Genomic DNA, 55,056 nt, shown 5'->3' on the forward strand with positions numbered 1-55,056 from the left:
GGGAAACACCCGGTCCCATTCCGAACCCGGTAGTTAAGCCCTTCTGCGCCGATGGTACTGCACTGGTTACGGTGTGGGAGAGTAGGTCGCCGCCGAACTTAATTTAGCCCTGCGGGTTGAGCACTTCGTGTGCTCCCCGCAGGGTTTTTTCGTGCTTGAGCCGCCGACCGGGTGATGAGGCCGAGGCGAGCGGGTGATGTGAGCTGGGCTCGGCTTGTTCGTCCCTACCGTGATCGTCATGAACGATCAGCGGGCAGGGGAGGCACCATTGCGGTGGCGAGCGCGCAGGAGGCGGGGCAGGCACGCCCGCGAGCCCGCGCCGTCCTCGCAGTCAATCCTGCCCGCGGTGCTCGGCGTCGTGCTGCTGATGTGCCTGATCCTCCTCCTGCTCACGTACCTCTAGCGGGACTGCAGCGCGTCGAGCGCGACGGCTTGGGCGACCACGAGCCGGCGGTCGACGCCAGGATCCTGGATGCGGACCAGGTAGTGGTCGCGGATCCAGGTCTTCTTGTCGACGCTGAACACGGGAGCGCCGTTCTTCGTGAAGTCGAAGTGATAACGCATGGGGAACGGCGCTTCACCGACGATCGGGATCCACTGCCACAGCCGGCGGATGCCGGCCAACCACTTGTTGCGCTCGGCACCCGTCGACTCACCCCAGCCCGGCTGCTCGAGATGCCACGTCGAGCGCAGCAGCGACTTCGCGAAGTTCTTGCGGAACAATCCGATCGACCGCCCGTTCGCGTCGGTTACGTCGTAGCCGCTGCCCAGGTCGAGCGCCTTGCGGGCGTTGAACTCGAACAGCACCTGGCTCTTCGACGAGTCGGTGTAGATCGTGATCCGTTCCTTGATCTTGAACTTCTTCTGCTCGGCGAAGCCGACCAGTTCGCCGGGTTCGCCGTTGTCGTCGACGAAGACCTCGTAGCGGTTGATCATGAACGTGACCTTCTGGTGCACGTGCAGGACCTGCACGTTCTGGAGACTCACAGCTCACCCTTCTCGACTGGCACCGGGCGCAGGTCCCCCGTGGGGAACCGTCGCTCGTTGCGCTCGATCTTGGCGAACGCGGCCTCGACGAGGTCGACACCGAGCTTGTCCGCCAGCCTGGTGAGGTAGTGCATCACGTCCGCGAGCTCGTCCCGCACGTTCCACGCGAGGTCTGGGTCTTTCATCGCATTCTTCGCCTCTTCGGGCGTCAGCCACTGGAAGAGGTCGGTGAGCTCGCCGACCTCCGCGGACAACGCCATCACCAGGTTCTTGGGGGTGTGGTAGCTGTCCCAGTCACGGGCAGCGGCGAACGCCCGCAACGCATCCCTCAGGTCCACGAGATCACGCTCACTCATGACCCACTAAGTACCACGTTGCCAAAAGACATAGGTGGACGAACGGGCAAGGATGCAGGTCAATCAAGCATGGATCGTCCGCGTCAAGGTTGATTGGCTCTAGTCATGTCAACATTGAGCGGAATCAAGTCGTCAACCGTCCTCGTGCTCGGCGCCACCGGCAAGACCGGGCGCCGCGTCACCGAGCTCCTCGGCCAAGCCGCTCGTCCGGCGTCGAGGTCGTCGGCCACGAAGTTCGACTGGGCGGACCCGGACACCTGGGAGCCGGCCCTCTCCGGCACCACCGCGGTCTACGTGGTTCCCCCGGAGAACCCCGCGCTCCTCGCCGACTTCGTGCCTCTCGCGGTGAAGTCCGGCGTCACCCGGCTCGTGCTGTTGTCCATGCGTGGCGCTCCCGACGGCGACCCGTTCGAGGCCGCGATCAAGGACTCCGGTGTCGAGTGGACGATCCTGCGGCCGACGTGGTTCATGCAGAACTTCGACGAGGACATGTTCGCGGCGCCCGTCCAGCACGGCGAGCTGGCTGTGCCCGCAGGGCAGGGCATCCACCCGTTCATTGATGTGGTGGATGTCGCCGAGGTGGCTGTCACGGCGCTCACCGAGCCCGGCCACGCAGGGCAGACCTACGAGCTGAGCGGGCCGGAGTCGTTGTCGTTCCCCGAGATGCTGGCGCGGATCGTCGCGGTGACCGGCAACCCGGTCCTCTACACCGACGTCGCGCCGGAGGAGTTCGCGGCCACGCTGCGCGGGCTCGGCTACCCGGACGAGATCGCCGACCTCGTCACGATGCTGCTCGTGCGCGTCCGCACGGGAGCCGAGTCGCACCTGTCCGACGGTGTGCAGCGGGTGCTGGGCCGTGAGCCGCGAACGTTCGCGGACTACTTGGGCAGCAGCAGCTTCGCCTGAAGGCCGCGCGTGCCTTCGTTGGTGATGACGGTTTCGCAGAGCGCTCGCCCCGTGCGGGTGCGCCACTCTTGCGCCATCTCGCAGTAGCGAAGACCCATCGCGTAGCTGAGCTGGCCGATGAGTTCTCCTTCGAGCAGCACTTCAAGGGTGTGTTCGCCGACGTGCGTGCCCGTGGCGATGCGGCAGTCGCGGAGTTCCGCGATGACGTGGACGGGCGTCCGGCCGTTGACCACGCGGTGCAGCACGTGCTGATGGGCTTCCTCGCCCACGACGGGGACCTGCTGCTCGGCGGGCATCGTCGGTGCCGTGCCGAGGGCCTCGTGGTCGAGCAGCAGCAGCCGCGGGTCGCCGAGGTGCAGGTGCACGCCGTAGTAGCGGTGACCGCCACCCATGATCCGGGCGGGGCACGAGCCCACCTCGCCGCGCTCGGCCAGTTCGAGCAGCAATGGCTGGTAGTCGGCGGCCTGGTCGCCGCGCAGGTAGCCGGCGGTGATCGCGGAGCCGTCACCGCGCAGCAGGTCGACCCGGACGGCCTGGTCGTGCCGGTTGGCGGACTCCGGCACGAGCACCGCGGTCGCCTGAATCGCTTCCTCCGCGGTGTGCGCGGCCGCGTGCCGCGCCACCTCGGCGATGGCGTCCTGGTAGTTCGACTCGCCGATGATGGCGACCCGGCCCGCCGTGGACAGCCGGCGGATGCGGGTCCGGGTGCGCATCGGGACGATCTGCTCAGGCGCCGCTCTGTTCTTCGTGCCGACGAACATCAACGCGAACAACGCGAGCCCGATGACGAAGCCCAGCGGGCCGAAAGCAACGGTCAGAACCAGCGCGAGCACGGCAACGGCGATCAGGACTGCGGCAGGCGAAGGCTCTGTGCGTTGCTGCATCGTCATAAGCCGTCCTCACGACTTGGCATCTCCGTCACTCTCAGTGTCGGGTATGCCAGACGATGCGTTTCACAAATCGCTCGTTTGGCCTAGTGCAACAGGCTGAGCACTCCAGCGCGTGACCGGATTGCGTCGTGGATCGGGTTCGTCGGCCATCGGTGAGACCGGGTTCTCCTCGGTGAGCCTGTAGACGACGCCCTGCCGGAACCACACGTGCGTCGCGATCCACGCGATCAGGCCGAAGAAGACCCCGACGAGGTAGCCCCAGCCGTCGGTGAAGATGCGGAACACGGAGAAGAGCGCCATCTGGGTCGTCAGCGCGGAGATGATGAGCGCCGCCCAGCGGTTGCCGTGGTTGACCGTCCGGGTGTTGCGCACCGGCGGCTCCTGGCCGGCCAGCTCCCACAGGTTCTTGGCGTGGGACCACCGGTCGCTCTCCATCGGCGGCCGTGGATCCGGTACCACGCGGTGCTCGGCTCGTTCCACCACGAGCTGCCGGAGCGCGGCCGCGTCGCCGACCGGCAACAGCCACTCCTGCCCGCCGCCGATGACCCGCAGCACCTCGCCGGCGTGAGGGTGAGCTCGCTGGTGCTGGCCAGCCGCCACGGCGCGGGTGTGTGCACGACGCCGGCCTCGACGGCGCTGATCCGGTCGAACCGGATGGCGACCCTGCCGATCGGGCTCATCGGGTGCACCGGCGGCGGGAGCTTGTCGAGCAGCAACCGCCGGGACTGCACCCGCAGCCGGCCACCGCCGCGCAGTCCGACGGCGATCTCGACCGCGGATCGCCGCACTTCTCCCGTGACCGGCCAGGACACGATCTTCCCTGCCAGCCACGCGAGCCCCCAGGCGACGAACGGTGCCGTGGCCGCGGACGCCGCGTTCTCCCAGCCGTCGATCAGGCCGACGATGGCCCCGCCCACCGACGCCGGCACCGACGGCACCAACGCGATCTTCGGCCACGCCGTCGTCATCCACCAGAACACGACGAGCAGCAGGTCGCCAGCGCAATCGGCCACCCGACGACGTTCTCGGTGAAGGACTCCCGGAACTCTCCCGCGACGTCGAACTTCTCGTCCAGCAGCTCGCGCCGGTACAGGTACGACGAAAGAACGTGGTAGCCGGTCGGCACACCGACGACGCTCGCCACGAGCAAAGGCAGCGCCATGAGATAGCGCAAGAACACGACTTCTGGTCCCCCCAGGTTGATCAGTGGACCAGGGTAAGGCGTGCGCGTCCTCTCGGCCCTGGTTCTCGTCCACCCGGGAGCGCGGTCAGCACGAGCCCGAACACCAGGCCGTTGAGCTCTTCCAGGCCCAGGTTCAGTTCCTTGGCCACGTGGAACGGCGTCGTGCCGTTCTCGCGCAGAACCTTGAACACCTTGGTCAGCAGCTTCGACGTCTCCCTTCGCGCCATGCCACCTCGCAGGCCGTGGTACGCCCGGGCTCTGGCCGCGAACTGCTCCTCCGCGACGTGCCAGTGGCGGTGGCTCGTGCCGGGCAACTGCTCCTGCGGCATGAGGAACTCGGCGGCGAACTCCTCGGGCTCGTCGTGTCCGAGCAGGACGGCGAGCTGGACGGCCGCGTCGAACCGCGCCTGCTCCGGCGTCGCCGCCGGGTTGAGGAACACGTACGGCGTGCCGTTGTGCCAGCAGGAGAACGCGTCGTCGGCGGCGCAGTCGACCGGCAGGGAGAACACCCGCACGCCGCGGGACTCCAGCAGCTGCACCATGTTCGGCACCGGCGCCGTGTCGAGCCGCCATGCTCTCCGCGTGTCTTCCGGTGATGTCCGCGGCGGGGGCAGGTCCGGCTGGGGCAGCACGAACAGCCGCTCCATCCACGCGTTGAACTCGATCGCCAGCTGGGCCGCGGCGGTCGCCTGTGCGGTCACCACGGTGCCCTGCAGCCGAGGCGGTTCGGGTGCGGTGAGGAAGGCCGCCGGGAACCCGAGCGCGCCGGCCAGCGACTCGGTGGTGGCGGGCTTGGGCCTGCGCAGGCCGCGTTCGTACTCGCCGATGGCCCGCGCGGGTACCCCGGACTTGCGCGCGAGGTCGGCCGCGGTGAGACCGCGCCGGGTGCGGGCGAGCGTGAGTCGCGACGGGGTGAGCATGATCGAGCCATTCTCACCTCTGGCTCGGCGGGGCGCCACGCGGGGGCCGGTGGGTCCGATCGGCTGCACTCGGACCGTTTGGACCACGGACCCGGACGGCCTTGATGAACGTGTGGGGTGACCGGGGTGAGACCAGGTCGTTGTTCAAGGACCTCCGCACCACCGGGCTGGTGAAGACGGTCCGAAACGAGACCGACGCACCGGCCGGCAGCAAGTCGGGCACCGCGGCGCAGGTCGGCGAACTGGTCATCACCGGCGCGTTCTCGACGGCGACCGTCGCCACACCGGGCCGGATGATCACGGCCTACACCGGGCGCACGAAGGCCAGGTCGGTGATCTGGCAGGACAGCGGCCGCGAGGCCGACCTCATCGGAGTGTCCGAAAAGGAGCAGCTCGCCCTGGTCGAGCTGCTCGCCGACGAGCGGGACGATCCGAGCAGCGTGGTCAGCGGCGCAGGGCGACGGGGAAGTCCACCTCCTCCGGCCCGTCCACATTGGGCGTCCTGGTCTGCGCGAACTCCATCGGCGGCAACGGGATGCGGTGCGCCCACCGTTCGATGATCTGGTTCTGCGGTGTCGGCTCCGGCTGCGACACCTCCCGCAGCACCACGAGCCGGTCCTCCAGCTGCAGCGGATACGTGACGAGGAACCACAACTTCAGCCCTTCGGTGCGCGCGTTCTCGAACAGCGCGAACTGGTCGTGGTCGTTGTCGCGCATCATCGCGGCGATCGCGGGGCCCTTGGCGTAGTCGCTGCGCAGTGGCGCGTCCGGCGACCCCGTGCCCCGGTTGCCCTGCAACGTGCCGAGCAGAATCGGCCGCGACGGGTGCCGCACCAGCCCGGCGTTCCAGTGGTCGAGCCGCTGCCACCCCTCGGCCGCCAGCAGCTGCCGCAACGTGCCCACCCGGTGGATCCAGTCGAGCAGCCCCGGCGCGTTGGTGGGCCCGAACGGCGGTGACGCGGCACGTGCGTCGATGCCGGCGGCGATCGCGCGGTCCAGCACGTCGAGGCGCAGGTCCAGCTCGGCGAGCTTCTCCTCGGTCGTCGGGGTCAGCTTGTGGAAGGCGGCGTTGGTCATGGGTCCGACGGTAGCGATGGGGTCTGACAATTCCGGGAAACCACAGGTCGTGTACCGCCACGTCGACCCGGGACCCGCCCCGCCCGCCAGCTCCGAGACGACCTCCCGGGTGATGCGCAGGACTCGCCGGACCGGCACCGCGCCGGAGCTGGCGGTTCGGCGCGCGCTGCACCGGCGGGGATTGCGTTACCTCGTGGACGTCGCACCGCCCGGAACCAACCGGCGCAGACGTGTGGACGTGCTGCTGCGCGGGGCCAAGATCGCGTTGTTCGTCGACGGGTGCTTTTGGCACTCGTGCCCGGAGCACGGCCAGGTGCCGAAGGCGAACCGCGAGTGGTGGGAGGTGAAGCTGCACGGTGTGGTCGTGCGTGACCGGGACACCGATCTGCAACTCGCGGCCGCCGGCTGGCTCGTCGTGCGGGTGTGGGAGCACGACGACCCGGAGCAGGTCGCCGACCGGGTCGTCGCGCTCGTCGCCGCCGGGGTCAGACCGCCACGGGCATGAGCTGATGCAGCACGTCGCGCTCACCCAGCCGTTCCCGCGCCCACTCCACCACCGCGGTCTCCTGCGCGAACAACACGATCTGCCGGTCTTCCGACAACCGCAGCAACAGATCCAGCACCGCACGAGTGCGCGCGTCATCGGCCTGCACCGTCACGTCGTCCAGCAGCAGCGGACACGCTTCAGTGGCGAGGTGCTGAGCAAGAGCCACTCGCAGCAGCAGGTACACCTGCTCTGTCGTGCCCAAGGACAGACGCGAGGCCTGATGCCACGTCTCAGAGGCCGCACACACGCGCACGGTCAGCGACAGCGGATCCACGGCGGCATCGACATAACGCCCGTCGGTCACCAACGGCAGCCACGATCGGAGCGTGTCTTCCAGCGCCGGGGCGATCGTGCTGTGGACCTTCTCCCGCGCCGCGACCAGGTAGCGCGAGGCGAGGTCGATCGCCTCGACCTCCGCCTGCACCTCGGCCAGCACGGCAGCGGCGGCCTGCACGTCCTCCTCGGCCTCCGGAACGCCGGGCAGCGTCCTGGCGAGCTCGGCGACCGTCGCGGCCAGGGATTCGGCGGCGGCGGCCAGCGACGGGTCGGCGGGCGCGCAGGCGGCGTAGCGGGCGGCGTCCGCCAGCAACGCGGCGTGGTGGTTCTGGGCGGCGGAGAGGGTGGTTTCCAGGTCGTTCAGGGTGCCGTCGGCCAGGAGCGACTGCAGTTCGGCCCACGCGTTGCGTTCTTCCTCGGCCTCGCGCAGCCGCCGGTCCCAGCCGCGTTGCCACTCGGCGATCGCGCGGAGCAGGTCCTCCGGACGTTCCCCCGAGCCGCCGATCGCGGTCACCGCCTCGCGCAGCAGCGACAGCGCCCGGTCGTGAGCGGCGGTGGCCTCGGCGACGGTGGCTTCGGCCAGGAGACGGTCCTCCAGTGCCCGGGCCAGCAGCGGGCGCTGGGCGGCCATCAACGCCTGACGCGCGCGGACCTTGCAGTCGGTCTCGTAGTCGATCAGCAGGTCCGGCACGGACATCGTGTTGTCGACCTTGCCGCGGGCGGCGAGCTCGACGCGGACGACCTTCTCGGTGCGCGCCACCTCGCACACCAGGTCGGCGTGCTCGGCTTCCCAGGCCGCGCGGTTGGCCAGGCGCCACAACGTTTCGCGGTCCGGGGGGATGCCCAGCGCAGCGCACGAAGCAGCGGCCTCGTCGTGGACGCGAACGGCCTCGAGGGCGACGGCGCGCTGACCCTCGGCCTCCGCAAGTTTGCGGTCCGCGGCGAACAGCAGGCTGCGTGCCTCGGTGGCGGCCGCGGCTCGCTCGGCGGCGAAGGCCACGGCGTCGTCACGCTGGGGCGCGTTGCCGCGGGCCAGGGCACCGCCGACACCGGCGACAAATGCGGCGACGAGGACACCCATGGCGGCCATCTCCTGGTTCACCAGGAACAGCAGCAGACCGACCAACGTCGTGAGGCAGCTCAGTGCCAGCAAAGCGATGCGCAGGAACGGGTTCGGCATCGCGATCTCCTGCACCCGCGCGGCCGCCACGTCGGCCTCCACCTGGACGCGCGCCGCGTTGGCTGCCGCTTCGTCCTGGTACAGCCGGGCGGTGTCCACCTCGATGGACGCGGTGGTCAGACGGGCTCCGCTGCCCGGGTCCAGCCGCGTCGCCAGACCGCGCAGCACCGACGGTTCGGCCGTCGTGGCGGGCGACGGGCGGCGCTCGTCGTGAGCGGCAGCGACGGCGGACGCGGTCTCGTAGGCACTCGCCACCACGCGGAGGTCGTCGTCGAGCGCGGTCTCACCGCAGGGAAACTCCGGCAGGGCTTCCAGCTCGCCCTCCAGCGTCGACGAGGACGGCCCGGTCAGCACACGCGGGGTGGGAGCGGCGCGCCACGCGGCCAGCGCGCGGTTGACCAGGTGGGTCAGTTCTTCCTGCGCCGCCAGGCCGGACGGCGGGCCGTCACCGAAGCGCTTTTGCAGCTCGGTCAGGCGAGCCACCCGAGCGGCGAGCGCGTCGACGACAGCGGAGTGCTCCTGGACGGCCAGGCGCGCGCGAGCGGCGGCGGCCGACCGGGCCTTGACGCTCAGATCCAGATAACGCGCGTGCTCGCGGCGGGCCACGGCCAGGTCCGTTTCGGCTTCCCGCAGGCGGTTCCTGGCCTCCCGCAACGCGTCCACGGGTGCGTTCAGCCGCAGCAACGCCTGTTCCACCGTGCCGTCGGTGCCCGCGGTGGCGGCGGCACGGCGCAGGTGGTCCTGCAGGCCGTCGGCCGCGTCCAGCACCGACAACAGCTGAGCCTGGTCCACGCACGCGGTGGCGGCGAACGACGTGCGGTCCAGGCCGACGCGGCGCGCAACGTCAGGGCAACTGTCCTCGTCGAGGTCGCGGTCGACCGTCACGACCTCGCCGGACGCCAGCGACACCGTTGCGGCGACACGCCACGACTCGCCGTCCCACGGGCGGTGCCGCGCCGACGGTTCGCCGCACAGAGCCGCGCGGATGGCGGCGTGCCAGGACGACTTCGCGGACTCGTTCACGCCCGACACCACCGTCAGTCCCGGTGCCAGCGGCAGCGTCCGGTCGTGCAGCGGCCCGAACGCGTGCGCGGTGACCGACTCGATCCTCATCGCCCCTCCAAGGCCCGCAGGCCGGTGGCGAGCACGCGGCCGCGCAACGCCGTGTCCAAGGTCGCGTCGGCCAGCACGTCGCGCACGAACTGGCCGCGCACGGTTCGTTCTGCCGCAACGGAGTCGAAATCCAGCAACGGAAACGCCTCCGAGCTCTCCATCACCAACCCGAGTGAGCGCGACGCCGACACGTCGAACACCTCCCGCGACACCGTGCCGTCGTCGTGGACGGTGCACAGAACGGCGCCCCGCTCACCGGTTTCGCCCGCTGTCAGGGGATCCGGGTTGCCGGGGAACGTGTAGTGCGCGGCGTGCTCCGGTGTGTGCACGTGGCCGAGGAAGGCGTGGTCCAGTCCCGTGATCGCGACATCGTCCGGCGCGGAACCGTGGCACAGGGCCAGGTTCACCCCGGACCTGTTCACCGCGAAGCCGTCCAGGAAGTCCCGCGTCTGGCTGGGTTCGACGCGCGCGGCACCCCACAGAGTGACGCCGTCGGCGAGCTCGACGGGCGTCAGGTCGTCCGAGGAGAACACGTGCACGTTCGGCGACCAGTCCACCTGCTGGTAGACCGACTGCGGGCCGTACCAGTCGTCGTTGCCCGGCGCCAGGAACACCGGCATCGAGCAGTCGAACGACGAACGCAGGAACGAGGCCGTGGAAGGGGAGCAGCGTTCGTGCTCGTAGAGGTCGCCGGCGCAGAGCACCGCGTCGACGTGCGACTCCTCGGCGAGCTCGACGATCCGGCCCAGCGTGTCGCGCAACGCCTGGCGGCGTGCGGGACCAGCGCTGGCGAAGCGCGTGTCCAGGTGCAGGTCCGCGAACAGCAGCAGTTTCACCGGTGCCTTCAGGTGAGGTCGATGGTGCCGGACAGGGTCAGGGTCGGCTGCAGAGCCACGACGACGGACGCGGTGTCGGCGTGCCAGCCGCGCAGTTCCGCGACGGTCGGGGTCAGCTCGTAGCCGTGGTGCCGGATCGCGCGGCTCAGCGCGTGCCACAGCTGTGAGGCGTCGTGCGCCACGTCAGCGTCCACACGGGACGGAAGGCTGATCAGCAACGCGTGCACCGGCTGGTCGGTGTTCACGGCGCCACAGGCACGGGCCACCGATCGTTCCACCGCCGTGCGCAACAGCTCCGCGCAGCAGCGGATCCGCACGCCGTCGAGCTGATCCGGGCGTGCCAGCAGGTTCGCGACGCAGGTCAGGCGGTCCTGGACGTCCGAGGACAGGTTCATCGCTGCAACCACCCCGCGAGCAGTTCGGTGTCGCGGATCAGCACGTCCAGGTCGCCGCCGTCACCGCCGACGCGGCAAGCCTGCAGCAGGTCGACCGCCCACGATCCGACGACGTCCTCCAGGTGCGGCAACAGCTTCCCCGGCTCGCCGAGGTCGTCGAGCACGGCCAGCGCGATCTTCTGCCGGGTTGTCAGCGCGCATTCCAGCGTGCGTTCGACCTCGGCGTGGGGCATCCCGCGGGCGAGCCGCTCGCGCCGGAACCTGGCGTGCGACGCGGCTTCCAGTGCCGCCCGGCAGCACGACGCCACCAGCTCGGCCCGCAACGCGTCCGGCAGGTCCTCGTCGCCGCGCATGGCACGCGCGTCGTTCAGGCAGCGGCCGACGGGATCGTCGGACAACCGCACCTGCACGACGGACTCCTCGCCGCGGCAGACCTCCCAGACCGTCGCCGGCAGCCGCAACCGCCGCAGTGCCTCCACCAGCCGTTCGTCGTGCGTGAAGACCACGACCTGGCGCGTCAGCCCGACGTCGGCGAGCACCTGGGCGAGGCCATCCACCTTGGACGGATCCATCGCCTGCACGGGGTCGTCGATCACCACGAACCGGAACGGGCTCTCGTCCACCATCGCCCGCGGCAGGAACAGCGCGAGCCCCAGCGAGTGCAGCTCGCCCTGGCTCATCACCGCCAGCGCCGAGTTGGAGACGCCGTCGACGGACACGTCCAGCTCGACGTTGCGGGTGCCGCCGAGCCGCACGGCGCCCAGGTCGACGTTGCTCTGCTGCCGCAACCGCTGCCAGATCCGCTGCGACTCCTTGGCGAACGGCGCGATGCGCTCGGCCCGCAGTGTCGCGGCGGTCTTGCGGATCCAGTTCTCCGCCTCGGTCACGTCGGCGAGCACGTCGGCGTCCGCAAGCGCTTGCTGCGCCTGGGAGTGCCACTCGAACAACGCGATCGCCATCGGCCGCCACACCAGGTCACGCCGGTCGATCTGCTCGCGTGCCACGGCCTTCACCGCCTCGACCGCGGCCTCCAGCTCGGCGTAGCGGTCGAAGAACTCGTGGCGCAGCCGCACCGGGTCGTCGATCGCGACGCAGTCGTCCCACGCCTGCCAGGCCTGCAACGCGGCGGTCGTGTCGAGGATGCCCTGTGCTTCGAGCAGCACGTCCGGTGCCGGCTGGCACAACGCCCGCGTGGCCGCCACCGCCACGTCCAGCCGGTCCGCGGCCTCGTGCAGCTCCGCGGCGGCCCTGCTGAGGTGCTCCGCGCGTTCCCTGGCCTTGGCGAGCCACAGCCCGTCGAGCCGGCCGAGGTCGCACACAGGGCACGCCTGGTTGCCGCCCGACTCCTGCAGCTGGATCGCGAGCCGCAGGATCTCGCTGCACCGCAACGAGTCCTGCGCGTTGTCCGTCGCCACCACGGTGACCGCGCCGAGCGCCAGGTCGAGGGTCTCGCGGCACCTCTCGATCTCGTCGTCGGGCGGCAGCGGCAGGGCCACGATCTGGTGCAGCAGGTTGGTTCCACTGCCGACGTCCGCGCCCAGTGCCAGGTCCGCGATCGCGTCGAGGTCGGGGGAGTCGCTGCCGAGGAGCGCGGCGGCGCGGCGAGCGCGTTCGTCCTGGGACGCCGCCAGCTCCGCGCGCACCCGTTCCCGCCGGTCGTAGGGGCGGGCGACGATCTCGGCGAGACGCTTGCGGTGCTCGGCGAGCGACTGCTGCGCCTCGGTGATCGCTTCCAGTCCCAGCAGGCGGTGCATCGCCTCGTAGAGGTCCTCCGGCTGTGCGTCGAGAACGGTCCCCAGCTCGCTGTAGGGCAGGAACGGCCGGTAGGTCTCCAGCGCGTCGTGCCACCTGCGGCCGTCGAACGGCTCGTCGTCCTGCGTCCACTCGCCCTGCGCCAGGTCCTCGTCCTCCGCCCAGCACCGCCGGATCGTCGTCCTGTCCGCCTGCCCGGCCTGGACGAGCTCCAGCTCGACGGCGGTGTCGTTCTGGTGCAGGTTGCGCCAGCCCTGCCGCCACACGTCGTGCCGCGCGCGGGTCCAGCGGGCGTTGTAGCCGGTCAGTGCCAGTTCCGCCGCCTCGGCGAAGCTCGACTTGCCAGAGCCGTTGCGCCCGGTGACGACGGTCAGCCCGGGACCCGGTGCCAGCGGCAGGCGCGCATGAGGGCCGATGCCCCGGAAGCCGCGCACGCGGATCTCCGACACGAAGATCCCCCGGCCGGGGCCGTCCGCCGGTTCCCGCGGCGCCTCCTCCTGAACGGGCACACCGGTGAGCGCGCGTTCCAGCGCCGCTTCGCCGCGGCACGCCGCCAGCACCAGTTCCGCCGCACGTGGGGTGAGATCGTCTTTGGCCAGTCTTCCGGCCATCAGTTCGAGTAACCCGGCTTCACCCGCCACGGTCACATTTCCTCCAGCTGCCACCACTCGATAGGGCGGCAACGTAGGCACCAAATGAGACCTACTGGTGAGTACTCACACGATCGGGTGGTGTTACATAGGGTGACTAAAGTAGTCCGCCCTCGTTATGGCCCCCACACTTCGAGCGCCCGGATCACGAAGTACGCGTCGGGCACGTAGGTGCCGTGCTTGGGGTAGGTGGTGAACTCGGCCTCCGTCGAGCAGTTCTCCCGCTGGAAGACACTCGCGTCCCTGCTCAGGCGGTTGACGAACGACTTGCCGACGAGGTTCAGGGTGATGCACTCGTCGGGGTTCGCGGTCTCCAGGTCGAGGCGCTGGACCGCCCCCGTGTAGTCGGGTCCCGCCCACACGCAGAACTCGCCCTTGTCGCAGCTCTTGTCACTCTGCGCTACGGCGATCCCACTCGAGGCAACCGCGCCTGCAGTGATCACCAACGCGGCGATGAGGCTCTTCGTCGACATGGGCGCACCTCCGTCGAAAACGAGTGTGCGTCCGTTTGGATCAATCGGCGAGACGATCTTGGAGTGCGATCGCGTCACGCGGGGCGTAGGCCTTGGCGTCGTTGTCGAAGTACACGAACACGTCGCCGTGCTTCCGCCACTTCTCGACCTTCTTCGCCCACATGTCGAGGCCCTCGTCGGTGTAGCCGCTGACGTAGAGCCCGTCGTGACCGTGCAGCCGCACGTAGACGAAGTCGCTGGTGACCTCCTCCATCAACGGGTACTTGCCGGCCGCGTCGGCGATCACGAGTGCGATGTCGTGGCGTTTGAGCAGGTCGCAGAACTCCGGCGTCTTGAAGCTGTCGTGGCGGACTTCGAGGGCGTAGCGCATCGGGCGTTCGGCGTCCGTGGTGGTGTGCGCCGGGTCCACGCGGTGGTCGTGGCGCTTGGCGACTTCGGCGGCCTCGGTGGTGGTGCGGGGGAGACCTTCGAAGAAGCGGGTGAGCAGGTCGGCGTCGAACCGCAGTGTGGGCGGGAGCTGCCAGAGGATCGGGCCGAGCTTCGGGCCGAGCGCGAGAACGCCGGACGCGAGGTAGTTCGCGAGGAGTTCGTTGCCGTCCTTGAGGCGCTTCATGTGCGTGATGAAGCGGCTGCCCTTCACGGCGAACACGAAGTCGTCCGGGGTCTCCGCGGCCCACTTCTGGTAACTGGACGGGCGTTGCAGCGAGTAGAAGGAGCCGTTGATCTCCACGGAGTTGAGCTTCTCGCTCAGGTAGGCCAGCTCGCGTTTCTGGGTGACGCCCTTGGGGTAGAACACGCCGCGCCAGGGCGGGTAGACCCACCCCGAAGTGCCGATCCTGACCTCGCCCATGTGGTTATCGTGGCACGATGGACGCTTACCTACAGCGCATCGGCGCTTCTCGCTCGTCGTCGTTGACGGAACTGCACGAACGGCATCTGCTGAGCGTCCCGTTCGAGAACCTCGACACCCACATGGACACCCGGATCGTGCTGGAGGTCCCGTGGCTCTACGACAAGATCGTGGTGCAGAGACGGGGCGGGTTCTGCTACGAGCTCAACGGCATGTTCGCGGAGTTGTTGCGGCACTTGGGGTATTCCGTGGAGCTGCTCGCGGCTCGCGTGTTCAACGGCGAGACGTTCGGGCCGCCGTTCGACCACCTCGCCCTGCTGGTGGACGACGCGTGGCTGGTGGACGCCGGGTTCGGCGCCTTCACACTGCACCCGCTGTCGTGGGCGTCGCGCGAGGACCAGAAGGACCCGTTCGGCGTGTTCCGGCTGGTGGACGTGGGTGACGACGTGGAGGTGCGGAGGGACGGCGAGCCCTGTTACCGGCTGGAACGGCGGCCGCGTCAGCTCGCGGAGTTCGTGCCGACGTGCTGGTGGCAGCAGACCTCACCGGAGTCGCACTTCCGGCGCGGGCCGATGGCGTCGCTGGCGTTGCCCGACGGGCGGATCACCGTGACCGGCGACAAGCTCGTGGTGACCGAAGGCGACCGCAAGACCTCAACCGACGTCGAGGATCCCGCGGCCGCCTTCCTTCAACACTTCGGAATTCACTTCCTGCAGAGCAACGCGTCCGGCGTCCTGCGCCAGTTGTAGGCGACGCCGGCGATGTGCTCGTCCTGGGCGCACTGTCCCTTGTAGTGCCCGTTCGCCCAGTCACCGCCCTGGTCCGGCCGGTTGTCGCCGCGGTCGAACCACAGGACGCGTGAGCTCGTCCCGGTGGCGTTGGGTGCGCAGATCAGCGTGAGGTTCGCGTACCCGACGGCCGCGTTTCCTCGCGGGCACTGGAGTTTCGTGTAGCCCCGCGCCAGTCGTCGGTGACGTGCTGCTCGTTGGTGATGCGCGTCGTATTGCTCCACTGTGGACCGCTGACGCACAGGCCGCGGTTGCCGGTGTGGCTGATGCCGACGAGCTTTTCGTTCTGCGGGCACGATTCCTTGAGGAGCATGTTCCACCGGGTCTCGCGCGGGATCTGCCCGGACCGTTGCGGGGCGTTGACGAGCCGGTTCCAGGCGTTGGCGCGCCAGTCGTCGCCGTCGTTGACACCCATGCGGTTGCCGTTGGCGTCCCAGTGCAGCAGCGCCCAGCCGTTGCCGCGCCGGTTGGTGTGGAAGCCGACCAGCGGCCAGTACGCGAAGTCGGCGTCGGACGCGACCAGGTGGTTCACGAACCGCTCGAACCAGTCGCGCGACCTGGGGTTGGTCTCCTCGCGGCCGCCGACGCCGAACTCGCTGATCCACAGCGGCGCGGTGAAGTGCTTCTGCGCCTCGGTGATGAAGAACGCCTGCCGCTGCAGGACATCCGTCAGCTCCTGCGGCGACAGGTCCTGGTAACGCGGGTCGCTCGTCTCCCCGGTTCCGGTGGCGCCGCTGTGGTTCGGCCCGGTGTAGCCGTAGAAGTGGGCGGAGTAGACGAGCTTGTCCGGGTTGGCGAGCGTGTGGCTGAGGTGCCTGGCGGGCTCCAGCGTCGGACGTCCGTGCGGGAGGCCGTCGACCGGGATGCCGGTCCAGTTGATGCCTTCCACGATGACGAGCAGGTCGGGCGCGGTCTGCTGGATCCGGTCCGCGGCCTGCTGGGAGGCCTTGTGCCAGTCGTGGTCGTTGCCCCAGCCCCAGTTCGGGTCGTCCCAGATGTTGCGGCGCACCTCGTTGTAGAGGTCCGCGCCGACGACGCGCTTGTTGGCCTTGTAGCGGTCGGCCATGAACGCCCAGTCGCTGACCCACTGGTCCGTGCTCTGGCTTGTGTTCCAGCGTTCGTTGCCGTCGACGCCGCAGCACCACCTCGACGTCGTGGTGTGGTTGTTGAGGATGACGGCGAGGTTGTTGCGCGTCAGCTCGGCTATCGCGGCGTCGTAGATCTCCAGCGGCCGCTTGCCGTTGAGATGCGCGTCCTTCAGCCCGTTGACCGGGTTGGTGTCCTTGATCATCTGGTTGGAGAACGGCAACCGGACGCTGTTGACGCCGATCTCCTTGAACCCGCTGACGATCGCGGCCATCGTCGCGCGGTCGAGGCCCAGCGGAACCTGGTCGGCCTTCTCGCCGGCGTGGTGGTTGGCGGGGTCGTTGATGTCACCGGAACCGTTCCAGGTGCCGCTCGCACCGTGCCAGTTGCCGGACTTCAGCTTGAAGCGGTCGCCGTTGGCATCGACGATCCACCGTCCGCGCGTGCTCAGCGGACCGGTCCAGGACGCCGGTTCCGCCTGCGCGGGAGCTACGAGACTCGCGGCCAGGAGCAGGGTGGCCGAGACGCGAATCACCTTCATGTCTCGCAGCGTAGTTGACGCGAAACGCTTCAACCCAAATACTCGGATCCGAGCGATCGGAGTCGAGCGATGAAGAATGCGCTGGGTATGGCGGTGCTGGGACTGCTCATGGAGTCGCCGTTGCACCCGCACGCCATGGCGGCGACGTTGCGCGAACGCGGTATGGACCGGGCGTTCAAGGTGACGACCGGATCGCTGTACGACGTGGTGCGCGCGCTCGTGCGTGAGGGGTGGATCGAGGCACGCGAGACGGTACGGGTCGGGGCGCGGCCGGAGCGGACCGTGTACGGACTGACCGCGCTGGGGCGGGAGGAGTTCACCGCCTGGGTCGACCGGCTGGTGCGCGAACCGCAGGCGGAGTACCCGAAGTTCCTTTCCGCCGTCAGCTATCTCGGCGCGCTCGGTCCGGACGGTGCAGTGGCCGCGTTGCGGGAGCGAGCGGAGCGGTTGCGTGCCTCGGTGGAGGAGATGCGCGCCGGGCACCAGGAGGCGCTGGCGCAGGTGCCGCGCCTGTTCGTGGTGGAGGTCGAGTACGCGGTGCGGATGGCGGAGGCCGAGATCGGCTGGGTCGAGGAGATCGTCGCCGACGTCGAGTCCGGCCGGCTCGCGTGGCCGGAGGTGGCGGAATGACGGTGCTGGTGGCCGGGGCAGGGCCGGCCGGGCTGATGGTCGCCGCGGAGCTGGCGCTGGCAGGTGCCGAGGTCGAGGTGGTGGACGCGGCGCCGGCACGGTCGTCGCACCCGCGTGGCTTCACGCTGTCCGCCCGCAGCCTGGAGCTGCTGGACCGGCGCGGGCTGGTCGAGCGGTTCCTCGCCGAAGGAACCGTTGTGCCGCAAGGGATGTTCCTGCCGGGACTGGTTCTCGATCTCTCCACGATGGACACCGATCATCCGTACACGCTCGGCATCGCGCAGAACCGGGTCGAGGAGCTGCTGGAGGAGTGGCTCGCCGAACTGGGTGTGCGGGTTCGGTGGGGGCGTGCGGTCGTCGATCTCCGGCAGGACGACGACGGTGTCGACGTGGTAGTCGGAGAGGAACGGCGGCGGTTCTCGTACCTGGTCGGGTGCGACGGCAGCCGCAGCGTGGTCCGCAAACCGGCGGGCATCGCGTTTCCCGGCGTGGACGCGACCTCGTACGGGCTGATCGCGGACGTCGAGGCCGACTACGACGCGCTCGCGACGGGTGAGGTGTTCGTGCTGCCGCGGCCGGGATACGTGCGGATCGTGCTCGGCGAGCCGGAACCGCGTGACGGGCCCGTGGAACTGGAGTACGTCCAGTCGTTGCTGAACGAGCGGCTCGGCCGGGAGGTTCCGCTGGGAAAACCGCTGTGGCTCAGCCGGTTCTCCGACGCGGCACGACAGGCCGAGCAGTACGTGCAGGGGCGGGTGATCCTGGCCGGGGACGCCGCGCACGTCCATCCGCCCGCGGGTGCGGTCGGGGTGAACGTGGCGCTGGCCGACGCGATGAACCTCGGGTGGAAGCTCGCCGCGACCGTGCACGGCCGGGCGCCCGCCGGTCTGCTGCACACCTACCACGATGAACGGCATGCAGTCGGCAGACGACTGTTGCGGACGACGCGGGCGCAGACGATGGCCGGTCGACTGGACCCCGTGCGCGATCTGCTGGTGGAGCTCGGTGGGCTGCCCGCCGTCGGCAAACACCTCGCCGAGATGGTCACGGGTGTCGACACCCGGTACGACCCGCGGATCCCCGGCGACCACCCGTTGCTCGGCAGGCTCGCGCCGAACCTCGCGGTGGAGGTGGACGGCAGGCGCACGACGGTCGCCGAGTTGTTGCGGCCCGGCAAACCGGTGTTGCTGGACGACGTGCCAGAACTCGGCGGCGTGTTCATCCGCCCGGACGGCCACGTCGCGTGGGTGGGCGATCCGTCGACGCTCAACGCCGCGCTGGAGACGTGGTTCGTTCCATGAGGCTGAGCGCGTTGTACGGGGCCGCGCCGTGCATCGTGTTGTCGAAGTAGACGAACGTGTCGCGGTCCCAGTCGTCGATCTTCCGCGCCCACTCGTCGAGCTGCTCGTCGCTGTAGGAGCTGATGTACAGCTCGTCGTGGCCGTGCAGCCGGACGTAGGCGAAGTCGGCGGTGACGGCTTCGATGCACGGGAACGTCGGCGCGTCCGACACGACGTGGGCGACGTTGTGGGCGTGCAGGAGGCTGAAGTAGGCGTCGGTGCGGAACGACTCGTGCCGCGGTTCGACCGCGTGCCTGCCCGGCGGGAGCAGGGTGAGGAAGTCCTGCAGGGTGGCGGGATCGAAGCGCAGGGTGGACGGCAGCTGCCAGAGGATCGGCCCCTGCTTGGCGCCGAGTGCGAGCGAGGACGTGAAGGTCTTGAGCGCCTCCTCGACGTGGCGCAGGCGTTTGTGGTGCGTGACCAGCCGCGAGCCTTTGACGGCGAACAGGAAGTCGTCCGGGGTCTCGGCGGCCCACTTCTGGTAGTTCGACGGCGGCTGGAGCCGGTAGAACGAGCCGTTGACCTCGATCGTGCCCACGTGTCCGGCGAGGTGGCCGAGCCAGCGCTTCTGCGGGACGTCGTGGTAGAAGCCGTCGCGCCACTCCGGGTAGCGCCAGCCCGAGGTACCGATTCTGATCACGTCATCACGGGTATCCAGGGCCTCCTGTAGCTACTCTGTAGCACCTTTCGCAGGTTTGCGCTACATTGGTGTCATGCAGCTCAAGGCCATCGGGCAGCGTGAGCTCCGCAACGACAACGCGGAGATCATGCGCCGTGTCGAGGCGGGTGAGGGCTTCGTCGTCACCCGCAACAACAAACCGGTCGCGCAGCTCCTGCCGTATCGGCCGGAAGCCCCGTCGCGGCCGCCGCTCCGTGACGTGCAGGTGTTGTTCGGGACGCTGCCGCCGGTCGACGCGGATCGCTGGGAGGCCGACAGGAATGCGGCCGACGAGGTCTTCGGCGCGGACGACCCGCTGGAAGACCCGTGGCAGAGGTGAGTCGCTGCCTGCTCGACACCTGTGTGCTGATCAGGCTCGAGCGGGCGCACCTGGGGGACTACATCGACGCGCAGCCGTTCCTCAGCGCGGTCACCATCGCGGAGCTGGCGTTCGGGCTGGACACCGACGACCCCGTCGAGCGTTTCGCCCGCACGGAGCGGTACTACGCGGCGCTGCAGACGTTCGAGGTGCTGCCGTTCGGTGTGGAGGAGGCCAAGGTCTACGGGCAGATGGCCTCGCTGGTGCGGAGGGCCGGCCGCAGTCCTCGTCCGCGGCGGATGGACCTGCAGATCGCGGCCACCGCGGCGGTCGCCGGCATGCCGGTGCTGACCATGAACGTCAAGGACTTCAAGGACGTCGAACGGCTCGTCGAGGTCGTGCCGATCCGTCAGGTCCAGCGTCCGGCATGATCACTCCGCCGTTCACCTCGGGTGAGGAACGTGCGGACCTGCTCCAGGTGTTCGATGCCGATGCCCTTGCGCGGGTCGACCGGCACGAGCAGCGTGCCCGGCCGGGCAGCCGCCCACCCGGCGTCGCGGCTGGAACTCGTCGTCCAGCCAGGCGATCGGCCGTGTACCTGCCCACTCGGTGATCGCGGGCACCTTCCCGTGGTGGCCGTCGCGGTGGTCGGCGCCGCGGCCGCCGAAGTCGATCCACTCCAGCTCGGGCAGCCCGAGCCGCGGCCCGATGAACTCGTTCGCCTCCTGCTCCCACGTCGTCGCCCACACCAGGTCCGCATCCGCCGCGACGGCGAGCGAGAGCAGCCACGGGCCGTGGGACGGGTCCAGCCAGACACGCAGTGGCCTGGAGAAACCCGCGGGACGGATGCGGTGTGTGGTGTAGCCGGCCGGGCGCCGGGTCGGCTTCGCCAGGTAGGGATTCAGCGGCCGTCGACGTCGACCAGAACCGCCGGTCGGGGCAACATGACCCGATCGAAACATCCGGACTGCTAATGATCCCGCGATTTTTCGCGATACGGGACACATGACTCTCACGGAGATCGCGGCCTGGTGCACGGCAGACCACGTGCGGGCCGCGCTCGAACGTCAGCTCGAAGGTGCGCTGGTAGAAGTCCCCGATGACGACGACTCGCCGCGCCGGGCGTTCAGCGAGGCGTTGCGGCGGTCGCTGATGCTGCGCCAGAAGCACCCGTTCGACGTCGTCGCGCTCGGCCTGCCGGATCTGCTGCGTTACCGCGACCTGGTGGCCGGATCCGAGGTGACGTTGCGGGCGACGAACATCGAGGCCTACTTCATCCGCCAGGACGGCAGCGCGGAGCAGTACCAGCCCGAACTCGAGGACTAGTTCACCAGGTCACCGGCAGCGCGGTCACGCCGCGCACCATGTAGCCCCGGTTCCAGCCGAGCTCCTGCTCCGGCACGGCGAGACGCAGCGCGGGCATGCGGGTCAGCAGGCGTTCCACCGCGACCTGGAGTTCCAGCCTGGCCAGTTGTGCGCCCAGGCAGTAGTGCGCTCCGTGCCCGAACGCCAGGTGCGGATTGGGATCGCGGGCGAAGTCGAGGGAGTCGGCGTCGGCGAAGACGCGGGGATCGCGGTTCGTCACGGGCACCTCGACCAGCACCGGCTCGCCGCGCGCGATGACCACGTCGCCGACCGGCACGTCCTCGGTGGCGAAGCGCGCGAAGACGGCGGTCGTCGGTAGCGGGATGTAGCGCAGCATCTCCTCCACCGCGGCGGGCAGCCGCGAGAGGTCGGCGCGCAGCTCCTCGAGCAGGGACGGGCCCGTCAGCAGCAGGTACACCATGTTGGGCAGCTGCGTCTTCACCGTCTCCAGGCCGCCGACCAGGATGCTGAACGAGACCATGACGAGCTCGTCGACGGTGAGTTCGCCCGCGTTCAGGCAGCGCACCAGCGCGCCGAACAGGTCGTCGGTCGGAGCTTCGGCACGCCGGTGGCCGAGAGCGGCCAGGTAGTCGCAGATGGCGGTGTAGTGCTCTGCGGCGACCGAAGCAGGTACCGCGCCCGTGCTGAGGAAGCTGTCTGCCCACATGCCGAACTCTTCGTGATCCTCCTGCGGCACGCCGAGCAGCGTCGTGATCATCAGCATCGGGAACGGGCGGGCCAGGCCCTCCACCAGGTCGGCGGGCGGGGTCAGGTCGTCCAGCAGTGAGTCCACGATCTCGACGGCGCGCGGGCGCAGGGCCTGTACGCGGCGCACGGTGAAGACGCTCGTCACCAGCTTGCGCAGCCGGGTGTGCTGTGGCGCGTCGAGGGACAGGATGCCGGGCGAGTTGTTGTGTTCGCCCATTCGCGGTTCGTCGAGCGGGTCCGCGGTGGTGCGCACGAACCGGGGGTCGCTCAGCACCGCCCGTGCTTCCGGATGGCCCGTCACGAGCCAGGTTTCCTTGCCGTAGGGGAACTTCACGCGGGTGAGCGGCGGCGTCGCGGTCAGCTCGGGGTCGATCTCGAGACGACCGGGCTCCGCGAAGGGGTAGCTTCTGGCCATGCACCGACGGTAGGCCGATGATCACTGCCGGTGTACGCCCGAGCAGGCGAAAACGCCCGGCTCCCAAGGGGAACCGGGCGTCTTCGTGACTACCTAGGCCGGCACGGACGCCACACCCGGCGCCAGGAACCGCTTGCCCGTCACCTTCTCCGAGATGCCGGTGCGGTCCAGGTACGGCGTGATGCCACCCAGCCAGAACGGCCATCCGGCACCGAGGATCATGCACAGGTCGATGTCCTGCGCCTCCGCGACCACGCCCTCGTCGAGCATGATCCGGATCTCCTCGGCCAGAGCCTCCAGCGCGCGGGTCTTGACCTCCTCACCCGACAGGGGCGAGTCGCCGAACTCCCACAGCGCCTGGACCTCGGGGTCGACCGTCTGCGCACCAGTGGAGTCCCACTGCCAGACGGCGCCCTTGCCCGCCGCGACGAACTTCTTCATGTTCTCCGACACCGAGAAGCGGTCGGGGAACGCGTTGTGCATCGTCTCCGACACGTGCAGCGCGACGGCGGAACCGACCAGCTGCAGCAGGATCATCGGCGACATCGGCAGGCCGAGCGGCTCGGTGGCCTTGTCCGCGACCTCGAAGGAGGTGCCCTCGTCGACCGACTTGATGACCTCGCCCATGAAGCGGGTCAGCAGGCGGTTCACGACGAACGCGGGCGCGTCCTTCACCAGCACCGAGGACTTCTTCAGCTGCTTGCCGACCGCGAACGCCGTCGCCAGCGTGGCGTCGTCGGTCTGCTCGGCGCGCACGATCTCCAGCAGCGGCATGACCGCGACCGGGTTGAAGAAGTGGAAGCCCACGACCCGCTCGGGGTGCTTGAGCTTCGACGCCATGTCCGTGATGGACAGCGACGACGTGTTCGTGGCGAGGATGGCCTCGGCGGAGACGTGCTCCTCGACCTCGGCGAACACCTGCTGCTTCACGGCGAGGTCCTCGAACACGGCCTCGATCACGAAGTCGGCGTCGGCGAACGCGGCCTTGTCCAGCGAACCGGACACGAGCGCCTTCAACCTGTTCGCCTCGTCCGGCGAGATGCGCTTCTTGCCGGCCAGCTTGTCGATCTCGCCGTGGACGTAGCCGACGCCCTTGTCCACGCGTGCCTGGTCGATGTCGGTCAGCACGACCGGCACGTGCAGGCGGCGGATGAACAGCAGCGCCATCTGCGACGCCATCAGACCGGCACCGACGACGCCGACCTTGGTCACCTTGCGCGCCAGCGACTTGTCCGGCGCACCGGCCGGCCGCTTCGCGCGCTTCTGCACCAGGTTGAACGAGTACAGCCCGGCACGGAGCTCGTCGCTCATGACCAGGTCCGCGAGGCCCTCGGTCTCGGCGGCGTAGCCCTTCTCCAGGTCGTTCTCGCGCGCCAGCTCCAGCAGCTCCAGCGCCTTCTGCGCACCCGGCGCCGCGCCCTTGGTCTTGCCGTGCACGATCGCCTTGGCGCGCGCGACGGCGGCGTCCCACGCCGCGCCGCGGTCGATCTCCTTGCGCGGCACGGTGATCTCACCGCGCACGACACCGGACAGCCACAGCAGCGACTGCTCCAGGTAGTCGGCGGAGTCGAACAGCACGTCCGCGATGCCCAGCGCCAGAGCTTCCTTCGGCTTGAGCATCTTGTTCTGGTTCAACGCGTTCTCGAAGATCACCGTCACGGCGTCGTTGGCGCCGATCAGGTTCGGCAGCAGCTGCGTGCCGCCCCAGCCCGGGAACAGGCCGAGGAACACCTCGGGCAGCGCGATCGCGGCCGCGTTCGACGCCAGCGTGCGGTAGTGGCACGACAGCGCGAGCTCGAGGCCACCGCCCATGACCGCGCCGTTGACGAAGGCGAAGGTCGGGACGTCCGAGTCGGTGAACTTCTTGAAGACGTCGTGGCCCAGCTTGCCGATCGTGACGCCCTGCGAGCGGTCCGTCGCCTGCTCGACGGCGGACAGGTCCGCGCCGACGGCGAAGATGAACGGCTTGCCGGTCACCGCGATCGCGGCGGGGCCGGCCGCGTGGGCCTCGTCGAACGCCGCACCGAGCGACACCAGCGACTGCGGGCCGAACGTCGACGGGCGGGTGTGGTCCAGGCCGTTGTCGATCGTGATGAGCGCGACCGGCTTGTCGAGGCCGGGAACGCTGATCAGACGCGTCCTGGCGTGGGTGACGACCTCGTCGGGGAAGATCGCCTTTGCTTCCTCAGCGGTGATGGTCACTTGTCGCCACTCCAGTTCGGGTTCTCCCAGATAACGGTGCCGCCCATGCCGATGCCGATGCACATGGTGGTGAGGCCGTAGCGGACGTCCGGCCGCTCGGCGAACTGACGCGACAGCTGCGTCATCAGCCGGACACCGGACGAGGCCAGCGGGTGGCCAGTGGCGATCGCGCCGCCCCACTGGTTCACGCGCGGGTCGTCGTCGGCGATGCCGAAGTGGTCGAGGAACGCGAGGACCTGGATGGCGAACGCCTCGTTGACCTCGAACAGGCCGATGTCCTCAATGGACAGACCGGCGCGCTCGAGAGCCTTCTCGGTCGCCGGCACCGGGCCGATGCCCATGACCTCGGGCTCGACGCCCAGGAACGAGTAGCCGACCATCCGCATGCCGATGGGCAGGCCGAGCTCGCGCGCGGTCTCCTCCTCGGCGAGGATGCAGCCCGTCGCACCGTCGTTCAGACCGGCCGCGTTGCCCGCGGTGATCCGGCCGTGCGGGCGGAACGGCGTCTTGAGCTTGGCCAGGTCCTCGACGGTGGTGCCGGGACGCGGCGGCTCGTCGGCGGTGGCGAGGCCCCAGCCGTGCTCGGCGGAACGGGTCGCGACGGGCACGAGCTCCGGGCCGATCTTGCCGTTCTTGAGCGCGTCGGCGTACTTGGCCTGCGAAGCGGCCGCGTAGGCGTCCGTGCGCTCCTTGGTGATGTGCGGGAACCGGTCGTGCAGGTTCTCCGCGGTCTGGCCCATCACGAGCGCGCTGGTGTCGACGATCTTGTCCGACAGGAAGCGCGGGTTCGGGTCGACGCCCTCGCCCATCGGGTGGCGGCCCATGTGCTCGACGCCGCCCGCGATCGCGATGTCGTACGCGCCGAACGCGATACCGCTCGCCGCGGTCGTGACGGCGGTCATCGCGCCCGCGCACATGCGGTCGATCGAGTAACCGGGGACCGACTTCGGCAGGCCCGCGAGCAGTGCGGCGGTGCGGCCGAGCGTGAGGCCCTGGTCGCCGATCTGCGTGGTCGCGGCGATGGCGACCTCGTCGACGCGCTCCGGCGGCAGCTCGGGGTGCCTGCGCAGCAGCTCACGGATGACCTTCACGATGAGGTCGTCGGCACGGGTCTCGGCGAAAATGCCCTTGGGACCGGCCTTGCCGAACGGCGTCCGCACGCCGTCGACGAAGACCACGTTCCGAACGCGTGCCGGCGCTGCTGGTGCGGCCACGGCGTCTCCTCCACTTGTGGTGACAACTCTGTCCACCGAGCAGGGGGTGCGCGACATCCCTACCGGTCGGTAACGCCAACTCTAGCCCTAGTTACTGGCGGGTAACCACAGCGGTACCCCTGTTCTTTGCGTCACACACCTTGCGCACGATCAGGAACAGCGGCAACCCGACCGGCGCCAGCAGGATCGTGATCACCAGAACGGGTGCCATGACCAGCGGGTGGACGTTCAGCCGGCGCCCCTCCAGGTACATCCAGCGCCCGACGAACAGGTCCCACGCGATCATGTGCGCCCACACCAGCGCGGCGCCGGTGTCCGTGCTCATGAACTCGGCCAGCGCCGGGAGTTCCGGTCGCGTGACCAGAGGGATCAGCTCCGGCAGCACGGGGACCATGAGCACGACGTAGATCACGACCGGCGGCAGCACGATGAGGTACGACTCGGCGATCCTGCGCGTCCACGACCACTTCGGCGCGAAGATCATGAGCGCCCAGAACGGTGCGATCAACAGGAACGTCAGGTCGAACAGGATGGCGGTCATGCGGCCACGAGCTCCTTCTCGGTGTTCTGCTGCGGCTGCCGCGCCCACACCACGCCCAGCGCGGTCCCGGCGACGATGACAGCGGCGACGACCAGGGTGAGGGCGTCCGGCTTGATGAGCGGCTGGGCGCGCATGGCCTGCCAGATCACCAGCAGGGTCAGCCCGAGGTAGCCGCCGCTGATCACCCACGCGAGGCGCGCGTTCGCCCACCGGCCGGCGAGCGTGATCAGCAAGGGCAGGAACTGCAGGGCGTGCATGCCGATGAAGTGGCCGACCCGGTAGTCGCCGTACACCGTGCTCCACCCGGTGAAGGGCATCGACGGTCCGCCGTCGGCCCCGCCGATCGAGTGCGCGCCGAGCGTGCCCTGGTCGATGGACTGGCCGGGCTTCGGCTGGGTCATCAGGAAGCCGACGCCCATGCCGATCAGCGCGATCAGCAGGCTGAAGCGCACCGTCCAGCCCAGGGCGGGGTCGGCGAACTTCTTGCGCAGCAACATGAGTGCGATGACCAGGTTCGCGACCCAGAGGACCACGACCATCGTGCCCATGGCGCTGAACAGCGCCGCGTCGAGCGGCGTCTCGAAGTTGAAGTGGCTGCGCTTCCCCCTGACGACCTGTCCGACGATGATCGCCATCTCGCCGACACCGACGAGCGCGGACACGGTCCCGAGCCACCACGCGATCCGGTGCGCGCGGCCATCGAGAAGGCTGATGAACCACGCCAGCGAGGCGCTGTAGAGCACGAACGACACCGCGAACTTGAACGGCTTGAACCAGATCGGCGAGTCGACCAGCACCCGGTCGTCGAGCAGCATGCCGAGTGCGGCGATCGGAGTCAGAACGACCATGGACAGCGTGAAGAGCATTAACGGCCGGTGCCAGTTGTATGCGGTCTTCAGCATCTGAGCCCCCTCAGAAGAATGGATAGCGGCGCTCGCCGCTATCGGAAAGGTACACTATCCATATGCGTGTTGGCGAGCTTTCGAAGCGAAGCGGCGTCCCGGTGCCGACGATCAAGTACTACCTGCGTGAGGGACTGCTGCCCGCCGGCGTGCTGACCAGCCCGAACCAGGCCCACTACGACGACGAGCACCTCCGTCGCCTCCGGCTGGTGCGTGCCCTCGTGGACGTCGGTGGCCTCTCGATCGCGGCGGTTCGAGACGTCCTCGCCGCCATCGACAACCGCGACGAGTCACTGCACGAGAAGCTCGGCGCCGTGCAGGAGGCCATCAGCCAGCCGGGCTCGGGCGAGCTCGACCCGCTCGCCGTCGAGGACGTTCTCGCGTTCGTCCGGCGGCAGGGCGAGGAGTACTGCGACGTCACCGAGAGCAACGTGACCCACATGCTCGCCATGGCGCTGTCCGCGGCCCGCTCGGTCGGCCACGACCACTTCCACGACCTGCTCGACCCCTATCTGGAGGGGTTGAAGATCATCGCGCAGGCGGACGTCGAGTACGTCGCGCGACGCGGTTCGCCCGACGACGTCATCGAGGGAATGGTCGTGGGCACCCTGATCGGCGACGCCGTGCTCAAGGCGGTGCGGCGGCTCGCGCACACCCAGGCGTCGCGCAAGGTGATCGGAGATGGCTCGGCCGACTGACAGGGCGGGCGTGCAAACGCCGAAGACCGTGCTCAGCGCGACGCCGAGCACGGTTTTTCGCCGAACGGAGAGCGATCAGGCGGTCGTGAGCTCCCGCGACCGGGTGTGCGCCCGGCTCAGGGTCGCGGTGAGGACCTCGTCGAGCGGCGTCGCCGTCAGCCCGAACGTGGAACCGATGCGGGAAGCGTCGACGACGAACGGGCGGTGGGACGAGCGCCGACTCGTTGCGGCAGCACCTGGTACGCCGGACCGGTCTCACGCCGAGCGCCTACCGCAGGTCGTTCAGGACTGCCGTCGCAGCGGCTTCAGCCACCTGATCTCGCCGTCGTGCCACTGGCCGGTGGGGGAGAGGCCGGCGGAGGCGGCCACCGCGGCGGACGCGTGGTGATCGGGATGAACGTGCGCGATCACGGTGTCCACCGGCTGGGTGCCGAGCCAGCCGACGAGACCTCGCGCCGCCTCACTCGCGATGCCGCGACCCTGCCACGGCGTGCCGACGACCCAGGCGATCTCCGCGGTCCGGCCGGTGATGGTCGCCTGGACGGTGCCGGCAAGCCGGTCGTCGGCGCGCAGCCGGATCACCCAGTTGAGCCAGCGCTGGGCCGGGTCGGGTGAGCCCGCGACCAACCTCTCGTACCGGGCGAGGAGCGCCTCCGGCACGAGCGGGGCGCCGCCGGTGAACGTGTGCAGCGCCGGGTCCGCCAGCACCGTCGCCATCTCCGCGGCGTGCTCGACCCGCAGCGGCAGCAGGTCCAGCCGGTCGGTGCTGATCATGCGAACCTGCCCCTTGCAATGAGTCTTTTGCGGACGTCGTCCAAAGTCTCATTGCTAAGGGGCAGGTCAGCAAGGGTCGACCGGCGGTGGGCCGGGGTGAACTGATATATCGGATATTGGATGTGGGTGGGTCAGGCCTGCGGTGCTGTCGCCGCCAGCGCCTTCGTCATGGCTTCGAGGGTGAGCTCGATCTGCCACGACCGGGCCCCGCCGTCGCGCAGCGCGGTGGCCACGGATTCGGGGGAGACGTCGGCCGGCGGTTGCCAGCAGGTGCGGCGCACGAGGTCCGGCAGCAGGAGGTTCTCCACCGGGAGGGTGTTGGCCTCGGCGATGGCCGTCAGTGCCGTGCGGGCCGCGGCCAGACGGGCCGCCGCGTCCGGGTCCTTGTCCGCCCAGCGGTTGGGCGGGGGAGGACCTTCGTGCTGCCCGGCGGGCTCTGGGAGCTCCGACTTGGGCAGGGCGGCGGCTTTGCGCAGGGCGTTCATCCAGACGCCGGACATGCGGCGCTGGGCCCGGCCGCGGAAGACCGGCAGCGCGAGCAGCTCGGGTTCCGAAGCGGGGTTGCGGGCGGCTGCCTCCATCAGGGCGGAGTCCGGGAGGACTCGGCCGGGGGCGATGTCGCGTTCGCGGGCCACGGCGTCGCGGGCTTCCCAGAGCGCGCGGACGAGGGCCAGTTGACGCTGGTTGCGCACGCGGTGGATACCCGACGTGCGCCGCCAGGGGTCGGTACGGGGGCGCGGCAACGGCGCCGTCCGTACCGCCTCGAACTCCTCGAGCGCCCAGGCGAGTTTGCCCTGGCGCTCCAGCTCGGCCTCGAGAACGTCGCGGAGCTGAACGAGCAGCTCCACGTCCAGAGCGGCATACGTCAGCCAGTCGGCAGGAAGGGGGCGGCGCGACCAGTCGGCCGCGCCGTGCCCCTTCTCCAGCCGATAGCCGAGCAGTCGCTCGACCAGCGTGCCCAATGCCACGCGTTCGAACCCAGCCAGCCTGCCCGCCAGCTCGGTGTCGAACAGCACGCCGGGTCGCAGCCCGAGTTCGGCGAGGCACGGCAGGTCCTGAGACGCTGCGTGCAACACCCACTCGGTGCCGTCCAGCGCCTGCACAAGCGGGTCGAGCCGTCCGCCTAGAGCGATCGGGTCGACCAACCAGGTGCCGGCGCCCTCCCGGCGCAGTTGCACCAGATAGGCACGCTGTGAGTAGCGGTAGCCCGAGGCTCGCTCGGTGTCCACCGCGACCGGGCCCTTCGCCCCGGCGAGCGCGTCAGCGGCTCGCCGGAGCGCAGCAGGATCGGCGACCACGGGCGGGACCCCATCAGCGGGTTCCGTCAGCGGTACCGGATCTGGTCCGGTTGGTGCGGTTGGCTCGTCGGCGGGTACATCCACAGCGGATGACCCTACGACGATCGCACCACTCACAGGTGTTCTCGGCCGGTTCAGTGCTTCAAACCGGTATCTAACGGATCACGCCGGCACGCATGGCCAGCGCGACCATCTGAGCGCGATCCCCGGTGCCCAGCTTCCGGCCGATCCGCGACAGGTGAGACTTCACCGTCAACGCGGACAGGCTCAGAGCCTCGCCGATTTCCTTGTTGCTCTGGCCATCGGCGACCAGCTGGAGCACCTCGACCTCACGCGCGGAGAGTTCCCGCGGCGTGTTGTCGGTGCCCGGCACCCGAGTACCCGCTGCGAGTACTGGTGCCACGCTCGGATCTGCGTAAACGCCGCCATCGAGAACCCGGCGCACCCCGTCGGTGACCACCATCGGAGAGGCGGACTTCAGGAGGTACGCCTGGGCGCCCGCCTGGAAGGCCGACCTGACCGCGTAGGGGTCGTCGGAGGATGCGAGGACCACGATGCGGGGCCAGCCCTGGGCACGGAGTTCCGTGACCAGGTCGATGCCGGTGCCATCCGGCAAGCCCAGATCGAGGATCGCGAGGTCGCAAGGACCGGTTGCAAGTGCCCGCGCCCGAGCCTCTGCCACCGATGCGGCCTCATGCACTGTGCCGGCTCCCATTTGCGTGAGCCGAGCTGATATCGCCTCCCTCAGCAGTGGGTGGTCGTCGACCACCAGCACTGAAAAGAGCTCTTCCCGCGGGTGCGGGACCATGTTCGCCGGCAACGAGCCGGCTGGCGTGGTACGAACGGCCTGACCTAAGCCGACGGCAGCCACGTCACTACCTCCCTGGAGTCGGTCGTGCCCCCCGACCGGCACCGGGACTTTCGCCCAATCAGCCGCGCCACTGATCGACCGAAAGTGGTGTCGTCTGGGGCAGCGTAGCCGCCCAAGCGGGTCTACGGGACGATCAATCGGGTATCTATCCCTATTGAGTTGTGACAGATGGCCTCAGTTGTCACACGATTGGCTGACAACTGGATAGGGGGAGTAACGCGAGTTGCCCTCATGACGACATCTAGGAGATGGTTGTGCCGAGCCTGACCGGTCCCGAGCGAGCGCGGGCGTTGCTGCAGCGTGTGCCCCTCGTCGACGGCCACAACGACCTCCCGTGGGCTCTCCGGGAGTTCGGTGAGGGAACGGGCGAGGACGTCTACACGACCGCCGCGAAGATCGATCTCACGGAACGTCATCCCAGCTTGCACACGGACATCGTGAAAATGCGCGAGGGCGGCCTCGGCATGCAGTTCTGGTCCGTCTGGATTCCCGGCAGGCTCGCCGGCGACGGAGCGGTCACCGCGGTGCTGGAGCAGGTCGAACTGGTCTACGAGCTGGCAGGGCGGTACTCCGATCACCTGGGCATCGCCACGACCGCCGCCGAGGCGGAAAAAGTCTTCGCGTCCGGGCGTGTCGCGTCCCTCCTCGGTGCCGAGGGCGGACATTCCATCAACTCTTCACTCGGCGTTCTGCGCGCGTTGCGCCGCCTGGGCGTCCGCTACATGACGCTCACCCACAACGACAACACCCCGTGGGCCGACAGCGCCACTGACCAGCCCGAACACGGCGGCCTGACGGAGTTCGGCCGCGAGGTCGTGCGTGAGATGAACCGCATCGGCATGCTCGTCGACCTCTCGCACGTCGCGCCGAGCACGATGCACGCCGCGCTCGAGACGAGCGTCAAGCCCGTCATCTTCAGCCACTCGTCGTGCCGCCACGTTGCCGACCATCCGCGCAACATCCCGGACGACGTCCTGGTCAAGCTCAAGACCAACGGCGGTGTGGCCATGATCACATTCGTGCCGAGCTTCGTAGCACCCCGGTTCGCTGAATGGGATGCGGCCCTTCGTGACGCCATGACGGCCGCGGGGCAGAACCATGCCGACCTCGACGCCCGCAAGGTGTTCGGCGAGAAGTGGATCGTCGACCACCCGGCGCCGGTCGCGACGCTCGACGACGTCGTCGCGCACGTCGAGCACGCGCGTGAGGTCGTCGGCATCGACCACATCGGCCTCGGTGGCGACTACGACGGGGTCCAGGCGCTGCCGCAGGGACTCGAGGACGTGTCGACCTACCCGAACCTCATCGGCGCGCTGCTCGACAAGGGCTGGTCCGAGGACGACTGCGCGAAGCTCGCGGGCGCGAACATCCTGCGCGTCCTCAGGGACGCCGACTAGCGCTGCCCGAAGAGGGTGACCCCGACCGGCGGCAGCCCGACGGCCGTCGCCATCAGCTCGTAGAACGCGGTGCCGTGCTCGGCGAGCTCTCCGTCGAGCGCGGTCCACGACGCGCGCAGCTCCAGGTCGTCCGTGCGAGCCGGTCCGGCGATGTCGCCGAACCTGGCCGACGACGTCTGCGTCACGGTTCCGCCGAGCGCGGTGAACCTGGCGCCCGACTGTTCGAGGGCCTCGGTCAGCCACGACCAGCCGACCTCGGGCAGCAGCGGGTCGGAGGCGAGCTCGTGGTCGAGCTCCACGCGCACGTAGGCCACCACTCGCAGGACACCGCCCCACGCCTCGTCGCCGTCCGGGTCGTGCAGGAGCACGAGGCGTCCTGTCGACAGTTCGTCCGACGGGCCGGTGACCTCAGCCGTCAGCGCGTACGCCCACGGTGCGAGCCGCTGCGGCGGGCGAACCTCGGTGAGTTCGATCTCGGGCCTGTGGCGAACCGACTTGAGCGTCCCCACCGCCCGGCGGAAGATTTCCGGCTCGGTCACACAACTGACTGTATGCCTCGCAAACCGACCGAGTGACGGCGGCACGCCGGGGCGTGGGACCATGAAGCGGAAAGAAAGAGAGATGACTGCACAGTGTCAAACCTTTCGGCACCCCTCCTCGTGGCCGCTCGTGGCGGCACCCCGTCGCACACCCCTGTCTGGTTCATGAGGCAGGCGGGACGGTCGCTGCCCGAGTACCGGGCGCTTCGTCAGGGCACCGCGATGCTCGACGCGTGCATGGATCCCGAGATGGTCCGCGAGATCACCATGCAGCCCGTCCGGCGGCACGGCGTCGACGGCGCGATCCTCTTCTCCGACATCGTGGTGCCGCTCAAGGCGGCCGGTGTCGACCTCGACATCGTCGCGGGCACCGGTCCCGTGGTCGCGAAGCCGGTCAGGACGCTGGACGACGTGCGCAACCTGCCGGAGCTGCACGCCGAGCAGGTCCAGCCGGTCGCGGACGCCGTCGGGCTGCTGCTCAAGGAACTGCCGCCGCAGGTCGCGCTCATCGGGTTCGCCGGGGCGCCGTTCACGCTCGCCTCCTACCTCGTCGAGGGCGGGCCGAGCAAGAACCACGAGCTCACCAAGGCGCTCATGCACGGCAACCCCGAGCTGTGGCACGCGCTGTTGGCCAAGATCGCGGACGTCACCGCCGCGTTCCTGCACGCGCAGCTCGACGCCGGGGTGCAGGCCGTGCAGCTGTTCGACTCGTGGGCGGGCGCGCTGTCCGAGCGCGACTACCGCGAGTTCGTGCTGCCGCACTCCAAGCGGGTGCTCGAGACGATCACGACCGTGCCGCGCATCCACTTCGGTGTCGGCACCGGTGAGCTGCTGCCCGCGATGCGCGAGGCCGGCGCGGACGTCGTCGGTGTCGACTGGCGGATCCCGCTCGACGAGGCGGTGCGGAGGCTGGAGAACGCCGCCCCGCAGCTGCCGAAGCCGGTCGTGCAGGGCAACCTCGACCCTGCGCTGTTCTTCGCGGGGTTCGAGGCCGTCGAACGCGAGGTGCGCCGCATCCACGCCGAGGGCAAGGCGGCCGCCGGCCACATCTTCAACCTGGGCCACGGCGTGCTGCCGGACACCGATCCGGAGATCATCACCCGGACCGTCGAACTGATCCACAGCTTGTAATGCGCGGAAGAGCGCCGCACGTAGCAGTCGTCGGGGGAGGGATCTCAGGCCTGGCCGCCGCGCACCGGTTGCGCATGCTGCTCGGCCCCGACGCGAAGATCACCGTGATCGAGCAGTCCGACCGGCTCGGCGGCAAGCTGCGGACCACCGAGCTCGCCGGCGTGCGGTTCGACGTGGGCGCGGAGGCGTTCCTGCACCGCAAGCCCGAGGCGCAGGAGCTGATCAACGAGGTCGGCCTCCAGGACCACGTCGTGCACCCGACGGCGGCCAAGGCGAGCGTGCACGCGGCCGGGCGGACGCACCAGCTGCCCTCGCACACGTTCATGGGCGTGCCGGCGAGCGTCGAGACCGTCCGGCAGATGCTGTCGTCGGAAGGCGCGCTGCGGGTCGAGATGGAACCGACGCTGCCGCCGATCCAGCTCAACGGCGGTGACGTCGCCGTCGGCGGGCTGGTGAAGGACAGGTTCGGCCCCGAGGTCGCGGATCGTCTCGTCGGCCCGCTGCTGGGCGGCGTCTACGCGGGGCGCGCGGACGAGCTGGGCCTGCGCGCCACCATGCCGCAGATCGCGACGCTGCTGGACAAGGGCGTCGGTTCCCTGCTCGCGGCCGCCGCGATGATGATGCCCGCGCCGCCGCAGCCACGCGCTGCCCGCCCGCCGGTCTTCGCCAGCCTCGCCAACGGCGTGGCGTCGCTCGTCGACCGGCTCGCCGAGGTCGCGAAGCCGGTCGTCCGGCTGGGCCTGCCGGTTCGCGTGCTCTCCTGGCAGGGCGACGGCTGGCGGCTGGAGATCGGCTCGGCGGCGACGCCCGAGTACCTGGAGTGCGACGGCGTCGTGCTCGCGGTCCCGGCTCCGTCGGCGCGCAAACTGCTGTCCGAGATCGCGCCGCAGGTGTCCGGTGCGTACGGCAAGGTCGAGGTCGCCTCGATGGCCGTCGTTGCGCTGGCACTGCCGCCGGGCACCGAACTGCCGGACCGCTCCGGCATCCTGATCGCGGAGGGGGAGCGGTACAGCGACCGCATCACCCCGTTCACCGCCAAGGCGTTCACGTTCTCCAGCCGCAAGTGGTCGCACTTCGGCGAGCCCGTGCTGGTGCGCGGCTCGGTCGGGCGCCGCGGCGAGACGGCGCTCCTGCAGCGCAGTGACGCGGACCTCGTGAAGGCCGTGCGCAACGACCTGTACGAGCTCACCGGGATCAAGGCCGAGCCCATCGACCACGTGGTGCAGCGCTGGGGCGGTGGCCTGCCGCAGTACGGCGTCGGGCACGTCGACCTCGTCGAGACCATCGAGAAGGGCATCGGCGACGTACCCGGCCTCGCGGTGGCCGGCGCCACGCTGCACGGCGTCGGCGTACCGGCGTGCATCGCCACCGCCGACGCGGCCGCCGCCCGTGTCGCAGCACACCTGCTGGGCCGCGTTCGCCGTTGACAGGGCCGTGCCAAGATGGACGTATGGCGCGCCTGAACTACAACGAGCTCAACGACACCATCCGCTACACGATGTGGTCGGTGTTCCGCGTCGAGCCGGGGAAGCTGCCGGAAGACCGCAGCGCCGCCGCCTCCGAGACGCAGAACTACCTCGACGCGTTGGAAGGCAAGGGCGTCGTCGTCCGCGGTGTCTACGACGTGGCCGGTCTGCGTGCCGACGCGGACTTCATGATCTGGTGGCACGCCGAGGAGATCGAGCAGGTGCAGGCCGCCTACACGGGCTTCCGCCGCACCCCGCTCGGCAAGGTCTCCACGCCGGTCTGGTCGCAGGTCGCGCTGCACCGCCCCGCCGAGTTCAACCGCAGCCACATCCCCGCGTTCCTCGCCAACGAGGAGCCGCGCAAGTACGTCTGCGTCTACCCGTTCGTGCGCTCCTACGAGTGGTACCTGCTGCCGGAGGAGGACCGCCGCAAGATGCTCGCGGACCACGGCAAGGAAGCCCGCGACTTCCCTGACGTGCGCGCGAACACCGTCGCGTCGTTCGCGCTGGGCGACTACGAGTGGATGCTCGCTTTCGAGGCCGACGAGCTGCACCGCATCGTCGACCTGATGCGGCACCTGCGCGGCACCGAGGCGCGGCTGCACGTGCGTGAGGAGATCCCCTTCTACACGGGCACCCGCGTCCCGGCCGCCGAGCTGGTCACGAACCTGCCGTGACGAGAAAGGGCCGCCCCTGAACCGGCGGCGGCCCTCTCCGTTCAGCGCACTAGCTCACCTTGTAGGCGTGGATCACGGTCACCTCGACCGTGTTGCCCTTGGCGTCCTTCGCCGTGGCCTTCAGCGAGGTCCACTTGGCGCCGGCCGGGTGGTAGATCAACGCGCTGTTGCCGGCCACACCCGCGTTGCGCCACGACTTGCCGTCGTCGTGCGAGTACTGGACGCCGGTGATGCGCACCTTGCCCGTGTCGCCCTGGGACTGGGTGACCAGACCGACTCGCTGGAGCGTGCCCGCGGGCACCGCGCCGTTGTCGTCGAGCCTCGGCGCGAACCGCACGACCGAGAGCGGGATGGTGTCGGTCACGCCCGGCGTGCCCTTGGACCTGAACGTCCACGCCGCGGACACCTTGGTGCTGAACTCGAGCTGCGAGCTCCGGTCGAGGCTCGCCTCCGCGCGGAAGTCTCCCTCCGGGAGCGGCACGTTCTGGAAGTTGCCCCCGGTGCCTTCACCGATCAGCACACCGTTGCGGTACAGCGCCGCCCGGAAACTGTCCACAGTGGAGCCGCCCTGGCCGCTGCTCGCGTCGCTCAGCATCGGCACGCCGATGAACAGCTGCGTGCCGTTGCGCTGGGCGTACGGGTACGGGGACTCGGGCAATGCCGGAGAGAACACCGGCTGGTTCTCCCGCTCCTGGTAGGTCTTGCCCGCCTCGTACGTGCGGAACCCGGAGACGGCCTCCTCCCGGCTGCCGTTCGCGTGGGTGATGCTCACGATCGACTGCCAGCGCAGGTCCTCGGTCGTCACGTAGTCGACCGCCTTGCTGCCCGCCGGCACCTGGTAGAGCGCCGAACCGCCGCCCACGCCGTGCACCGACGTCGGGAACTCGCCCTTGAGCGCCCGGCTGTCCGGCCTGAGACCGCCGATGGTGGCCTCGACGCGTGCCAGGTCCTTCTTGCCCGGCGCGCGCGTCAGGCCGTTGGGCAGGCTGCCGGCGACCGGGTAGGACAGCCGGTAGTACACGTTGGCCTCGGCCGCGGAGTTCGCGTGCAGCGTCGCCATCGACGCCAGCTCCTTCGGCGAGAGCGGGCCGCCGACCTGCGCCACCGAGATGCCGTCGAAGCCACCGAACGCGATCAGCCCTGCCTGCAGGACCCTGTCGCCGTACGCGCGCCGGTACGAGAGCTCACCGACGACGAAGTCCCCGGTGGGTTCCGGCACCGTCACCGACAGCGGCTGCGCGAGGCGGGCGTCCTGCTTGATGGCCAGGTCGCCGGTCACCTTCACCGTCGGATGGAACAGCATGTCCATGCCGTTCGGCGAGCTGATCGAGGAGTCGACCACGTACGTGCCCTTGGGCAGGCGGATCTTCTGGTCGCCGCCACCGAAGACCACCTTGGACGTCGGGATGTCCAGGCCGCTGACGAACGTCAGCGCGTCCACGGGGTCCTGCCCGTCGCGGCCGATCATGTCGATCGTGAGGGTGTAGCTCTCCACCTCGCGCTCGACACCGACGAGCGTGCGGACGGTGTGCGTGCCGGACGTGGCGACGACCTCGCCGGTGTACGCGGCGTCCTGCGTGCCGACGCGGGTGTCGCCGGTGACCTTGACGGCCGCCGTGCCCTTGGCGGGAACGGTGACCATCGAGGCGCTCAGCGAGAACATGCCCTGCGGCGCACCGCTGGTGATCTTCACGTCGAGCGTGATGTCGGCGTCGGTCGGGTTGCTGTAGGTGATCGACCTGGTCTCCGGCTTGTCGTCACCGTGCGGCCACTCGTGCAGGCCGAGGTTGACCGCGACGACGTCCGCGGTCAGCACCTGGTTGATCGCCTTGGCCACGTCGATGCGACCGGCGCCCTGGTCGAACGGGCTCACGCCCGGTGCCGGCTTGGCCGTGGTGGCCAGCGCCGACTTGAGCTGCGCGGGCGTCCACTCCGGGTGCTGCTGCTTCAGCAACGCCGCGGCACCGGCCACGTGCGGAGTCGCCATGGACGTGCCGCTCGCCGAGACGTGCTCGGTGGAGCCCGCCTTGGCGGCGACGATCTCGACGCCCGGTGCGGTCACCTCGGGCTTGAGCCCGCTGTCACCGGTGCGAGGGCCCCTGCTGGAGAAGTAGGCGAGCTTGTCGTCGCGGTCGACGGCGCCGACCGACAGCGCGGCCTCGGCCGTGCTGGGTGAGCTCACCGTGCCCGGCCCGCCCGAGTTGCCCGCCGCGATCACGAACAACGTGCCGTACTTGGCGGTGAGGTCGTTGACCGCCTGCTCCAGCGGGTCGATCTCCGGGGTGTCGCCTCCCCCGAGGCTCATGTTGACGACCTGGGCGCCCTGCTCGGCGGCCCAGCGCATGCCGTCGAGGATCCACGACTCCTGGCAGCCGAACTCGACGCAGACCTTGGCGTCGAGCAGCTGGGCGCCCGGTGCGACGCCGCCGTACTGCGACCCGGCGCTCGCGACGGTCGCGCCGACGTGCGTGCCGTGGCCGACCCTGTCGGTGGTGTCCGGGTCGCTGGTGAAGTTCTTCTCCGCGATCTGCTGACCCTTGAGGTCCGGGTGGTTCTCGTCCACGCCGGTGTCGACGATCGCGACCTTGACGCCCTTGCCGGTGATGCCGCGCTGGTGCGCGGCCGGCGCGCCGATCTGCGCGACGCTGCGGTCGAGGCTCGGCTTGCGGATGCCGTCGAGCCAGATCTTGTCACCGGAGGCGGCCTCCGCCCGCAGAGCGGCCCAGTCGGCCGAGGACCGCGCTCCAAGTCTCGCCTGACCGTCCACGATCAACGGCATCCGGTCCCGGTAGCCGAACTCCAGCAGCGTGGTGACGTCGAAGAGTCTGCGGTCGAGCCGGCCCGCCGCCAGGGGCCCGAACGCGTCCGTCGGCACGACCATCGTGTGCCCGTCGGCACCGCGGTGGGTCTTGAAGGTCATCCCCTTGCGGCCCTCGCCGGGCTGAATCGCGACGACCTGCTGTGCCTGTCCCAGAAGGACCTTGTCTCCGGTGACGAGGGTGACCTCGTCGACCGCCCGTTGTGGACCGGTGGGTTGCGGTGCGGCCGACGCTGCGGTGGCCGTTCCCGCGGTCAGTGCGAGCGCCGCGAAGGCGGCCCCCAGCACTTTCACATTTCCGCGCATTCGAATCCCCTCATGGTTCGAAATGCTGCGCGCTGTGGTCCGCGCAGGCCGGAAGGCCTTCTGCGCAATGTGAAAATGGCCCCCCGACCCTTTCGAACGTATCGACGGTGGCGGGGGTCACACAGGGCTGAACGGGCGATTCTTGAGGGAGTTCTGTTCGCCCGTCAGTTCGACTGCCAGAACTTCCAGCGCGCCTTGCGTTTGGCTGACAGTTCTCCTGCGGCACGGCACCATTCGGCGAACGCCGCCGCGTCGGCGCGGGCACGCGAGCCCGCGCGACGAGGGTTTTCCAGGGCGTACGCGTCGAAGAGCGGCCGGAACCGGTCGCCGAGCTCGTCGGCGACAGCGGGCCCCAGCATCCGCACGATGCCGCGGCGTTTGGACAGCAACGCGCGGCGTTCGACGTCCAGTCGTTGTTCGTCGAATCCCGCCGGAGCCGGTCCGTTCGCGAGCAATGCATTTAGCAGCTCGGCCTGTGCGGCGGCAAGCCTTTCGCGTGCGGCCGAAGGATCATTCCGGTCGATGATTTCAGCCACGGTGTTTGTCCACGACGGCGCGGATCGCGGCCAGTTCGGACGCGATTTCGGTGTCGGACGGGTAGTTGTCGTCGCGTTCCAGCAGAACGCCGGGTGGTTTCACGCGCGAGCACAGTTCGTCGAGGACGCCGAGCACTTCCGGCAGCACCGCGTGGGCGTGGGTGTCGTGGTAGACGTCGCCGTGGTCGACGCCGCCGGCCACGTGCACGTAAGCCAGGCGCTCCAGCGGAATCTCGTCGAGGAACCGCTCCGGGTCCGTGCCGATGTTGCGCGCGTTCGCGTACAGGTTCGCGACGTCGACGAGCAGCCAGCAGTCCGTCCGTTCGACGAGCTCGGCGAGGAACTGGCCCTCGGACAGCTCGCCGTCCGGCCACTCCAGCAGCGCGGCGACGTTCTCCAGCGCGAGCGGCACCGGCAGGTTCCGCTGCGCCAGCTCGACGTTCGCGACGAGCACGTCGAGCGCGTCCCTGGTGCGCGGCACGGGCATCAGGTGGCCGGAGTCGAGCCCGCCCGCGCGGACGAAGCAGACGTGGTCGCTCACCATCGGCGCGCCGACGGCTTCCGCGACCTTGCCGAGGTGCTCGACGCGACCGAGGTCGACCGGGTCCGCGCCACCGAGCGACAGCGACACGGCGTGGGGGAGCACCGGAACTCCGCGCTCCAGCAGCAGCGTCACCGACTCCGGCAGGTGTCCGATGTGGAGGTTCTCCGCGACCACCTCGACGAAGTCCACGCCGGGCAGCCGTTCCACGGTCAGGTCGATCTCCGAACGCCAGCCGATTCCGACGCCCAGGTCCGCGATGCCCGCCATCAGTCGCCTCCTCCTCCGCCACCGCCGCCGCAGCTGCTGCCACCACAGCTGCTGCTGCTCGACGACGAGCAGCTGCTGCCGCTGCTCGATGAACAACTACTGCTACCACACCCGCTGCCGCAGCTGCTGCAACTCGACCCGCTGCCGCCACCGTCCGAAGAGGACCGCCGCTTGCGGTTCTGCTTCAGCGGCAGCATCCTGACGATGCTCTGGGAGAGCTCGAAGAGATCGGCGACCGGGCGGCGGTTCACCCTGCCGCAGAAGCCGTAGACCGCCACGGCGTGCACCCGGTCGGTCGCGGTCACCCGCAGGAGGGCCTCCCTGCCCGCCCCGGTGATGGCCTTGCGCCCGCGCTGCCACAGGAAGAACAGCACGGCGATCGGGACGCCGAGCAGGAACTCGAGCGCCACGAAGCCGAGCAGGACCAGCACGACCGCGATCACGAGCGAGAACCACCAGCCCTCGTTGCGGCGACGCGGGCGTTGCAGGAGCTTCCGGTCGAGCAGGTGCTGGTGCAGCATCGACATCTCGGTGCTGTGCGCGGCCGACCGCACGATCGTGTCAAACCGGACGGGTGTGCGCGCGTAGCTCAGGATTCGCGCCTCGATCGCCGTGGTCGCGCCGTGGTTGTTCTGGTGCACGGCCGAGACGAGGCCGTCGCGCGACACCCGAACGAGACCGGCGTCGATCAGCCGGGCGAGCGCGGTCTCGGCGGCACGCCCGGGACCCGCCGTCAAGTAACCGACCTGTTCCGCGGAAAGCTGCGTCCCCTGTGTTGTCACCGGTGTGACCATGAGTTTCCCCCTCAACTGCTGGAACTGCTGCAGCTGCTACTACTACTGCTACCGCAACTCGAACTGCTGCAACTGGAACTGCTGCTCGAACAGCTGCTGCTGCTGCAACTGCTGCTGGAGCAGGAAGACGACGACGCGCAGTTGTGGTGCTCGTGAACGCCGCCGCACCCGCCACTGTCCGAATGCGACTTCTGCTTTCCGTGGTGGTGCACCGGTGGCGGGTACAGGATTCCTGGCGGCAAGCCGTACAGGTCGGCGACCCTCCGGCGGCCGACCACACCACGCAGTCCGTGCAACGCCACGGCATCCACCCGGCTGCGCGGGTTTCGCTGTGCGTGCCCCAGGATGCCCCTGCCGATCGGCGTGAGCATCTTCTTGTCGCGCAGGAGGAACGCCACGAACCACGCCACGAGCGTGACGGCCAGGAGGTTCAGGTCGACGAAGAGCGCCGCCGCGAGGAACGCGATGCCGAGCAGGACCAGCAGGACCCGCAACGCCACCCTGCCGCCGCTCGTCTTGCCCCACTGGCGGTGGACCAGCGCCTTCTCGACCAGATTGCGGTGCAGTGCACCCATCTCCTGGCTGTGCGCCGCCGGCCCCACCACCAGGCCGATCGGGCGACCCCCGCCGGACAGCCCGGCGAGGATGGACGCCTCGAGCGGGCTCGTCGCGCCGTGACCGTTCTGGTGGACGGCGGTCACGAGTCCCTCACGGGAGAACCGCACGAGACCGCCGTCCATCAGCCGGGCGAGAGCGGCCTCCGCCGCCCTGCCCGGTCCCCCCGCCAGGAACCCGATCTCCTCCGCGGCCCAGTTCGCCTGCGGTGTCGAAGACTTGGCCATCAGCACTCCCCTCACTGGTGCCCGTGCATCTTCGACGTGAGATCTACCCCCGGGTTCCTGGTGTTACCTGATTCAGACCGGACAGCGGGAAATCAGCTGCCGCCCCCGCCGCAGCCGCCCCCGCAGCCGCCACCTCCGCCACCGCTCGAACACGATGAAGAACCCGCCGAACACCCGGTGTAGCCGGTGTAGCCGCCCCCGGAAGCGGCGAGCAACGAACTGCGCACCGCCAGATCGGGGTACACCGCCAGACCGCCGAACAGAACCAGCCCGGCCGCGCCCGCGTACAGGGCCTCGTCGGACGTGGCGGCACGGCCGCTGCTCGTGGTGCGTGCCTCGTTCAGCACGCGGTTCCCCTTGGACGTGCGGACGTGCTTGCCGCGCCGCGTGAGGAGGAAGATGAGCGCACCGGTGATGACGAGCTGCAACGTCAGCCAGCCGACGGGCGCGTCGATCGCGACGCCGTTGACCCAGCGGGCCACACCGATCGCGAGCAGCACCCACAGCGCGATGGATCCCTTGCGCAGCGCGCTCTTCGCGACGTCCGGGTGGACCACCAGGCCCATTTCCTCGAGCCTGCGGCCGATCCCGATGACCACGCCGTCCTTGGAGACGGAGGGGATCATCAGACCGACGGTGCGGTTGGTGTAGCGCTGGCTGTCGGTGATGACGGCGCGGTCCACCGGGTTCAAGGAGCTCGTGGTGGTCGTGACCTGCACCGTGCCACGCCGTGAGGTGCGAAGCTCACCCGCGGTGAGCAGCCGCGCGATGGACGTTTCGACCACGCGCTTCGGACCGCCCGCGAGATAGGCGAGCTCGTCCATGTCGAGGGAGCGCACGGGCTGGTCGCTGTGACCCGCCCGCACGCGTACCCGAACGATGATCGCGACCAGCACCGCCAGTGCCAGCCCGATCCAGTAGAGCTGAAGGAACTCAGGTCCGGACAACCCCCAAGGCCTCTGCATGCGACCCACCCCCTGACTGCCCCGAAAGTGCTTCGGTGGCGTCCATGGTGTGGTCCGGGCCACAGCCCCGCAATGCTAGTTGACTAAGCCTTAGGGTTGTCCGTCTTTTGTCACCAGTTCGTCGCTCTGACCAGCTCTCAGCTGGACGAACCGCCGTCGACTCCGCTGGAGCCTTCACCGTCGGTACCGAAGAAGATCATTGCGCCTCCCAGGTCGGCCCGGCCCGATCGACCGGACTCGGCTCAGTCTCCTATTCGGACGGAACGAGTTTCAAGGAGACGGAGTTGATGCAGTACCGCTGATCCGTCGGCGTGGGATACCCCTCACCTTCGAAAACATGCCCGAGGTGGCTGTGGCAGGTGGCGCAGAGCACTTCGACGCGGGTCATGCCGAGGGTGCGGTCCTCGCGCAGGAGCACCGCGTCTCCCGCCAGCGGCGAGAAGAACGACGGCCAGCCGCAGTGCGAGTCGAACTTGGTGTCGCTGCGGAACAGCTCGGCTCCGCACGCACGGCACTCGTAGACGCCCTCGGTCTTGGTCTCGGTGTACTCGCCGGTCCACGGGCGCTCGGTGCCTGCCTGGCGCAGCACCGCGTACTCGGCGGGGTTCAGCTGGGCGCGCCATTCCTCTTCGGAACGCACGACTTTGGGGGTGGCGCCGACAACAGGTTCCATGTCCCTTTATAACGCGGGCACGGTCCTCGGGCTTCCCGGCGACCGCCGCGTGCACCCCTGCCGTAAGACCTTGTTGAGAAGTCGTCTTCGTTTGGCTCAGAAGATGATGGTGATGATGTCGCTCAACGCGAACCAGATCGTCAGGATGACGCCGAGCAGGATCATCCCGACGACGATGACGGCCACCAGCCGCTGGTGCCCGGTCGTGCGGTTCGCCGAGTCGGCGAAGTCCTGCACGCCCTCCAGGTACCCCTCGACGGTGTAGCCGGGTCGCTGCCGCTTCATCCGGTCGAGGTGCTCGGCGAACGCCTGCGTCTCGGGGTCTTGGGGGTCGAGGCCGATCAGCTCCTCCTGGAACTTCTCGTTCTCCTCCTTCGAATCGCCCATAACGCTCAAGGGTAGTGCCAGGAATCAACCGGCCAGGGCAAGTGAGGGCTTGACGGCTCCGACGGCGCGTCCGTGGCCGAGGACGGGCACCGTGGCGAGGTCCTCGACCTTGCTCACGTCCACCCCGAGCCGCTTGAGCACCGCGATCACGACGACCGCGCGGGCGCGCGACGAGCCGTCGGCGATCTTCAGGGCGACACCCTCGCCGCTCGGCAGGCCAACGGCGTACACACCCTCGGCGCCGTCCTTCGCGATGACGCCGGGCAGGGCGTCCATCAGCACCGTGACGTCACGGCCGGTGCCGCCGACCCACTGCGGGTAGGCGTTCATCGCGACGGCGACGCGGTGTTCCAGGGTGCCTTCCGGGGCAGAAGCCAGGCGGCCGAACGCGCGCGCCAGGCCGGTGAGGCTGATGGCGAAGATCGGGGCACCGCAGCCGTCGACGCCGACCTGGGCGACGGGCTCGCCGGCCACGTCTTCGATCGTCTCGCGAGTGGCGACCTGCAGCGGGTGCGTCGGATCCAGGTAGTCGTCCGTCGACCAGCCGTTGGCGACGCACGTGGCGAGCATGGCGGCGTGCTTGCCCGAGCAGTTCATGTACTTCGGGGCGGCGGCGAGACCGCGGGCGAGGTGCCGGGCGCGGGCCTCCTCGCCGAGCGGGAGGTCGGGGGTGCACTGCAACGCGTCCTCGCCCAGGCCGGCCGAGGCCAGGATCCGCAGCGCGCCCTCGACGTGGAAGTCCTCGCCCGAGTGCGAGGCGCAGGCCAGGGCGAGCAGCTCGCCGTCGAGGCCGAGGCCGGCGCGGAGCATCGCGAGGGCCTGGAGCGGCTTGTTCGACGAGCGCGGGAACGCGACGTCGCCGGGACGTCCGACAGCCAGCGCGGGGATGCCGGCGACGTCGGTGGCGACGACGGTGCCGTGGTGCACGGACTCCAGGAAGTCGCCCCGCCAGACCTCTGCCACAACCTCGTGTCCCATGTCGCCCCTCCCGTGTGCCCGAGAAACTGCCAACTGTCGACAGTTGACAACGCGGCTAATGTAACCAGGAGACGGCCTGTGCCGTCCAGAGCAGGAGACGAACGTGACACCTCCGCTGCACCTCAGTCTGGCCGGGCAGGCCGTGGACGTCCTGCGCGAGCAGGTGCTCACCGGGGAGATCCCGCCGGGCTCACGGGTCAACGAGGTCGAGGTGGCGCAGAAGCTCGGGATCAGCCGCGGGCCGTTGCGCGAGGCGATCCGGCACCTGGCGTCCGAAGGGCTGCTCAGGCTGGTGCCGCACCGGGGCGCGTTCGTGCCCGCGGCGGACGCCGACGAGGTCAAGGCGTTGTTCGAGCTGCGCACCGCCCTCGAATGCGCGGCGGCGGAGCTGGCGGCGTCGCGCAGGACCGACGTGGACCTGGTGCGGCTGCAGGAGGTCTGCGCGGAGAGCCGCGCCAACTACCGGGCGGGGCAGCCGTTCCCGTACCGGCTGGACCTCGCGTTCCACCAGACGCTGATCGACGCGGCCCGCAGCCCGCGCATCGCCGAGCAGGTCAGGCTCGTGCAGCAACGCGTCGTGCTCCTCCGCAGTGCGCTGGAGGACGACCCGCCACACCAGCACGCGTCGATGGACGACCACGACGAACTGGTCCTCGCGATCGCCGACGGTGACGCGGCCGGGGCGTCGACGGTGATGCGACGGCACCTCTCCCGCGTGTGTGCGCAGATGCTGACGAGCCTGAACCACTAACTTCGGTGGCATGACGTTCGGCGCCCGGCTCCAGCACCACCGCAAGGCCGCGGGACTCAGCCAGGAGGAGCTCAGCGAGCGCTCCGGGGTCAGTGTCCGCGCGATCAGCGACATGGAACGCGGCCGTGCCCGTTCCCCGCAGCGCCGCACGACCGAGGCCCTGCTCGACGCCCTCGACCTCGACGAACCCGCCCGCGAGGAGCTGCGCAGGCTCGCCAGGACCGGCCGGGTCGCGCTGCCGGGACCCGTCTGGTCGCTGCCGATGTACGTGGCGGACCTCGTCGGCAGGGACGCGGAGCTCGACGCGATCGCCGCGAAGGACCGCGGGCTCGTCGTGGTGCACGGCGCGGCGGGCACGGGCAAGACCAGCCTCGCCGTGCGGGCCGCCCATCTGCTCGAGGCACGGTTTCCGGACGGACAGCTGCTCATCGAGCTGGAAGGCTCCACACCGCCGCTTCAGCGGTTGCTGAAGGACCTCGGCGTCGCCGCCGGGCACCTGCCGGAGGACACCAACGGCCAAATACGGCTCTACCGGTCGTTGCTCGCGGGCAGGCGCCTGCTGCTCGTGCTCGACGGCGCGAGGACAGAGGAGGAAGTCCGCACGCTCGCTGCCGACCTGCCGGGCTGCCTCACGATCGTGACGTCCCGCCGCAGGCTCGCCGGGCTCGCGGGCGCCACCTGGATCCGGCTGGGCGGGCTCACCGAGGAGGCGGCGGTGGAGCTGCTCGCGTCGATCATCGGCGCCCAACGCGTCGAAGCGGACCCCAAGACAGCGCGCGAGCTCGTGCGGCTGTGCGGGATGCTGCCGCTGGCACTGCGGATCGCGGGCAACCGGCTCGCCAGCCGTCCGCGCTGGCCGCTCGGGCACCTGGCCGAGCAGATCGAGGAACGCCGCCTGGCCGCGCTCACCGCGGGCGACCTGGAGGTGCGCGGTGCGTTCGAGGTGTCGCTGGCCCACCTGCCGGACGACGCGAAGCTCGTGTTCCGCAGGCTCGGTCTGCTCATCGGCACCCACGTCACCCCGGATCTCGCCGCGGAACTGGCCGGCATCGGCGTCGCGGAGGCGGAACAGGCGCTGGAGGAGCTCACCGACGTCAGCCTGCTCGACGCCGACGACCTCGGGTACTCGATCCACGGCCTCGTCCGGACGTTCGCCAACGGCCTGATCGACGCCACCGATGACGACGCGCACCGCAGGATGCTCGCCCGGCTCCTGGAGACCACCGTCACCGCGGGAGTCCTCTTCGGACAGACGGGCGACGCGCGGCGCGTGAGTCCGCGCGGCCGCACGGACATTCCGGCGGCGAGGCGCTGGCTGGACGAGCACCGGGACCTGATGCCCGAGATCATCGAACAGGCGCAGCACAAGGGCTTGCACGACGACGTTGCGCGCGCGGTGATCGCACTCTCGCACTACGCCGCCATCGAACCGAGCCCGATCTGGGAGCACGTCTACCGCGCCGCACTCGCGTCGACGTGTCAGCCGTGGCAGGAGATCGTGGTGCTCACCCAGCTCGGCTGGGTGCTGTTCGACGTGGTCGACCGGCCGGCGGACGCGCTGGAGGTGCTGACCCGCGCGGCCCGGCTCGCCGAGTCGACCGGTGAGACCGGACACATCGGCTGGGTGTGGCTCGTCGCGTCGGCCGCGCACAGCGGTCTCGGTGACCTGGAAAAGGCCGAACGCGTGTGCCGCGAGGCGATCGAGTGGATGCGCGAGCCCGTCGACGTTCTCTACGCACGGTCCGTGCTCGGCGTGCTCTGGCAGCGGATGAACCGTCCGGACGACGCGGTGGGCATCCACGAAGAAGTAGCAAACGAACTGCGCGCTTTCGCCTGCACGACGTACGAACTCTCAGCACTCGGCCGCACTGTCTGGTGGCTCGGACTCGCCCTGATCCAGGCCGGCAGGCCGGACGACGCCGTCTCGGCGCTGACCGAGGCGGAGAAGGTCTATGAGCGCGCCCAGATGACGTCGTGGCGTGCGCGCGCACTGTGGCATCGCGCCGAAGCCCACCGTGCGGCGGGCCGGCTCGCCGAGTCCGATGAGGACCTCTTGAAGGCGCTCGAAGGCTTCCGCGCGTCCGGCGACGGCGTGAGGGAGATCGAGACGTTGCGCGCGCTCGCGGACAACGCCAAGTCACGAGGCGACGACAGCGCGTGTCTGCGTCATCTGCAAGACTCGCTGGCGGCGTGCGAGCGGTGGGACACCGACGCGACGCGCAAGATCGCCGCCGAAGTGCGGGAGTGCCTGTCCAGAGGGTGAGGGAATGCGGGCGACCACCTTCAGCGAGTTTCTGCGCTTCTACCGGCGCCGGGCCGCACTGACCCAGGAGGATCTCGCCGCCCGCACCGGCCTGAGCGTGCGCACGCTGAGCGACCTCGAACGCGGCCGGGTGCAGACCCCGCAGGCGCAGACGGTCGGCCTGCTCGTCACCGGGCTGGGACTCGACGACACCGAGGCGAGCGAGTTCGTCGCGCTCGCCCGGTCGCCGGAAGCCACCCAGCCACGTCCGGAAAGGACGGACTGCGCGCCTCCGCCTGCCAAGGAGCTCACCGGGCGTGCGTCCGAGCAGGAAGAGCTCGCCGAGTGCATCGGTCGTGCGGCGGCGTCATCGGTGCTGGACGTCGTCGTCCTGCACGGACCGCCGGGCGTCGGCAAGACATCGCTCGCGATCGACTCGGCCCACCGGTTCGCGTGCTCGTTCACCGACGGCTGCCTCTACCTCGACCTCCGCGGTATGGACCCCGTCCCGCTCACGCCGGAACGCGCGGTGGAGAAAGTGCTGCGGGCGTTCGGCGTGCCGGACGCGCGGCTGCCGTCCGAGGCCGACGACCGCTTCCGCTTCTACCGGTCGATGCTGCGTGAGCGGACCGTTCTGCTGGTGCTCGACAACGCCGCGAACGAGGCCCAGGTCCGGCCGCTGCTCGCCGCCGGTCCCGGGTCGTTGGCGCTCGTGACCAGCCGCAACGTGCTGGTCGGCCTGGACTGCCGGTACCGCGTCGACCTCGGGCCGCTCGGCCACGAAGACGCCGTCGCCCTGCTCGCCGCGGCCGCGGGAGCCGACCGGGTCGGTGCGGATCAGGAGTCCGCCGCCCTGGTCGCGAGGCTGTGCGGGGGAGTGCCGCTGGCGCTCGCCATCGCGGGCCACCGGCTCACCGGCCGCACCACGTGGTCGTTGCGCCGCCTCGCCGAGCAGCTCTCCGACGAACGCGAACGCCTCGACGTGCTCGCGACCGAGCACGTCCAGGTGCGCACCGCCTTCGAGATGTCCTACCGCCAGCTCGCCCCGGAAGCCGCCGCGGTTTTCCGCAGACTCGCGCTGATCCACGGCCCGGACACGTCCGTCGCCGTTGCCGCTGTCGCCGCCGACATACCCGCCGCCGACGCGGAGACGTTGCTGGAGGAGCTCGTGGACGCGAGCCTCCTCAGACCGGACCTACCCGGCCGATACTCCTGCCACGACCTGATTCGCGACTACGCGCGCGAACGCTTGCACAGCGACGAACCCGACGTCGACACGCATCGCCTGCGCACGCGCGATTGGCTGCTGACGACTGCGATGAAGGCCGCACAGTCGTTCCGTCCGGACGACGAGGGCGCGTCCGACCTCGCGAGCGCGGACCGCTGGCTGTCCGACGAGCTGGCGAACTGGCGTGGCGCGTTCCGGGAGGCCGTCGCGGACGGCGCGCACGAGCAGGTGCTGGCGGTGGCGCAGTCGATGCACTGGTACTCGGACCATCGCGGCGTGGACGAACTCTGGGAGGAGGTCTACTCGGCAGGCGTCCAGGCCGCACGGGCGCTGCGCAAGCCGGAGGAGGAGGCGCAGCAGCTCAACTTCGTGTGCTGGGTCTACACCGCGCGCTTGATGAACCTGCAACGAGCCATGAAGACGCACGAAGAGGCTCTGCGCGTCGCCGAGGAGTGCGGCTCACTGGTGGAGATGGCGTGGGCGCACTACTACCGCTCAGGCATCGAGGGGCGCAGCAGCAACCACGCGGCGGGCGTGATTCACGCGAGGCGAGCCGCCGAGCTGTTCCGCGAGGGCGGGATGTCGTCCGGGGTGGTGTACGCCCTGTCGCTGGCGGGAGTGCAGCTGCAACGGCTGGGCCGCTTCGCCGAAGCCATCGAGACGCATCGGGCGTGCATCGCCGAGGTACGGGCGGCGCACGGCGAGCGCGGGGTGGCGAACGAGAACGCCGCCCAGTTCCTGCTCCGGCTCGCCGACTGCCTGACCGCGGCCGGCGACCACGACGAGGCGCTGGCCGTGGTGGACGAGGCCGACGCGCTCGTCAAGGCGTCCCTGTCCGGCGTGCGGGCGATCGTGCGGCACACCCGCGGCATCGCGCTGAGCAACGCCGGACGGCTCGCCGAAGCCCGTGACGAGCTGGCCGCTGCCGCCGACGGCCTGGCCGACCCGGAGGCCAAGGTGTCGCTGCTGATCACGCTCGCGAACATCTGCGACCGCATGGGCGACCACGACGCGGCGACCAGGCACCGCGTGCGCGCGCTCGCGGTGTCGGAGGGCTACGAGTCACCCGGCATGACCAAGCTGCAACGCGAGCTGACCGCGGCGCTGCGCCTGTCAGCGTAGGACCATGCTCAGGAACGCGTCCGCGTCGAACCGCTCGCTACCGGGTGGCACGAGCCGGTAGCTGGCGTCGAGGAACTTCCGCAGCGTGCCCGTGGGCAGCCGGAACACCGTGACGTGCTTGTCGGAGACCAGCTCCAGCAACAGCGTGCGGCCGGTGTTGGGACGTACGCGCACGTCGCCGAGGCCCGCGGGCGCGGTCATGCCCTCGGCGAGCAGGTCCCTGCCCATGATCCAGGTCGCGACCGCGCCACCGGCGTGGAATCTCATCGTCACCGCGAACGGGTCGTCCGCCTGGTAGAGCAGCTCGGTCTCCACCGGGACGGTGCTGCCGTCCGGGCGGACGAAGTCGAAGACGGTGCGTGATGCGACCCGCATCGGGACTCCCTGAGGTGTTCGCCGGTGTTCAGCAGTTCTCACGCAAAGGGAGCCGAATTGGTTCACCGTGACTTGTTGCCATTACCAATTCCCCGGCGTTCCCAACCGAGACGTGCCTGTGCGAACGGGCAGACCTGCGGAACTTCTGCCGGTTTTTCTGCATGGTCCTTCCCGGTCGACGCCGTTTTCCTGGATGGCATGGTTGCACCGCTCCGCCCTGGCCTCGTCGACACCGTCGTGCGGCAGGCAGGCGGCGTGCTCGTGGGACGTGAGCGGGAGATCGCAGCCTTGACAGACGCGCTCAGCGGTGGTGCGCGATCGTGCGTGGTGCATGGTTCGACCGGAATGGGCAAGAGCGCGTTGTTGTCCGTCGCGTCGTCGATCGCGGTGCGCAGCGGAATGCGGCCGGTGCGCGGATTGCGTGCTTTGTCCGAGGCCGACCGGCACACGTTGCTGGTGGTGGACGACGTCGAGCGGCTCTCCGCCGAGGAGACCGAGCGGCTGGCGCGGTTCCGCGGCGCCGTGGTGCTCGCCGGGGACTTCGATCCCGAGGGCCTGGACCTCGTGGCGGACGCCGTGCGGGTGCCGTTGCGGCCCGTCGACGCGGGCGTGGTGGCCGAGATGATCCGGCGCCGGTTCGACGTCGAGGCCTCTCCCGAGCTGACCGCGTTGTGCCTCGACCACTGCGGGGGCGCGCCGGGTGTGCTGAGCGACGTCCTCGACCTCGTCGATCCCGGTGAGGTGTCGGCGAGGTCGTTGCGCGGGCTGCGGTTGCCGCGCCTGCTGCGGGCCGTGCGGCGGTACTGGCAGGTGCTGGACGGCGAGGCGGTGGCCGTCGCCCAGGCGCTCGCGGTGCTGGGCAGTGCACCGCTGGACCTGCTGTGCGAGGTCGCCGGAATGGAGTCCTGCGACACTCTCGCCGCCTTCGAGCGGCTCACGGACGCCCGGCTGGTGCTGAACGAGCCGATGCGGATCCACTCCCCGGCGTTGAGTCACGCGATCTGGCACGAGATGGCACCGGAGTCGCGCGAACGGTTGCACCGCGCGGCCGCGGAGGTGATGCACCGGAGATCGGATCCGGCGACCGCGGTGGCAGAGCATCTGGTGGCGTGCCCGCAACCCGTCGGGGAGCAGTGGGTCGCGCCGGTGTTGCGCACCGCCGCCCGGCTGCACCGGGCCGCCGGCCGGCCGGAGAGCGCGGTGCGGTGCCTGCGGGCGGCTCTGCGTGAACCGATGAGCGGGCAGGTCGTGGCGCAGGTGGCGATCGGGATGGCTGATCTTCATCTGCGGTGCGGGATCCCGCCTCGGGCGGACGAGCTTTCCCGGTGCTGGCAACGGCTGACCGCGGTGGGGAACCCGGACGGCGCGCTGGACCGGCTCGCGGCGGTGGTGCTGGACTGGCAGTGCGACGAGGACGTCCTCGGTGTACCCGCTGGTGACGAAGGACCGCCGGTGTCGTTCCGTGCTCTCGCGATGGCCATGAGTCCGTTGAGCGAGCGCGAGGTCATCGGTGACTCTTCGGTGGCTGCGGCATTGCGCGCGTTCTGGTCGGGGCAAGGGGCCGAGCGGGTGCTCGGCGATCTGCCGGAGTTCGCGATGCCGCCGCTCGTCCTCGCGGGGCTGGGGCTGCTGCGCGGTGGCTCCGAACACGTCCTGCTGGATCTCGCGCCGGGAGACCGGCTCGTCGGTGCGGAGAACGACTGGCTGGTCGCGCTGCAGATGTGGGCGCACCGGGCGAACGGTGACCACGCCGAGGTGTTCCGGCTCATGCACGAGCTGGCGGAGCGCGTTTCTCCCGCGCGGGGCTGTGCGGCACTGGCGGCGGCGGCGTTCGTCGCGTCCTGTGTGGACACCGGCCGGTTCTGCGAAGCGCGGGAGATGCTGGTGCGGCTCGGTTACACCGGCACGCTGTCACCGGCGTGGGTGTGCACCCTGTTGTTGCGGCACAGGGCGCGCATGCACCTCGCTCTCGGTGCGCCGCGGGCCGCGCTGGCCGACGCCGAGCGTGCGGGGGCGGCCGAGATCGCGAGCGTGGCGCGAGCCGCGCTGACGGAGCGGCCCGCGCCGGTGCGCGGCGGTGCGTGGGGAAAGCTCACGCCGCACGAGGCGCGCATCGTGGAGCTGGCGCTGGACGGGGAGACGAACCGGGAGATCGCCCTGCGGTTCAACGTCACCCAACGGACCGTGGAGCTGCACCTGACCCGCGTCTACCGCAAGGCAGGGATCAGCAGGCGGGTGCAGCTCTCCTCCGTCTTCGGTCCCGCCTGAGCTACAGCAGACCGGAGCGGATCGCCCACGCCACGGCGTGCACCCGGTTGCGCAGCCCGAACCGGTCCAGCAGCTGGTGCAGCGCGTACTTCACGGTCCGCTCCGAGCAGAACAGCCGGGCGGCGACCTCCGCGATCGTCGCGCCGTCGGCCAGCAACCGCAGCAGCTGCAGGTCGCGGTCGTTGAGCACCGGCGACCGTTCCTGCACCGCCTGCCCGCCGATGAGGAGCCTGATGAGGCGTTCGGCGTTGACGTCCGCACGCCGCAACGGGACCGCCAGGCCGGCCTGCGCGGCGATCGACGGGGTGAGGTCGTGCACCCGTGCCGCGATCACCACGATCCGCGACGAGCCGGTGGCCCGCAGCCGTGCCGCCTGCTGCGCGCACAGCTCGTTGACTATGGCGAGCAAGACGTGCGCGTCCGTACGATCCTGCACCACGCGCACGCGAGGTGAGTTCTTCAGCAGGTGCGTCACACCGGCCGCACTGATCAGGTCGCGGGACTCCACCGCGACGCGCACCGGTTCGATTCCGGAGTCCACGGTCGCCAGGGCACTACTCATGGTGCGATCGTGCTGACTTTCAGCTGCTGTCCACTTCGGAAAACCGAACCGACCCGACGAGCACCTGCCGGTCGCCGGCCGAGGTGCGGAACTCGCCGGTCGCCCAGTGCTCGATCCTGAGCTCGTCGCCTGGGAGCACCGGGGCGGTGAACCGGGCGTGCAACTCGGTGAAGTTCCTGCCGCGCACGGTGATTCCGAGGGTGCACACGCCATGCAGGATCGGCTTCGGGAACCCCGCCCTCCGCGCGAACTCGGGGTCGTGGTGCATCGGGTTCACGTCACCGGTCTCGCAGTAGCGCAACGCCTGGTTCGTCGACGTCCGGAAGTAACTGACCTCCGGCTCGGTGTCCGGAACGCCGAACTCGCGTGTCTCACCGCGCTCGCCGCCGAAACCGCCTTCGCCCTTGACGAAGCACGACGAGCGCGTCGAGGCGTACCCCGACTCCCAGGTGCTGACGACCAGCGCTCCCGAACCCTTGTCGTAGATGCCGGTGACGGTCTTGGTGACGATCGTGGAGCCGTGCGCCGGGAGCGGCCGGTGCAGCCACAGCGACTGCTCGGCGTGCAGGACCTGGGTCATGTCCGCGCCGGTCAGGCCCAGCTGCGGGCCGCCGTGCTGCAGCAACGGGATGGCGAACGCCGGGGAGTAGCCGCCCGTCGCCGACGCGTACACCCCGGCGTCGTCGGCCGACCAGGTGCGGACCTGTCGCTCGACGACGCCGAGGATGTTGTGGTTGAGCACCACCCCAAGATAGAGCTAACCGAGCGTTCCCCGGATGTTCGCGTGACCCTTGAGGAGATTCCGGGCGATCGTGCGGCGCTGGATCTCGTCGGTGCCCTCGTAGATCCGCAGCAGCCGCAGCTCGCGGTACCAGCGCTCGATCGGCAGCTCACGGGTGTAGCCCATGCCGCCGTGGATCTGCAGGACGCGGTCGACGATCTCGTTGGCCTTGATGCCGCCGTAGAGCTTCGCGATGGACTGCGCCTGCCGCGAGTCCTGCTTCTGGTCGACGAGCCACGCGGCGTGCAGCACGAGCCAGCGCAGTGCCTCGATCTCGACCGCGGAGTCCGCGATCATCCACTGGATCGCCTGGTACTCGGCGATGGGCTGGCCGAACGTGACGCGGTTCTTGGCCTGCTCGATCGCCATCTCGACGAGGCGCTCGACGCTGCCGAGCGCGCGGGCGGGCAGCAGGTAGCGGCCCTGACCGATCCACTGCATCGCGAGGTGGAAGCCCTTGCCGACCTCGCCGAGGACGTTCTCCTCGGGCACGCGGACGTTGTCGAACACGAGCGCCGCCGGACCCCACTGGCCCATGGTCGGGATGGGCTCGGACTTCCAGCCCATGTCGCGGTCGACGAGGAAGCACGTGACGCCGCCGTCGGCGCCCTTCTCCTTGTCCGTCACGGCGAAGACCATCACGAAGTCGGCCTCGTTGCCCTGCGT

At 69.7% G+C, this 55,056-nt stretch carries 58 protein-coding genes and 1 rRNA gene (1 of these 59 only partly in view); 21 read left to right on the forward strand and 38 right to left on the reverse strand.

Features of this window, described 5'->3' with window-relative positions:
* A 5S ribosomal RNA gene (gene rrf, locus C8D87_RS44235) occupies positions 1–98 on the forward strand; the annotation flags it as partial.
* 140 nt (positions 99–238) lie between these two features.
* Positions 239–403, forward strand: coding sequence for a hypothetical protein (locus C8D87_RS46645; protein WP_170166820.1), 165 nt, complete (start codon positions 239–241; stop codon positions 401–403).
* Here the strand turns inward: C8D87_RS46645 and C8D87_RS44245 are convergent.
* Together C8D87_RS44245 and C8D87_RS44250 are read right to left on the reverse strand one after the other, a co-directional pair.
* Positions 400–987, reverse strand: coding sequence for an LURP-one-related/scramblase family protein (locus C8D87_RS44245; protein WP_233442579.1), 588 nt, complete (start codon positions 985–987; stop codon positions 400–402). The two genes, C8D87_RS46645 and C8D87_RS44245, sit on opposite strands and share 4 nt — an antisense overlap.
* The gene (locus tag C8D87_RS44250) at positions 984–1,343 is read right to left on the reverse strand and encodes a nucleotide pyrophosphohydrolase (protein WP_109642528.1); all 360 of its coding nucleotides are present in this window, start codon (positions 1,341–1,343) and stop codon (positions 984–986) included. The genes C8D87_RS44245 and C8D87_RS44250 overlap by 4 nt, the downstream gene beginning before the upstream one ends.
* A gap of 105 nt (positions 1,344–1,448) precedes the next feature.
* Here C8D87_RS44250 and C8D87_RS44255 point away from each other — a divergent pair, with 105 nt between their 5' ends.
* Positions 1,449–2,249 carry an NAD(P)H-binding protein gene (locus C8D87_RS44255; protein WP_170166821.1) on the forward strand — a complete coding sequence of 267 codons (801 nt, stop codon included), beginning with the start codon at positions 1,449–1,451 and terminating at the stop codon, positions 2,247–2,249.
* Here C8D87_RS44255 and C8D87_RS44260 read toward each other — a convergent pair.
* Both C8D87_RS44260 and C8D87_RS44265 read right to left on the reverse strand, forming a co-directional pair.
* Positions 2,222–3,133 carry a hypothetical protein gene (locus C8D87_RS44260; protein WP_146772099.1) on the reverse strand — a complete coding sequence of 304 codons (912 nt, stop codon included), beginning with the start codon at positions 3,131–3,133 and terminating at the stop codon, positions 2,222–2,224. The genes C8D87_RS44255 and C8D87_RS44260 overlap by 28 nt on opposite strands.
* Before the next feature lie 69 nt (positions 3,134–3,202).
* On the reverse strand, positions 3,203–3,694 hold the full coding sequence (locus C8D87_RS44265; protein WP_146772100.1) for a hypothetical protein: 492 nt from the start codon (positions 3,692–3,694) through the stop codon (positions 3,203–3,205).
* Between the two features lie 9 nt (positions 3,695–3,703).
* Between C8D87_RS44265 and C8D87_RS44270 the strand changes: the two genes are divergently transcribed.
* The gene (locus tag C8D87_RS44270) at positions 3,704–4,171 is read left to right on the forward strand and encodes a hypothetical protein (RefSeq protein ID WP_146772101.1); all 468 of its coding nucleotides are present in this window, start codon (positions 3,704–3,706) and stop codon (positions 4,169–4,171) included.
* Here C8D87_RS44270 and C8D87_RS45525 read toward each other — a convergent pair.
* Both C8D87_RS45525 and C8D87_RS44275 read right to left on the reverse strand, forming a co-directional pair.
* On the reverse strand, positions 4,104–4,319 hold the full coding sequence (locus C8D87_RS45525) for a hypothetical protein (protein WP_146772102.1): 216 nt from the start codon (positions 4,317–4,319) through the stop codon (positions 4,104–4,106). The two genes, C8D87_RS44270 and C8D87_RS45525, sit on opposite strands and share 68 nt — an antisense overlap.
* A gap of 23 nt (positions 4,320–4,342) precedes the next feature.
* A complete protein-coding gene (locus C8D87_RS44275) occupies positions 4,343–5,242 on the reverse strand; it encodes an XRE family transcriptional regulator (RefSeq protein ID WP_112232619.1) in 900 nt (299 codons plus the stop codon).
* A gap of 104 nt (positions 5,243–5,346) precedes the next feature.
* On the opposite strand from C8D87_RS44275, the gene C8D87_RS45530 reads away from it, so the two are divergent.
* The gene (locus C8D87_RS45530; protein WP_146772103.1) at positions 5,347–5,802 is read left to right on the forward strand and encodes a hypothetical protein; all 456 of its coding nucleotides are present in this window, start codon (positions 5,347–5,349) and stop codon (positions 5,800–5,802) included.
* On the opposite strand, the gene C8D87_RS44285 is transcribed toward C8D87_RS45530, so the two are convergent.
* A complete protein-coding gene (locus tag C8D87_RS44285; RefSeq protein WP_112232623.1) occupies positions 5,687–6,319 on the reverse strand; it encodes a hypothetical protein in 633 nt (210 codons plus the stop codon). The genes C8D87_RS45530 and C8D87_RS44285 overlap by 116 nt on opposite strands.
* Positions 6,320–6,368: 49 nt before the next feature.
* Between C8D87_RS44285 and C8D87_RS44290 the strand changes: the two genes are divergently transcribed.
* Positions 6,369–6,824, forward strand: a complete 456-nt coding sequence (locus C8D87_RS44290; protein ID WP_411711546.1) for a very short patch repair endonuclease — start codon at positions 6,369–6,371, stop codon at positions 6,822–6,824.
* Here C8D87_RS44290 and C8D87_RS44295 read toward each other — a convergent pair.
* The 6 genes from C8D87_RS44295 to C8D87_RS44320 form a co-directional block, all read right to left on the reverse strand.
* Positions 6,805–9,435: an AAA family ATPase gene (locus C8D87_RS44295; RefSeq protein ID WP_112232627.1), complete on the reverse strand. Its 2,631-nt coding sequence runs from the start codon at positions 9,433–9,435 to the stop codon at positions 6,805–6,807. The genes C8D87_RS44290 and C8D87_RS44295 overlap by 20 nt on opposite strands.
* Positions 9,432–10,271 carry a metallophosphoesterase family protein gene (locus C8D87_RS44300; RefSeq protein WP_112232629.1) on the reverse strand — a complete coding sequence of 280 codons (840 nt, stop codon included), beginning with the start codon at positions 10,269–10,271 and terminating at the stop codon, positions 9,432–9,434. Before C8D87_RS44300 ends, C8D87_RS44295 begins: the two co-directional genes overlap by 4 nt.
* A gap of 8 nt (positions 10,272–10,279) precedes the next feature.
* Entirely contained in the window at positions 10,280–10,666 is a 387-nt protein-coding gene (locus C8D87_RS44305) for a hypothetical protein (RefSeq protein ID WP_112232631.1), read from the reverse strand.
* The gene (locus C8D87_RS44310; RefSeq protein ID WP_146772104.1) at positions 10,663–13,029 is read right to left on the reverse strand and encodes an AAA family ATPase; all 2,367 of its coding nucleotides are present in this window, start codon (positions 13,027–13,029) and stop codon (positions 10,663–10,665) included. The genes C8D87_RS44305 and C8D87_RS44310 overlap by 4 nt, the downstream gene beginning before the upstream one ends.
* A gap of 155 nt (positions 13,030–13,184) precedes the next feature.
* Positions 13,185–13,541 carry a peptidase inhibitor family I36 protein gene (locus C8D87_RS44315; protein WP_109642553.1) on the reverse strand — a complete coding sequence of 119 codons (357 nt, stop codon included), beginning with the start codon at positions 13,539–13,541 and terminating at the stop codon, positions 13,185–13,187.
* Between the two features lie 40 nt (positions 13,542–13,581).
* Entirely contained in the window at positions 13,582–14,391 is an 810-nt protein-coding gene (locus C8D87_RS44320; RefSeq protein WP_112232635.1) for a DUF72 domain-containing protein, read from the reverse strand.
* Positions 14,392–14,408: 17 nt separating this feature from the next.
* On the opposite strand from C8D87_RS44320, the gene C8D87_RS44325 reads away from it, so the two are divergent.
* Positions 14,409–15,140: an arylamine N-acetyltransferase family protein gene (locus C8D87_RS44325; RefSeq protein ID WP_112232638.1), complete on the forward strand. Its 732-nt coding sequence runs from the start codon at positions 14,409–14,411 to the stop codon at positions 15,138–15,140.
* A 142-nt stretch (positions 15,141–15,282) separates the two neighbouring features.
* Here C8D87_RS44325 and C8D87_RS44330 read toward each other — a convergent pair whose 3' ends face one another.
* Entirely contained in the window at positions 15,283–16,806 is a 1,524-nt protein-coding gene (locus tag C8D87_RS44330) for a glycoside hydrolase family 5 protein (protein WP_325049776.1), read from the reverse strand.
* 69 nt (positions 16,807–16,875) lie between these two features.
* On the opposite strand from C8D87_RS44330, the gene C8D87_RS44335 reads away from it, so the two are divergent.
* The gene (locus tag C8D87_RS44335) at positions 16,876–17,436 is read left to right on the forward strand and encodes a PadR family transcriptional regulator (protein WP_109642561.1); all 561 of its coding nucleotides are present in this window, start codon (positions 16,876–16,878) and stop codon (positions 17,434–17,436) included.
* Positions 17,433–18,737 carry an FAD-dependent monooxygenase gene (locus tag C8D87_RS44340; RefSeq protein WP_112232706.1) on the forward strand — a complete coding sequence of 435 codons (1,305 nt, stop codon included), beginning with the start codon at positions 17,433–17,435 and terminating at the stop codon, positions 18,735–18,737. The genes C8D87_RS44335 and C8D87_RS44340 overlap by 4 nt, the downstream gene beginning before the upstream one ends.
* On the opposite strand, the gene C8D87_RS44345 is transcribed toward C8D87_RS44340, so the two are convergent.
* On the reverse strand, positions 18,703–19,416 hold the full coding sequence (locus C8D87_RS44345) for a DUF72 domain-containing protein (protein WP_112232640.1): 714 nt from the start codon (positions 19,414–19,416) through the stop codon (positions 18,703–18,705). The two genes, C8D87_RS44340 and C8D87_RS44345, sit on opposite strands and share 35 nt — an antisense overlap.
* A gap of 73 nt (positions 19,417–19,489) precedes the next feature.
* On the opposite strand from C8D87_RS44345, the gene C8D87_RS44350 reads away from it, so the two are divergent.
* Together C8D87_RS44350 and C8D87_RS44355 are read left to right on the forward strand one after the other, a co-directional pair.
* Positions 19,490–19,774 (forward strand): type II toxin-antitoxin system Phd/YefM family antitoxin, encoded by a 285-nt coding sequence (locus C8D87_RS44350; RefSeq protein WP_109642566.1) that lies wholly within the window; start codon positions 19,490–19,492, stop codon positions 19,772–19,774.
* Positions 19,762–20,184: a type II toxin-antitoxin system VapC family toxin gene (locus C8D87_RS44355; RefSeq protein WP_109642568.1), complete on the forward strand. Its 423-nt coding sequence runs from the start codon at positions 19,762–19,764 to the stop codon at positions 20,182–20,184. Before C8D87_RS44350 ends, C8D87_RS44355 begins: the two co-directional genes overlap by 13 nt.
* A gap of 12 nt (positions 20,185–20,196) precedes the next feature.
* Here C8D87_RS44355 and C8D87_RS44360 read toward each other — a convergent pair whose 3' ends face one another.
* The gene (locus tag C8D87_RS44360; RefSeq protein WP_112232642.1) at positions 20,197–20,715 is read right to left on the reverse strand and encodes a hypothetical protein; all 519 of its coding nucleotides are present in this window, start codon (positions 20,713–20,715) and stop codon (positions 20,197–20,199) included.
* 43 nt (positions 20,716–20,758) lie between these two features.
* On the opposite strand from C8D87_RS44360, the gene C8D87_RS44365 reads away from it, so the two are divergent.
* On the forward strand, positions 20,759–21,079 hold the full coding sequence (locus tag C8D87_RS44365) for a hypothetical protein (protein ID WP_109642570.1): 321 nt from the start codon (positions 20,759–20,761) through the stop codon (positions 21,077–21,079).
* A gap of 1 nt (position 21,080) precedes the next feature.
* Here the strand turns inward: C8D87_RS44365 and C8D87_RS44370 are convergent, their stop codons facing one another.
* The 5 genes from C8D87_RS44370 to C8D87_RS44390 form a co-directional block, all read right to left on the reverse strand.
* On the reverse strand, positions 21,081–22,241 hold the full coding sequence (locus C8D87_RS44370) for a cytochrome P450 (RefSeq protein ID WP_112232644.1): 1,161 nt from the start codon (positions 22,239–22,241) through the stop codon (positions 21,081–21,083).
* 93 nt (positions 22,242–22,334) lie between these two features.
* Positions 22,335–24,443: a 3-hydroxyacyl-CoA dehydrogenase NAD-binding domain-containing protein gene (locus C8D87_RS44375; protein WP_112232646.1), complete on the reverse strand. Its 2,109-nt coding sequence runs from the start codon at positions 24,441–24,443 to the stop codon at positions 22,335–22,337.
* Positions 24,440–25,714, reverse strand: a complete 1,275-nt coding sequence (locus C8D87_RS44380; RefSeq protein ID WP_411711548.1) for a thiolase family protein — start codon at positions 25,712–25,714, stop codon at positions 24,440–24,442. Before C8D87_RS44380 ends, C8D87_RS44375 begins: the two co-directional genes overlap by 4 nt.
* A 34-nt stretch (positions 25,715–25,748) precedes the next feature.
* Positions 25,749–26,198 (reverse strand): ABA4-like family protein, encoded by a 450-nt coding sequence (locus tag C8D87_RS44385; protein WP_109642579.1) that lies wholly within the window; start codon positions 26,196–26,198, stop codon positions 25,749–25,751.
* The gene (locus tag C8D87_RS44390) at positions 26,195–27,100 is read right to left on the reverse strand and encodes a hypothetical protein (RefSeq protein WP_109642581.1); all 906 of its coding nucleotides are present in this window, start codon (positions 27,098–27,100) and stop codon (positions 26,195–26,197) included. The genes C8D87_RS44385 and C8D87_RS44390 overlap by 4 nt, the downstream gene beginning before the upstream one ends.
* A 62-nt stretch (positions 27,101–27,162) precedes the next feature.
* Here C8D87_RS44390 and C8D87_RS44395 point away from each other — a divergent pair, with 62 nt between their 5' ends.
* Entirely contained in the window at positions 27,163–27,798 is a 636-nt protein-coding gene (locus C8D87_RS44395) for a MerR family transcriptional regulator (RefSeq protein ID WP_109642583.1), read from the forward strand.
* Between the two features lie 282 nt (positions 27,799–28,080).
* On the opposite strand, the gene C8D87_RS44405 is transcribed toward C8D87_RS44395, so the two are convergent.
* From C8D87_RS44405 to C8D87_RS44415, 3 genes are all read right to left on the reverse strand, one after another.
* Positions 28,081–28,572 (reverse strand): GNAT family N-acetyltransferase, encoded by a 492-nt coding sequence (locus C8D87_RS44405; protein WP_112232648.1) that lies wholly within the window; start codon positions 28,570–28,572, stop codon positions 28,081–28,083.
* Between the two features lie 131 nt (positions 28,573–28,703).
* A complete protein-coding gene (locus tag C8D87_RS44410; RefSeq protein WP_112232650.1) occupies positions 28,704–29,954 on the reverse strand; it encodes a ribonuclease D in 1,251 nt (416 codons plus the stop codon).
* Positions 29,955–30,024: 70 nt separating this feature from the next.
* Positions 30,025–30,741, reverse strand: coding sequence for a response regulator (locus C8D87_RS44415; protein ID WP_015099292.1), 717 nt, complete (start codon positions 30,739–30,741; stop codon positions 30,025–30,027).
* 254 nt (positions 30,742–30,995) lie between these two features.
* Between C8D87_RS44415 and C8D87_RS44420 the strand changes: the two genes are divergently transcribed.
* Positions 30,996–32,138, forward strand: a complete 1,143-nt coding sequence (locus tag C8D87_RS44420) for a dipeptidase (RefSeq protein WP_407657048.1) — start codon at positions 30,996–30,998, stop codon at positions 32,136–32,138.
* Here C8D87_RS44420 and C8D87_RS44425 read toward each other — a convergent pair.
* Positions 32,135–32,677, reverse strand: a complete 543-nt coding sequence (locus C8D87_RS44425; RefSeq protein ID WP_030471905.1) for a DUF3000 domain-containing protein — start codon at positions 32,675–32,677, stop codon at positions 32,135–32,137. The genes C8D87_RS44420 and C8D87_RS44425 overlap by 4 nt on opposite strands.
* Before the next feature lie 93 nt (positions 32,678–32,770).
* Between C8D87_RS44425 and hemE the strand changes: the two genes are divergently transcribed.
* The 3 genes from hemE to hemQ are packed head-to-tail and all read left to right on the forward strand — an operon-like array spanning position 32,771 to position 35,951.
* Entirely contained in the window at positions 32,771–33,808 is a 1,038-nt protein-coding gene (gene hemE, locus C8D87_RS44430; RefSeq protein WP_112232651.1) for a uroporphyrinogen decarboxylase, read from the forward strand.
* Complete coding sequence (gene hemG / locus C8D87_RS44435; RefSeq protein ID WP_112232653.1) at positions 33,808–35,235, forward strand: protoporphyrinogen oxidase; 1,428 nt, start codon at positions 33,808–33,810, stop codon at positions 35,233–35,235. The genes hemE and hemG overlap by 1 nt, the downstream gene beginning before the upstream one ends.
* Positions 35,236–35,258: 23 nt before the next feature.
* A complete protein-coding gene (hemQ, locus tag C8D87_RS44440) occupies positions 35,259–35,951 on the forward strand; it encodes a hydrogen peroxide-dependent heme synthase (protein WP_109642599.1) in 693 nt (230 codons plus the stop codon).
* Between the two features lie 49 nt (positions 35,952–36,000).
* Here the strand turns inward: hemQ and C8D87_RS44445 are convergent, their stop codons facing one another.
* From C8D87_RS44445 to C8D87_RS44485, 9 genes are all read right to left on the reverse strand, one after another.
* Positions 36,001–39,075, reverse strand: coding sequence for a S8 family peptidase (locus C8D87_RS44445; RefSeq protein WP_112232655.1), 3,075 nt, complete (start codon positions 39,073–39,075; stop codon positions 36,001–36,003).
* A 164-nt stretch (positions 39,076–39,239) separates the two neighbouring features.
* A complete protein-coding gene (locus tag C8D87_RS44450; protein ID WP_233442581.1) occupies positions 39,240–39,611 on the reverse strand; it encodes a hypothetical protein in 372 nt (123 codons plus the stop codon).
* Positions 39,604–40,422 (reverse strand): MbnB/TglH/ChrH family RiPP precursor modification enzyme, encoded by an 819-nt coding sequence (locus C8D87_RS44455; protein ID WP_112232657.1) that lies wholly within the window; start codon positions 40,420–40,422, stop codon positions 39,604–39,606. Before C8D87_RS44455 ends, C8D87_RS44450 begins: the two co-directional genes overlap by 8 nt.
* The gene (locus tag C8D87_RS44460) at positions 40,422–41,204 is read right to left on the reverse strand and encodes a TIGR04222 domain-containing membrane protein (protein ID WP_170166822.1); all 783 of its coding nucleotides are present in this window, start codon (positions 41,202–41,204) and stop codon (positions 40,422–40,424) included. The genes C8D87_RS44455 and C8D87_RS44460 overlap by 1 nt, the downstream gene beginning before the upstream one ends.
* 23 nt (positions 41,205–41,227) lie before the next feature.
* Positions 41,228–42,058 (reverse strand): TIGR04222 domain-containing membrane protein, encoded by an 831-nt coding sequence (locus C8D87_RS44465; protein ID WP_146772105.1) that lies wholly within the window; start codon positions 42,056–42,058, stop codon positions 41,228–41,230.
* A gap of 92 nt (positions 42,059–42,150) precedes the next feature.
* Positions 42,151–43,023 (reverse strand): TIGR04222 domain-containing membrane protein, encoded by an 873-nt coding sequence (locus C8D87_RS44470; RefSeq protein WP_109642609.1) that lies wholly within the window; start codon positions 43,021–43,023, stop codon positions 42,151–42,153.
* Between the two features lie 250 nt (positions 43,024–43,273).
* Positions 43,274–43,696 carry a peptide-methionine (R)-S-oxide reductase MsrB gene (msrB, locus tag C8D87_RS44475; protein ID WP_109642611.1) on the reverse strand — a complete coding sequence of 141 codons (423 nt, stop codon included), beginning with the start codon at positions 43,694–43,696 and terminating at the stop codon, positions 43,274–43,276.
* A gap of 96 nt (positions 43,697–43,792) precedes the next feature.
* Positions 43,793–44,083 (reverse strand): hypothetical protein, encoded by a 291-nt coding sequence (locus tag C8D87_RS44480; RefSeq protein ID WP_112232666.1) that lies wholly within the window; start codon positions 44,081–44,083, stop codon positions 43,793–43,795.
* A 24-nt stretch (positions 44,084–44,107) separates the two neighbouring features.
* Positions 44,108–45,061: an asparaginase gene (locus tag C8D87_RS44485; RefSeq protein ID WP_112232668.1), complete on the reverse strand. Its 954-nt coding sequence runs from the start codon at positions 45,059–45,061 to the stop codon at positions 44,108–44,110.
* 103 nt (positions 45,062–45,164) lie between these two features.
* On the opposite strand from C8D87_RS44485, the gene C8D87_RS44490 reads away from it, so the two are divergent.
* The 3 genes from C8D87_RS44490 to C8D87_RS44500 are packed head-to-tail and all read left to right on the forward strand — an operon-like array spanning position 45,165 to position 50,404.
* On the forward strand, positions 45,165–45,812 hold the full coding sequence (locus C8D87_RS44490) for a GntR family transcriptional regulator (RefSeq protein WP_112232670.1): 648 nt from the start codon (positions 45,165–45,167) through the stop codon (positions 45,810–45,812).
* Between the two features lie 10 nt (positions 45,813–45,822).
* The gene (locus C8D87_RS44495; RefSeq protein ID WP_112232673.1) at positions 45,823–48,075 is read left to right on the forward strand and encodes an XRE family transcriptional regulator; all 2,253 of its coding nucleotides are present in this window, start codon (positions 45,823–45,825) and stop codon (positions 48,073–48,075) included.
* Positions 48,076–48,079: 4 nt separating this feature from the next.
* Complete coding sequence (locus C8D87_RS44500) at positions 48,080–50,404, forward strand: ATP-binding protein (protein ID WP_112232675.1); 2,325 nt, start codon at positions 48,080–48,082, stop codon at positions 50,402–50,404.
* Here the strand turns inward: C8D87_RS44500 and C8D87_RS44505 are convergent.
* The gene (locus C8D87_RS44505) at positions 50,396–50,779 is read right to left on the reverse strand and encodes an SsgA family sporulation/cell division regulator (RefSeq protein WP_112232677.1); all 384 of its coding nucleotides are present in this window, start codon (positions 50,777–50,779) and stop codon (positions 50,396–50,398) included. The genes C8D87_RS44500 and C8D87_RS44505 overlap by 9 nt on opposite strands.
* Before the next feature lie 198 nt (positions 50,780–50,977).
* Between C8D87_RS44505 and C8D87_RS44510 the strand changes: the two genes are divergently transcribed.
* Positions 50,978–53,047 carry a helix-turn-helix transcriptional regulator gene (locus tag C8D87_RS44510; RefSeq protein WP_112232679.1) on the forward strand — a complete coding sequence of 690 codons (2,070 nt, stop codon included), beginning with the start codon at positions 50,978–50,980 and terminating at the stop codon, positions 53,045–53,047.
* Between the two features lies 1 nt (position 53,048).
* Here C8D87_RS44510 and C8D87_RS44515 read toward each other — a convergent pair whose 3' ends face one another.
* The 3 genes in view from C8D87_RS44515 to C8D87_RS44525 are tightly spaced (at most 19 nt apart) and all read right to left on the reverse strand, a layout consistent with a single transcriptional unit that may run on beyond the window.
* A complete protein-coding gene (locus C8D87_RS44515; protein ID WP_112232680.1) occupies positions 53,049–53,609 on the reverse strand; it encodes a helix-turn-helix domain-containing protein in 561 nt (186 codons plus the stop codon).
* 19 nt (positions 53,610–53,628) lie between these two features.
* Positions 53,629–54,351, reverse strand: coding sequence for a MaoC/PaaZ C-terminal domain-containing protein (locus C8D87_RS44520; RefSeq protein ID WP_146772106.1), 723 nt, complete (start codon positions 54,349–54,351; stop codon positions 53,629–53,631).
* A 15-nt stretch (positions 54,352–54,366) separates the two neighbouring features.
* A protein-coding gene (locus C8D87_RS44525) for an acyl-CoA dehydrogenase family protein (RefSeq protein WP_109642632.1) crosses the window boundary here: on the reverse strand, positions 54,367–55,056 show its 3' portion. Its footprint extends 480 nt past the window's final position; only the last 690 of its 1,170 coding nucleotides appear in the window; its start codon lies off the right edge, out of view — the gene reads right to left on this strand; it ends in the stop codon at positions 54,367–54,369.

The sequence above is a fragment of the Lentzea atacamensis genome, from assembly GCF_003269295.1.
GTDB lineage: Bacteria > Actinomycetota > Actinomycetes > Mycobacteriales > Pseudonocardiaceae > Lentzea > Lentzea atacamensis.

Bases quoted from the DNA above. Each gene is read 5' to 3' on its own strand.
- C8D87_RS44385 (WP_109642579.1), bottom strand. From the start codon at position 26,198: ATGACCGCCATCCTGTTCGACCTGACGTTCCTGTTGATCGCACCGTTC.
- hemQ (WP_109642599.1), top strand. From the start codon at position 35,259: ATGGCGCGCCTGAACTACAACGAGCTCAACGACACCATCCGCTACACG.
- C8D87_RS44330 (WP_325049776.1), bottom strand. From the start codon at position 16,806: ATGAAGGTGATTCGCGTCTCGGCCACCCTGCTCCTGGCCGCGAGTCTC.
- C8D87_RS44285 (WP_112232623.1), bottom strand. From the start codon at position 6,319: ATGACCAACGCCGCCTTCCACAAGCTGACCCCGACGACCGAGGAGAAG.
- C8D87_RS44260 (WP_146772099.1), bottom strand. From the start codon at position 3,133: ATGCAGCAACGCACAGAGCCTTCGCCTGCCGCAGTCCTGATCGCCGTT.
- C8D87_RS44275 (WP_112232619.1), bottom strand. From the start codon at position 5,242: ATGCTCACCCCGTCGCGACTCACGCTCGCCCGCACCCGGCGCGGTCTC.
- C8D87_RS44445 (WP_112232655.1), bottom strand. From the start codon at position 39,075: ATGCGCGGAAATGTGAAAGTGCTGGGGGCCGCCTTCGCGGCGCTCGCA.
- C8D87_RS44310 (WP_146772104.1), bottom strand. From the start codon at position 13,029: ATGGCCGGAAGACTGGCCAAAGACGATCTCACCCCACGTGCGGCGGAA.
- C8D87_RS44485 (WP_112232668.1), bottom strand. From the start codon at position 45,061: ATGGGACACGAGGTTGTGGCAGAGGTCTGGCGGGGCGACTTCCTGGAG.
- C8D87_RS44510 (WP_112232679.1), top strand. From the start codon at position 50,978: ATGGTTGCACCGCTCCGCCCTGGCCTCGTCGACACCGTCGTGCGGCAG.
- C8D87_RS44350 (WP_109642566.1), top strand. From the start codon at position 19,490: ATGCAGCTCAAGGCCATCGGGCAGCGTGAGCTCCGCAACGACAACGCG.
- C8D87_RS46645 (WP_170166820.1), top strand. From the start codon at position 239: ATGAACGATCAGCGGGCAGGGGAGGCACCATTGCGGTGGCGAGCGCGC.
- C8D87_RS44380 (WP_411711548.1), bottom strand. From the start codon at position 25,714: ATGTCGCGCACCCCCTGCTCGGTGGACAGAGTTGTCACCACAAGTGGA.
- C8D87_RS44320 (WP_112232635.1), bottom strand. From the start codon at position 14,391: ATGGGCGAGGTCAGGATCGGCACTTCGGGGTGGGTCTACCCGCCCTGG.
- C8D87_RS44405 (WP_112232648.1), bottom strand. From the start codon at position 28,572: ATGATCAGCACCGACCGGCTGGACCTGCTGCCGCTGCGGGTCGAGCAC.
- C8D87_RS44500 (WP_112232675.1), top strand. From the start codon at position 48,080: ATGCGGGCGACCACCTTCAGCGAGTTTCTGCGCTTCTACCGGCGCCGG.
- msrB (WP_109642611.1), bottom strand. From the start codon at position 43,696: ATGGAACCTGTTGTCGGCGCCACCCCCAAAGTCGTGCGTTCCGAAGAG.
- C8D87_RS44515 (WP_112232680.1), bottom strand. From the start codon at position 53,609: ATGAGTAGTGCCCTGGCGACCGTGGACTCCGGAATCGAACCGGTGCGC.
- C8D87_RS44340 (WP_112232706.1), top strand. From the start codon at position 17,433: ATGACGGTGCTGGTGGCCGGGGCAGGGCCGGCCGGGCTGATGGTCGCC.
- C8D87_RS45530 (WP_146772103.1), top strand. From the start codon at position 5,347: ATGAACGTGTGGGGTGACCGGGGTGAGACCAGGTCGTTGTTCAAGGAC.
- C8D87_RS44390 (WP_109642581.1), bottom strand. From the start codon at position 27,100: ATGCTGAAGACCGCATACAACTGGCACCGGCCGTTAATGCTCTTCACG.
- hemG (WP_112232653.1), top strand. From the start codon at position 33,808: ATGCGCGGAAGAGCGCCGCACGTAGCAGTCGTCGGGGGAGGGATCTCA.
- C8D87_RS44295 (WP_112232627.1), bottom strand. From the start codon at position 9,435: ATGAGGATCGAGTCGGTCACCGCGCACGCGTTCGGGCCGCTGCACGAC.
- C8D87_RS44455 (WP_112232657.1), bottom strand. From the start codon at position 40,422: ATGGCGGGCATCGCGGACCTGGGCGTCGGAATCGGCTGGCGTTCGGAG.
- C8D87_RS44315 (WP_109642553.1), bottom strand. From the start codon at position 13,541: ATGTCGACGAAGAGCCTCATCGCCGCGTTGGTGATCACTGCAGGCGCG.
- C8D87_RS44495 (WP_112232673.1), top strand. From the start codon at position 45,823: ATGACGTTCGGCGCCCGGCTCCAGCACCACCGCAAGGCCGCGGGACTC.
- C8D87_RS44325 (WP_112232638.1), top strand. From the start codon at position 14,409: ATGGACGCTTACCTACAGCGCATCGGCGCTTCTCGCTCGTCGTCGTTG.
- C8D87_RS44480 (WP_112232666.1), bottom strand. From the start codon at position 44,083: ATGGGCGATTCGAAGGAGGAGAACGAGAAGTTCCAGGAGGAGCTGATC.
- C8D87_RS44250 (WP_109642528.1), bottom strand. From the start codon at position 1,343: ATGAGTGAGCGTGATCTCGTGGACCTGAGGGATGCGTTGCGGGCGTTC.
- C8D87_RS44465 (WP_146772105.1), bottom strand. From the start codon at position 42,058: ATGGCCAAGTCTTCGACACCGCAGGCGAACTGGGCCGCGGAGGAGATC.
- C8D87_RS44395 (WP_109642583.1), top strand. From the start codon at position 27,163: ATGCGTGTTGGCGAGCTTTCGAAGCGAAGCGGCGTCCCGGTGCCGACG.
- C8D87_RS44470 (WP_109642609.1), bottom strand. From the start codon at position 43,023: ATGCAGAGGCCTTGGGGGTTGTCCGGACCTGAGTTCCTTCAGCTCTAC.
- C8D87_RS44365 (WP_109642570.1), top strand. From the start codon at position 20,759: ATGACTCTCACGGAGATCGCGGCCTGGTGCACGGCAGACCACGTGCGG.
- C8D87_RS44335 (WP_109642561.1), top strand. From the start codon at position 16,876: ATGAAGAATGCGCTGGGTATGGCGGTGCTGGGACTGCTCATGGAGTCG.
- C8D87_RS44505 (WP_112232677.1), bottom strand. From the start codon at position 50,779: ATGCGGGTCGCATCACGCACCGTCTTCGACTTCGTCCGCCCGGACGGC.
- C8D87_RS44255 (WP_170166821.1), top strand. From the start codon at position 1,449: ATGTCAACATTGAGCGGAATCAAGTCGTCAACCGTCCTCGTGCTCGGC.
- C8D87_RS44305 (WP_112232631.1), bottom strand. From the start codon at position 10,666: ATGAACCTGTCCTCGGACGTCCAGGACCGCCTGACCTGCGTCGCGAAC.
- C8D87_RS44370 (WP_112232644.1), bottom strand. From the start codon at position 22,241: ATGGCCAGAAGCTACCCCTTCGCGGAGCCCGGTCGTCTCGAGATCGAC.
- C8D87_RS44360 (WP_112232642.1), bottom strand. From the start codon at position 20,715: ATGTTTCGATCGGGTCATGTTGCCCCGACCGGCGGTTCTGGTCGACGT.